The organism is Azospirillum halopraeferens DSM 3675 (assembly GCF_000429625.1).
Classification (GTDB): domain Bacteria; phylum Pseudomonadota; class Alphaproteobacteria; order Azospirillales; family Azospirillaceae; genus Azospirillum; species Azospirillum halopraeferens.
Genome location: NZ_AUCF01000026.1, coordinates 1 through 56,418, shown reverse-complemented (window position 1 = coordinate 56,418; position 56,418 = coordinate 1). Strand labels below are relative to the sequence as shown.

Below are 56,418 nucleotides of genomic sequence, written 5' to 3'. Positions count from 1 at the left end.
CGGCCTTTCCGGGTTCGGCGGGGACGGGGGCGGCGATGTGGGCGGCCAGTTCACGCGCCAGGTCGGCGTAGGCGCGCACCGCCGGCGCGCCGGGATCGGCCTCGATCGCCGGCCGGCCGGCGCCGGATGCCTGGGCGAACAGGGTGGCGCGCGGCACCGGCGGCAGCACCCGCGTGCGCCCCTCGTAATGGGCGCTGATCTCCTTCAGGCTCGCCTGGTCCTGGGTGAGGCGGGCGGAATACATGGTCGGCAGGATGCCGAAGACGTTGAGCGCGGGGTTGGAGCGCCGGCGGATCTTGGCGATGGTTTCCAGCAGCAGCGGCACGCCCAGCCCGGCGAACACCTCGGTCTGCACGGGGATCAGCACCAGGTCGGAGGCCGCCAGGGCGTTGATGGTCAGCAGGCCCAGGTTGGGCGGGCAGTCGATGACCACCACGTCGTAGCGGTCCCGCACCTCGGCAAGCTGTTCCTTGAGGACGAGCGAGCTGTCCGGCTCCGCCACCAGTTCCGTCTCCGCCGCCGCCAGGCCGATGGAGGAGGGGGCGAGCGCGAAGGCGCCGCCGCACACCGGCACCAGGATGCTGTCCAGGGGCTGGCCGCCGCGCACCACGGCGTAGAGCCCTTTGCGCCGCATCTCCACCTCCCCCGGATCGAGGCCGAGATGGACGGTGGCGTTGCCCTGGGGATCGCCGTCCACCAGCAGCACCGACAGGCCCAGGGCGGACAGGGCGTAGGCGAGGTTGACGGCGGTGGTGGTCTTGCCCACCCCGCCCTTCTGGTTGGCCACCGCCAGCACCACCCGCCGCCGCGGCCCCGCGGCCGCCACGGATTGCGCCGTCACCGGCGCCGCAGCCGGTGCGCCGGCCGGGGCGAGCAGCGCCGCCACCTGCTGCGGGATGCGCTCCGCCCCGCTCTCCCAGCGGCTGATGCGCGAGCGGTCGTAGCGCCGGCCGAGCTGGCCGTTGAGCCAGGCCGCGAACCCCTGCTGGTCCTCGCCGCGCCGCTCGCGCAGCGCCCGCAGCTCCTCCCCGGTCATGGTGCCTCCCGTTTCCCTGCCGTGACGGCCCGCGCGCGATGCTAGCCACTTGACGCAACATGTCAACCCCTCCGCCCACGCTTGCGTCAATCAGGCGCGACGAAGCCGCGCCCCGGCGGTTGAGAGCGCAGAGACCCACCCGCGAGAGGGACAGGATGCCATGACCAAAGCCCATTCCCGCAAGCAGCAGATGGCCGCCGGCGCGGCGCTGGCCGCCAAGCGCGGCGAGCAGCCGGAATCGAGCCTGCGCGGCGCCTCGAAGCAGATGGCCGAATCCATGAGCGAAAAGGAACTGAAGGACATGGCCGCCACCAAACGCAAGAACCTGCCGGAGAAGCAGGAGCGCTGAGAGAAGACGGCGCGTTGGACGCGGGGCGGGGTTTGCGGCTATTGAGGCGCTCCGTCCGTTCCAACCCGTCGGAGCAAGGCAGTCCGTGGCCGTTCTTCCCCTGTCGTGCGGCGAGCCGGCCGCGGCGTTCCGCGCGCTGGCCGGCGAGCCCTGGTCGATGCTGCTGGACAGCGCGGCGCGCGGCGACGCCCGCGGCCGCTGGAGCTACATCGTGGCCGACCCGGTGGGCACGGTGGAGGCGGTGGACGGCACCACCCTGGTGGACGGGGTGCCGGTCCCCGGCGATCCCTTCACGGCGCTGGAACGCGCCCTGGCGGCCCTGGCGCCGGCCGGCGGTGCCATCGGCGGCGGGCCGGCGCCGTTCGTCGGCGGGGCGGTCGGCTTCATCGGTTACGAGGCGGGGCGGCGGTTGGATTTGCCGGTGTCGCGCCACGCCAACCCCGGCGGCGAGCCGGAACTGGCCTTCGGCCTCTACGACGCCGTCGCCGCCTTCGACCACGCCAGCGGGCGGGCGTGGGTCGCGGCGGCCCGGCCGGAGGCGGCGGCGCGGGCCCGCCGCCTGGCCGCCCGCCTGGAAGCCGCCCCGCCGTCCCCCGGCCCGTTGCCCCCTGCCGCCGCCTGGCGCAGCGAGCTGACACGCGCCGCCTACCGGGAGGGGGTGGAGCGGGTGCTCGCCTACATCCGCGCCGGCGACATCTACCAGGCCAACTTCACCCAGCGCTTCCTGGCGCAGCCTCCGGCCGGGCTGGACCCGTATGCCCTGTACGAGCGCCTGCGCGTCCTCAACCCCGCGCCCTTCGCCGCCTATCTCCACTGCGGGCCGCGCCTGCGCATCGCCAGCGCCTCGCCGGAGCGCTTCGTGCGCCTGGACGCCGACGGGCGCATCGAGACGCGGCCCATCAAGGGCACGCGCCGGCGCCACGCCGACCCGGTGGCCGACGCGGCGGCGGCGGCGGAGCTGGTGGCCAGCGTCAAGGACCGGGCGGAGAACCTGATGATCACCGACCTGCTGCGCAACGACCTGGGCCGGGTGGCGCGCATCGGCAGCGTGCGGGTGCCGGTGCTGTACGGGCTGGAGAGCTTCGCCACCGTGCACCATCTGGTGTCGGTGGTGACGGCGACCCTGCGCCCCGGACTGGGGCCGGTCGATCTGCTGCGCGCCGCCTGCCCCGGCGGCTCCATCACCGGCGCGCCGAAGATCCGCGCCATGGAGATCATCGACGAGCTGGAGGCGGCGCGGCGCGGTGCCTATTGCGGATCGGTCGCGTGGATCGGGGTGGACGGCGCCATGGACAGCTCCATCGTCATCCGCACCCTGTCGCTCACCCCCGACGCCGTGGTGGCTCGGGCCGGCGGCGGCATCGTCGCCGATTCCGACCCCGACGCCGAGCACGACGAGATGATGGTCAAGGTCCGGCCCCTGCTGCGCTCCCTGGAGGACGATCCATGACGGTATGGCTGAACGGCCGGCTGATGGCCGCCGCCGAGGCGCGGATCGACCCCGCCGACCGTGGCTTCACCCTGGGGGACGGGCTGTTCGAGACGCTGCGGGTGGCCGGCGGCCGGGTTTGCCACGGCGACCGCCATCTGGCGCGGCTGTCCGCCGGAGCCCGCGTGCTCGACCTGCCCGTGCCCTACGGGCCGGACGCACTGGCCGCGGCCATGGCGGCGCTGATCGCCGCCCGCGGGCTGGAGGACGGGGTGCTGCGCCTGACGCTCAGCCGCGGCACCGGGGCGCGGGGCGTGCCGCCGCCGCCCGACCCGCACCCCACCGTGCTCATCACCGCAGCCCCCCTGCCGCCGCCCGGCGGCCCCATGCGCGCCGTCATCGCCACGGTCACCCGGCGCAACGAGCATTCGCCGCTGTCGCGCCTGAAGACGCTCAACTATCTCGACTCCGTGCTGGCCCGGCAGGAGGCGGCGCGGCGCGGCGCCGACGAGGCGCTGCTGCTCAACACCGCCGGCCGTCTGGCGGAGTCCAGCGTCGCCAACCTGTTCGTCGTGCTGGAGGGGCGCACGGTGACACCGCCGGTGGCCGACGGCGCCCTGCCGGGCATCCGCCGCGCCCTGCTGCTGGAGCGCGGCCACGCCGAGGAACGCTCCCTCACCCCCGACGACCTCGCCCGCGCCGGGGAGGCGTTCCTCGCCAACAGCCTGGGCCTGCGTCCCCTGGTCGCCGTCGACGGCCGCCCGGTGGGCAACGGAGCGCCGGGCCCGGTGTGGGCGGCCCTGTCGGCGGCGGAGTGATCCGGCGGACCCCGGACGGATCGTACCGGGGTCGCGGCGCAAGGCTCTGACGCAAAAGGGAGCCTGTCCATCCGCTCAATGGAATCATTCCAAAACTGCTACCAAAGTCTCATGGCCGTTGCGCTCTCAATGCGCTTTACTGCAAATGATCGGGATATCGAACAGTGTGGCCGACCACCCGATCGCCCAAGGCCGGCCATGCCCTTTCAGGAAGGGAGACCGAGTATGAAGACGTGGCGCAAGCCCAGGATCGTCGAGATCAGCGTCGGCAACGAGATCAACGCCTACGCCTGCGCGGATCTCTGATCCGCACGACTCCCGCGCGGATCGTCGTTCCGCGTGCGATCACGCGGACGCCTGATCCGTCTGCTTCCCCCAGGCCGCGGCCCTGCCCGCACGTCCGGACGACCGGGGCGTGCGGGCGGGGCCGATGGGGTCCGCGCCCATGAAGATTCTCGTCCTCGGATCGGCCGCCGGTGGTGGCTTTCCGCAATGGAACTGCGCCTGCGAGGGCTGCCGGCGGGCGCGCTCCGGCGATCCCCTGGCGCGGCCGCGCACCCAGTCGTCGCTGGCCGTCTCGGCGGACGGGGAGCGCTGGCTGCTCCTCAACGCCTCGCCCGATCTGCGCCAGCAGATCCAGGCCAATGCGGCCCTGCACCCGGCTCCGGGGCGCGGTGTGCGCCACAGCCCGTTGGCGGCGGCCGTGCTGACCAACGGCGACATCGACCACGTCGCCGGCCTGCTGTCCCTGCGCGAGAGCCAGCCGCTCGCCGTCTACGCCACGCCGCGGGTGCACGGGGTGCTCGCCGCCAACAGCGTGTTCCGGGTGCTGAACGCCGACCTGGTGCCGCGCCGGACCATGACGCTCGGCACGCCCTTCCGCCCCGCCGACGCCGCCGGCGATCCGCTGGGGTTGGAGGTGGAGGCGTTCGCCGTGCCGGGCAAGGTGGCGCTTTACCTGGAGGACGCGGCGGCCGGCCCCGGCTTCGGCTCGGTGCCGGAGGACACGGTGGCCCTGCGCGTCGCCGACACGGCGACCGGAGCCGCCTTCTTCTATGTGCCCGGCTGCGCCGCCCTGCCCGGCTGGCTGGCCGACCGGCTGTACGGGGCGGAGCTGGTGCTGTTCGACGGCACCACCTGGACCGACGACGAGATGGAGCGCACCGGGACCGGCACCAAGACGGCCGGGCGCATGGGTCACATGTGCATGTCCGGCCCGGAGGGCAGCATCGCCGCCTTCGCGCCCCTGGCCGTGCGCCGCCGGGTGTTCATCCACATCAACAACACCAACCCCGTGCTGCTGGAGGATTCGCCCGAACACCGGGCCGCCGCCGCCGCCGGCTGGACGATCGCCCACGACGGCATGGAGCTGACCCTATGACCCGCGACGAGTTCGAAAGCGCCCTCTACGCCGTGGGTGAGCGCCAGTACCACGATCTGCACCCCTTCCACAAACTGCTGCACGGCGGCGAGCTGGCGCACGGCCAGGTGCAGGCGTGGGCGCTGAACCGCTTCTATTACCAGGTGTCGATCCCCCGCAAGGACCTGACCCTGATGGCCCGCATGGACGACCCGGCCCTGCGCCGCGCCTGGATTCAGCGCGTGCTCGACCATGACGGGCCGGGCGATGACGGGGCGGCGGGCGCGGCGGAGACGAAGGTCGGCGGCATCGAGCGCTGGCTGCGCCTGACCGACGGCCTGGGGCTGGACCGCGACTACGTGCGCTCGCTGAAGGGTATTCTGCCGGCCACCCGCTTCGCGGTGGACGCCTACGTCAACCTGGTGCGTGACCGCACCATCCTGGAGGCCGTCGCCTCCTCCCTGACCGAGCTGTTCGCGCCGGGCATCCACCGCGAGCGCATCGCCGGGTTCGAGCGGAACTACGGCTTCGCCAACGACGCCACCCTGTCCTATTTCCGCAAGCGCCTGGACGAGGCGCCGCGCGACGTCACCTTCGGCCTGTCCTACGTGCTGGAGAACGCTCGCACGCCCGAACAGCAGGAAGCCTGCATCGCCGCCCTGCGCTTCAAGACGGAGGTGCTGTGGGCGCAACTCGACGCGCTCTACCACGCCTATGTGGAGCCCGGCCACATTCCCCCCGGCGCCTTCGTGCCGGAGGGGGTCACGGCCACGGAGTACCGGCGGTGAGCAGCGCCCCGCCCCGCCCCGCTCCGGTCGCCGAGACCGACCGCGTCCGTCTGGCGCCGGGCGTGGTGCTGCGCCACGACCGGACGCGCGACCAGTGGGTCCTGCTGGGGCCGGAGCGCGTGCTGGTGCTGGACGAGACGGCCCTGGAGGCGGTGCGCGCCTGCGCGGCGCCCGGGCCGGGGGCCGACGGCGCCAGCGTGGGCGAGGGCATCGACCGCCTGGCCGCCGCCTTCGACGCCCCGCGCGACGCCATCGCCGGCGACGTGCTGGAGCTGCTGGACGATTTGCGCAACCGGGGGTTCCTGACACGATGACCCGCGAACCCGAGCCGCCCTTCGCCATGCTGGCGGAACTGAGCCACCGCTGCCCGCTGCGCTGCCCCTATTGCTCCAACCCGCTGGCGCTGGAGCCGGCGGCGGGGGAGCTGGACACCGCCACCTGGTGCCGGGTGTTCGACGAGGTGGCGGAGGCCGGGGCGCTGCAGGTCCATCTGTCCGGCGGCGAGCCCTGCGTGCGCCGCGACCTGGAGGAGCTGGTCGCCCATGCCGCCCGGGCGGGCCTTTACGTGAATCTCATCACGTCGGCCGTCACGCTGGACCGGGCGCGGCTGGAGCGGCTGCGCGACGCCGGCCTGTCGCACGTGCAGATCAGCTTCCAGGGCACCGAGCCGGCGGAGGCCGACCGCATCGCCGGCATGCCCGGCGCCCACGCCCGCAAGCTGCGCGCCGCGCGGGAGGTGGTGGAGACGGGCCTGGCGCTGACCGTCAACGCGGTGATCCAGCGCAGCACGATCGAGCGGGTGGACGCGTTCTTCGACCTGGCGCTGGACCTCGGCGCCGGGCGGATCGAGATCGCCAACGTGCAGTATTACGGCTGGGCGCTGGCCAACCGCGCCGCCCTGATGCCGACGCGCGACCAGCTCGTGCGCATGGACCGCCGGGTGAAGGAGCGCCTGCCCTCCCTGAAGGGCCGTCTGGTGGTTGACTATGTGGTGCCCGACTATTACGCCCACCGCCCCAAGGCGTGCATGGGCGGCTGGGGCCGCCGTTTTCTCAATGTGACCCCCACCGGCAAGGTGCTGCCCTGCCACGCCGCCGAGACCATCCCCGGCATGGTCTTCGAAACGGTGTTCGACCGGCCGCTCGGCGCCATCTGGCGCGACGGCGCCGCCTTCGTGCGCTACCGCGGCACCGACTGGATGCCCTCACCCTGCCGCGAGTGCGACCGCAAGGAGGCGGACTGGGGCGGCTGCCGCTGCCAGGCTCTGGCCATCACCGGCGACGCCGGCGCGACCGACCCGGTCTGCGACCTCTCCCCCCTGCACCACCGCATGGCGGAGATCGCCGAACGCGATGCCGCCGCCGACCCGCCCCTGCTCTACCGCGACCCCACGGCGAAGGCGCCGCCCGCCGAAGCGGCACCCGCGAGGGCGGCCCACCGCTGACGGTTCCCGGACGGCCCCGGCCGCAGAGGCCGTCGCCCACGGAACGCGCAACTCTGTGCCCGGAAATTTTGCATTGCGCAAAAAGATTCACCGCTGATAGTGCTTATCACCGCGGATGGTCCACCCTGTCCGCCGATGGTCCCAGCAGCGGAGATGCCCCTTGCCGACCGCGTCCGACGCCTTCCCGACCGCCTGGATCCGGCGCTTCGTGCCGCCGGCGCCGACCGTCAACTGGCTGGAATGGGCGCGCGCCGGGACCGGTGCCCTGCTCGGCATCCTGGCCACCGCCCTGGTGAGCGGCGCCGTCGCCGCCACGCCCGCCGGCTTCGTCATGCTGATCGCGCCCATGGGCGCCTCGTCCGTCCTGCTGTTCGCCGCCCCTGCAAGCCCGCTGGCGCAGCCCTGGTCGATCGTCGGCGGCAATCTCGTGGCGGCTCTGGTCGGGGTGACCTGCGCGCGCTGGATCGGCGATCCGGTGACGGCGTCGGCCGCGGCGGTGGCGCTGGCCATCGCCCTGATGTTCCCGCTGCGCTGCCTGCACCCGCCGGCCGGCGCGGTGGCGCTGACGGCGGTGCTGGGCGGGCCGACGGTGGCGGCGCAGGGCTACGGCTTCGCCCTGGTGCCGGTGGCGCTGAACTCCATCATCCTGCTGGCGGTGGCGCTGGCCTACAACAACGCCACCGGGCGCCGCTACCCGCACGCGGCGGCGCCGGACCGCACGGCGGACCACGGCACCGCCGATGCCGCCCCCGGCCGGCGCGTCGGCTTCACCCCCGCCGACCTGGACGCCGTCCTGCACTCCTACAACGAGGTGATCGACGTCACCCGCGACGACCTGGACGCGCTGTTCCGCCAGGCGGAGATGCGCGCTTACCACCGCCAGTTCGGCGAGGTCACCTGCGCCGACATCATGTCCCGCGACGTGGTGTCGGTGTCCCCCGACACACCGGCGGAACGCATCCGGGTGCTGCTGCGCGAGCACCGCATCAAGGCGGTGCCGGTGGTGGACGCCGACCGTCGGGTGCTGGGCACGGTCACCCGGTTCGACGTGCTGGAGGACGCGCTGTGGAGTCCGCACCGCAGCCGGGTCGGCAACCTGGTCCGCCTGGTGCGCCACAGCGTCGCCGGCCGTCCCGGCGGGGCGCTCACCGCCGCCGAGCTGATGAGCCGGCCGGCGCGCACCGCCACTGCCAACCGCCCCATCGCCGAACTGGTGCCCCCCATGTCCGACGAGGGGCTGCACCACGTCCCCGTCGTGGACGCCGCCGGCCGTCTGGTCGGCATCGTCACCCAGTCGGACCTGATCGCCGGCCTCTACCGCGGCCGGGTGACGGGGCGTTCCGATTACCGGGACTGGGGCGTCAACGGCTGGCGCCGGCGCGACGCCTGAGGGCGACGGCGGAGCGGCAACCGGAGAAAGAGTCTAGCGCAGCCACTCCTTGACCTCGCGCAGGCGCTCGTCGCCGCGCGGGGTGCGGGCGTACTCGCGCCCGTAGAGGGTCTGGTATTCGCGCACGTAGCCCTGCTTGATCAACTCGTCCAGGGCCGGCCGCACGACGATCGGTTTCAGCTTGGTGGCGCGGATGATGTCCATCAGCGACGCGGGAAGGTGGTGCGTCGCCGATCCGGGCGTGGCGCGCAGGGTGGTGAGCGTCGTCCAGTTCACCGATGTCGGCGAGATCATGCGAACCTCCAGTGGCTCGGCGGGGCGGGAGGCGGCGGGATCGGCGTCGCGCCGGCGCGGCGGTCACGGCCTTCAACAGGGCGGACCGCCCCCCGTTGCCGTCGGCGCCGCGGCACGGCACGTCCTTCGCCGGCAGCCTCTCCCCCGGCCGGCCCGAAGAGGGTACCACGCCCGTTGCGGCGCGATAAGGCGGGAACTGCGCCGCTGCCGGACCGGGACGGCTCCCCGACGCAAAACGGCGCCCGGAGGCCGGGCGCCGTTGCACGATGATCGTCTCCGGCGGCGCGGGGCCGCCGGGGGTCGGGATCACACCGCCTTGGCGGCGTGCATCTCGGCGATCTGCTCCGGCGTGTAGCCGAGCTGGGCCAGGATCTCGTCCGTGTGCTCGCCCAGCAGCGGCGATCCGGTGATCTCGACCTTGAGGTCGGAGAACTTGATCGGGCTGCCGACCGTGAGGTACGTGCCGCGCTGCTTGTGCTCGACCTCGACGATCGAGCCGCTCTTGCGCAGCGACGGGCACTCGGCCAGCTCCTTCATGGAGAGCACCGGGGCGCAGGGGATGTCGAACTTGCGCAGGATGTCGACGGCCTCGTACTTCGTCTTGTCCTTCAGCCAGTCCTCGATGAAGGCGAAAATGTCGAAGATCTTGTCCTGGCGCGCCTCGGCGGTGTTGTACGCCGGATCGTTGATCCATTCCTCCTTGCCCAGCGCCTTGCAGATCGGCGCCCAGGCGTGGCCCTGGATGGTGAAGTAGATGTAGGCGTTGGGATCGGTCTCCCAGCCCTTGCACTTCAGCACCCAGCCCGGCTGGCCGCCGCCGCCGGCGTTGCCGCCGCGCGGAACCACATCGGTGAACTCGCCGTGCGGGTACTGCGGGTACTCCTCCAGGTAGCCGACGCGATCGAGGCGCTGCTGGTCGCGCATCTTGACGCGGCAGAGGTTGAGCACGGCGTCCTGCATGGACACGGCGACCTTCTGCCCCTTGCCGGTCTTCTGGCGGCCGATGATGGCCGTCAGGATGCCGATGGCCAGGTGCATGCCGGTGTTGCTGTCGCCCAGCGCTGCGGCCGACACGGTCGGGGGGCCATCCCACCAGCCGGTGGTGGAGGCGGCACCGCCGGCGCACTGCGCCACGTTCTCGTAGACCTTCAGGTCCTCATAGTGGTGGCCGTCGCTGAAGCCCTTCACGGACGCGACGATCATGCCGGGGTTCAGTTCGTTGATGTGCGCCCAGCTGAAGCCCATGCGGTCGAGGGCGCCGGGGCCGAAGTTCTCCACCAGGACGTCCGCTTCCTTGATGAGCTTGGTCAGGACTTCCTTGCCCTGCGCGGTCTTGGTGTCGAGAGTGATGGAGCGCTTGTTGCTGTTCAGCATCGTGAAGTACAGAGCGTCCGCGTCCTTGATGTCGCGGAGCTGGGAGCGCGTCACGTCGCCGGAGCCGGGGCGCTCGACCTTGATCACGTCGGCGCCGAACCAGGCCAGCATCTGCGTGCAGGCGGGGCCGGCCTGCACGTGGGTGAAGTCGATGATCTTGATCCCCTCGAGTGGCTTGCTCATGACTCTCTACACTCCCTTTCGATGCTCAAGTTTTCCCTGAACCGGTAATCGCGGGGGATTCCTTCCAGGACAGGACGGCGCCATCCTTTCGCGGATGGGCGTTGCGATGCGTCAGGCGCGGTCAGCCGGCGAGGATCGGTGCAGGGAAGGCCGTTCGGGATGGCGACCGCCGTGCGGCGGCGCGAATGCGAATGCGGTCGTGCATCTTCCCCACAGGTCGTCTCCTCGACGCGTGCGTGCTCGTTCGAGCGCTGCGTGGCGTTTGCAAACCCACCACGTCCTGACATTGGCTATACGGTATACCAGATACCGCGCCATGGCAAGCGCAATTGGAAGCGCCGCGAACTGTTGTTTTCGCGAACAGAAACGGGGCTGTGCGGGGCGGGGGGAGCCGCCGGACAGCACGCCCGGTCCGTGACATCCGAGCCGAGATCCGTGCAATCCGTGTCGAGATTGCCGGCGGCGGAGTGCAGGTCGGAAAAGCCCGGCGCCCTCAGGCCCGCCGGCTCGTCAGGGCGTCGAGGGCGAGGGTGGCGATGGCGGTCAGGTCGGCCTCGTCGGCGCCGTCGCGCGCCTGCACCGACATGCCCTGGATGACCGCGCCGACGTAGCGGGCAAGCGCCGCGGCGTCACAGTCGGGGCGAAGCTGGCCGTCGGCGATGCCGCGGGCGATGCGCTCCTCCAGCACCCGGCAGGCGTCGCGGCGCAGGGCGGCGGCGTGGTCGGCGACCGGGCGGTTCTCCGCGGCGCAGGCCAGCACCGCCGTGGACACCATGCAGCCGCGCCGGTCGGCGTGCCGGCTGAAGGTCCGGGCGGAGTCCCGCAACAGGCGGTCGATCGCCTCCACCACGTCGGCTTCCTCCGCCAGCGCGCGCGACGCGTCGGCCCCGACGTTGGCCCGGTACCACTCCAGCGCCTCCCGGTGCAGATCGGCCTTGGAGCGGAAGGCGGCGTACAGGCTCTGCGGCGTGATGCCCATGGCGGCCGTCAGGTCGGCGATCGAGGCGCCCTCATAGCCCAGGCGCCAGAAGGTCGCGGTCGCGGCGGCCAGGGCCTCGTCCCGGTCGAAGCCGCGGGGACGGCCGCGCGGCCGCCGCGCGGGGGCATCCTTGTCCGGCATATTTTTCATAATGATCACTCTTGAATTCGAACCACACCCCGGATATATCGGGAGCGATTGTTCCTGAAAAAGGACCCTCCCGCAATGCGCACTCTGATCGCCGCGGCCGTCCTGGCCGGCATCACCACGGCGGCCGTCGCCGATATCACCGCGGCCGCCGCCGACTCCGGCCTCGACGCCCGTCTGGACGCGGTGATCGACCGCGCCATCGCCGAGAACCGCATCGTCGGCACCGTCGTGCTGGTCGCCCGCGACGGCCGCGTCGTCTACCGGCGCGCCGCCGGCCTGGCCGACCGGGAGGCGGGCCGGCCGATGGCGGAGGACGCCGTGTTCCCGCTGGCCTCGGTCAGCAAGCCCATCGTCTCCGCCGCGGCCCTGCGCCTGGCGGAGGCCGGCACCCTGTCGGTGGACGACCCTGTCTCCCGCTGGCTGCCGGACTTCCGGCCGCGGACGCCGGACGGGGCGCAGCCGGAGATCACCATCCACCACTTGCTGACCCACACGGCCGGGCTCACCTACGGCTTCCTGGAGCCGGCCGACAGTCCCTTCCACGCCCTGGGGGTCTCCGACGGGCTGGACCGCCCGGGGATCGACCTGGCGGAGAACCTGCGCCGGCTGGCGCTGGCGCCGCTGGCCTTCGTGCCGGGCACCGCGTGGCGCTATTCGCTGGCCACCGACGTGCTGGGCGCCGTGCTGGAGCAGGCGGCGGGTGCGGACCTGCCGCAGGTGGTGCGCGACACGGTGACCGGGCCGCTGGGCATGACGGACAGCGGCTTCACCGCCGCCGATCCGGCGCGCCTGGTGACCCCCTACGCCGACGGCGACCCGGCCCCCGTGCGCATGCAGGACGGCACCGTCGTGCCGTTCGGCGCCGGCGGCGCGCGCTTCGCCCCGTCGCGCGCCCTCGACCCCGCGGCCTATCCCTCGGGGGGTGCCGGTATGGTGGGGACGGCCGGTGACGTCCTGACCTTCCTGGAGGCGATCCGCACCGGCGGCGGGCCGATCCTCACGCCGGCCACGGTGGAGCGGATGCGCGCCGACCGGCTGGGCGGCACCCTGGCCGGCCCGGCGCCGGGCTGGGGCTTCGGCTACGGCTGGGCGGTTCTGGTCGATCCCGCCCCCACGGGCACGCCGCAGGCGGCGGGGACGATCGCCTGGGGCGGCGCCTACGGCCATAGCTGGTTCGTCGACCCGGCCAACCGGCTGTCGGTCGTCGCCCTGACCAACACCGCCTTCGCCGGAATGGCCGGCGCCTTCCCCGACGGGGTGCGCGACGCGGTGTACGGTGCCGCCGCTCCGTAATACGCGGTCAGGAGCATCCTGACCGCTGCGTTCAAACGCCACGCAGGCTTCGGCCCTGTCGGGCCGCGGCCGCCGTCGCGGCCGATACCGGGTTCGGACGTCAGGACGTACCGAACCCGGTACAACTACGCCGCGCGGATGTCCGCGAGGAAGCGTTCGACGGTGCGGCGCAGGTTCCCGGCCTCGGTGGAGAGCTGCGTCCCCGCGCCCAGCACCTGATCGGCGGCGGCCCCGGTCGACACGGCGGCCCGGTCCAGGTCGCCGACGCTGGCCGACACCCGGCCGGTGCCGGCGGCGACGCTGCCGACGCTGCGGGCGATCTCGGCGGTGGCGGCGGACTGCTCCTCGACACCCGCGGCGATCGCCGCGGTAGTTTCGTCGACCGTGCGGATGATGCCCGATACCGACCGGATGGCCGCCGCCGCGTCGCCGGCCGCCTCCTGCATGGCGGCGATCTGGCGCGTGATCTCCTCGGTCGCCCGCGCGGTCTGGTTGGCCAGCGCCTTGACCTCCCCGGCCACCACGGCGAAGCCCTTGCCGGCTTCGCCGGCGCGCGCCGCCTCGATGGTGGCGTTCAGGGCCAGCAGGTTGGTCTGGCCGGCGATGTCGTTGATCAGGCGCACCACTTCGTCGATCCGGCGGGCGGATTCGGTCAGCCCTTCCATGGTCCGGCCGGCGTCGGTGGCGGCGTCGACCGCCCGGCGCGCCGTGGCGGTGGAGTGCGCCACCCGCTGGCCGATCTCGGTGATGGCGGCCGCCAGCTCGTCGGCGGCGGTGGCGACCGTCCGCACGCTCTCGGCGGCTTCGGCGGTGCCATCGGACACGGTGCGCACCCGGTCCCGCGTCTCCCCGGCGGTGACGGACAGAGTCTCCGCCGTCGCCCGGAGCTGCTCCGACGCGGTACCAACCGATCCCAGCATCCCCCCGACCACCCCGTCGAAGCGCCCGATCAGCGCCGCCACGGCGTCGGCCCGCCGGGCCTGCCGCTCCGCCTCCTCGCGCTGCCCGCGCTCCAGCCGGGCGCGCTCGGCGGCGTTCTCCCGGAAGACCGCCAGGGTCGCGGCCATGGCGCCGATTTCGTCCCGGCGTCCGGCGTCCGGGATGGCCACCGCCAGATCATCCCGCGCCAGCCGCTCCATGGCCGCGGTCATGCGGCGCAGCGGCGCCAGCACCCGGCGGTGCAGCAGCATCAGCGCCACCGCCACGATCGCCAGGCAGGCGAGCATCAGCGCGGCATCCAGCGCCAGCGCCGCCACGGCGCCGTCGGCCGCTTCGGCCACGTGATCGTCGGCCGCCGCCGCCGCCGCGGCCTGCACCGCCAGCAGCGCGTCGATGGCGCGCGTCGCCTCGGCGAACCAGGCGGCGGCGTCCATCGGATAGGGGGTGCCCGCCGCCGCCGCCGCGTACACCGGTCGGCGCACCTCTTCGAACGTCCCGAAGAAGGCGGTTTCGGCCGCGTCGAGCGCCGCCGCCAGTTCCTCCGGCACGGCACGGCCGGCAACCAGGGAGCGCAGCGTCGTGCGGGCCAGTTCGACCCGGCCGCGGTTGCCGGCCAGCGTCTCCAGCGTCGGCGCGGCCAGCGGACCGCCGCCGGCAATGGCGCTGCCGATGACCGCGCGCTCGCGGCCCGCGTACTCGCTCATGATCCAGGCGAAGTGCCGGATATCGGCAAGGTCGCGCCAGTCCATGACCCCGCCCTGCGCCATCCGCTCCACGGCCGTGCGCAGGGACTGGCCGGCCATGACGAGGCCGGTCATGGCGGGAATCCAGTCCCGGGCTACCCGGGGATCGCGCTCGTCCCGGCCAACCGCCACCGCCCCGTCGAGGGCGCGCCGCGCCGTCTGCACCGCCGCTTGCGCCCGCTCCACCGCGGCCACTTCGGCCGCCGCGGAGGCCGCCGCGGGCAACGCCGCGACACGGGCAAGGGCCTCGGCCAGCGCCGCGTCCCCGGCGGCGCGGCGGCTGTCGATGCGGGCGCGCAGGTCCGCCGCGGCCGGCCCGGCCGCCCCCAGCGCCATATGGCCGGTGCCTCGTTCCACCGCGTGATCGCCCGCGGCTTGCAGAAGCAGCCGGCTGATCGGGTTCACCCCGGCCACCGCCCGGGCATCGGCGTGGTCGCGCCACGACCGGTCGGCCAGCCCGGCGCCGGCCGCCATCGCCAGCGCCGCGAGAAGGAAGAGGCAGGACAGGACAGTGGTGCGGATCGACATGAGGGTCCCCGGAGGCCAATGGGCGAGCCGGAACCGGTTAAACCAAAACAGGCCCTTGATGGATTGATGTTGATCAACGGTTGCGCCGATGGCGGAGGCCGGGCCGTACGGACCGTCGGCCTGTCCGAGCGTCCGTACGGCGAAACGCTGGACAGGACCGGCATGGCCGATGATGCTGTGGCATGTTGCGCATTCTGCCGCCGGCCCGGCCCCTGACCCCATACGTCGACGGGTATTGGTTCGTCCGCGATCTCCCCGGCCGGTACGCCGGGCAACCGATCCGCACCGGGCCGCAGCCCGTGGCTGCGGTGTCGGTGCAGTTCGGCCAACCCAACACCGGCGATGACGGACGCCCCGTGCCCGCGGTGTCGCTGCTCGGGCTGCAAACGCGCACACGTCTCTGGCGGTCGGGCCCGGACACCGACTTCGTGATGGTCAGGCTGCGTCTTCCCGGTCTGGCCCTGCTGTTCCCGCACACCGGCTCGGCCGGCGTCGACGCCCTGCTCGATCTTGGAACGATCGTCGGTGACGGCGCCGCCCGCCGCCTGGCCGCCGGCCTTCCGGCCGCAGGGGCGCCCGAACGCGTGGCCGCGGCCCTCGACCGCTGGCTGCTGACCCGTCTGGAGACCGCGCCACAACGGGAGTCCGCAGCGCGGTTCGCGGCAGCGTGCGCCCGTCTGCGGCGGGACGGCCGGGTGGACGCCGCCGCGGCCACGGCCTGCGTGTCGCCGCGCCAGCTTCAGCGCTGGTTGCGAGATCAGGCCGGTCTCAGCCCCCGGCAGCTCTTCGACCTGCATCGCCTCCAGGCGAGCCTGCGGGCGGTGCAGGCCGGTGACGGTGATCCATTGGACGGGTACAGCGACCAGGCCCACCAGATCCGCTCCTGGCGACGCCGGCTGGGTGTCACACCGGGCCGGTACGCCCGCGCAAGGCCATCGGCGCTTGCCGAGCTTGCCGGGCGGGCCGGCGGGTTCGCGGCGGAGGACGGCGTCTTCTATCTCTGAATGGGCCGCCCCGGCCCGATGTCGGGTTCGTTCAATACGCCGGCCGGACGGCGTGGCACGCTCCTGCTCCCCGCCACGCAGAAGGGAGACGGCGAGCCATGGCCGATCCGCACACGGTAACATCCGCCCCGTTCGAGTATGCCGACGGCTCGACGCTGTTCGAAGGCTACGCCGCATACGATCCCTCCACCGCCGGTCCGCTGCCCTGCGTGCTCGTCTGCCACGACTGGAGCGGCCTCAATGCCCCGACGCGGGAGATCGCCGGCCGTTTCGCGGCGTCGGGCCGCCTTGCCGTCGCACTCGATGCCTACGGAAAGGGGGTGCGCGGCGACGTGCGGGGCGACAACGCGGCGCTGATGAATCCCCTTTTGGCCGACCGCGGGCTGCTGCGTCGCCGGCTGCTCGCCGGGCTGCGGGCGGCGGTGCGGCACCCGCGCGCCGACGCGGGGCGGGTGGCCGTCGTCGGCCACTGCTTCGGCGGACTCTGCGCCCTCGACCTCGCCCGCGCCGCGCCGCCGGGCCTGCGCGGCGCGGTCAGCATCCACGGCGTCCTGACCCCGCCCGACCTCGGCGCGCAGCCGACCATCACGGCCGCCGTCCTCATCCTGCACGGGTGGGAGGACCCGGTGGCGCCGCCCGCCGATGTTCTGACCGTCGCCCGCGAACTGACCGACGCCGGCGCCGATTGGCAGTTGCACGCCTACGGGCACGCGCGTCACGCCTTCACCTTCCGGGGGCTGCACCGGCCCGATCTCGGCCTGGCCTACGACGCGCGGGCAGACCATCGATCACGCCGGGCGCTGGACGCGTTCCTCGACGAGACGCTGGGCGGCGATGGCCGCACCGGACACGGCCCGTAAGCCGGCCGGGGCGGCCACCGCATCAGCCGCCCTTGCCGTCGGACGCCACCACGGCCTCCTCGGCGGCGGGCTTCGCCGGGCTGCCCGGCATCCACCAGCGCCGGGCCTCCGCCGCGGCCTCGCCGGGGGCCGCCTCGGCCCGCGTCTTCAGCAGCGAGATGAGGATCGAGCCGCCGATCAGCGTCGTCGTGATGCCCAGGGCCAGCGCCGTCGGCACCTTGTAGATGTCCACCAGCAGCATCTTCGTGCCGACCACCACCAGCACCAGCGACAGGCCGTACTTCAGGTAATGGAAGCGGTGGATGATCGACGCCAGGGCGAAGTAGAGGGCGCGCAGGCCGAGGATCGCGAAGACGTTGGACGTCCAGACGATGAACGGGTCGGTGGTCACCGCGAACACCGCGGGGATGGAGTCCACGGCGAAGACCAGATCGGTGAACTCGATCAGGATCAGCACGAGGAACAGGGGCGTGATCATCCGCACGCCGTCGCGGGTGACGATGAACCGTTCGCCCTCGTACCCCTCGGTCATGCGGAAGCGGGAGCGGACGAAGCGGACGACCCGGTTGTTGTCCATGTCCGGCTCGGCGTCGACCGAGCGCAGCATCTTGATCCCGCTGAAGATCAGGAAGGCGCCGAACACATAGATGATCCAATGGAACTGCACGATCAGCGCCGAACCGGCCAGGATCAGCACCCCGCGCATCACCAGCGCCCCCAGGATGCCCCAGAATAGCACCCGGTGCTGGTACTGCGGCGGCACCGCGAAATGGGTGAAAATAAGGACGATGACGAAAATGTTGTCGATGCTGAGACTGTATTCGATGAGATAGCCGGTCAGAAACTCCAGCCCCTTCTGGCTACCCTGGAAATGGAAAACGCCGGCGGCGAAGATCATCGCCAGGGTGAAGTAGGCGGCGCAGCGCATCAACGCCTCGCGGCCGGAGATCACCTTGGGACCCTTGGACAGGACGCCCAGGTCGAAGGCGAGCAGCAGGCCGACGAAGGCGGCGAAGCCGCCCCACAGCAGCACGGTTTCGTTCACGGGTAAGAATCCCCTGCATCATGCTCTCCGCCCCGCCGGCGGAGACATCGGTCGTCACATGAGCAGTCCGACATCACCGGCGCGCCATGGCGGGAGGAGCGCCGGTCAGAGGGGCCCGGACCGGATCGGATGCACACGCTCAGCGGGGGCAGCCGTCGGGTTGAACGCTTCAGGCGGTAATGAGGTCCATGAATCCGTCTCCCGCAGGCCCGTCCACCGCCGCACCGGGGCGGGCGTTCGCGCGGAACCGGACCGTGTTCGGAAGGATCGGGCCGGAGTCCACGTGAGCGCGCCCAAGGAGCGGCACAAGGAAAGTCCGACATCGCAGCGCCGGGCGACGCTGCCAGAGGGGCCCGGACCCGCGCAAAGATATACACTGCCCCCGCCCCGCCCGCAAGGGCGACGGACGGCGGCAGCGCGATGGGACGGGACGGACCGCGCTGCCGTCTGCTACCCTGCGCCCCGTCACCACGAACGCGGGAGGCGCGGAGTTGCCATGGCCGACAACGGCACCGTCACCGGCAGCGGCGGCACCGCCGCCGACATCCATGTGGAAACCACGCGCACGGGCTGGCTCGGCCGGGCCGGCGACTCCGTGGTCGGGGCGCTGATCGGGCTGGCGCTGTTCGCCGGCAGCCTGGTGTTGCTGGCCTGGAACGAGGGGCGGGCGGTGGACGCCATGATGGCGCTGGAGGCCGGGGCCGGCCTGGTGACCACGGTGGCCGCCGACCGCGTTGACCCGGCCAACGAAGGACGCCTCGTTCACGTCGCCGGACCGGTGACGGTTTCCGGTTCCCCGGCCGATCCGGTGTTCGGCGTGCGCCCCGGAACGGCCCTGCGCCTGGAGCGGCGGGTCGAGATGTACCAGTGGCGGGAAACGGCGGAGACGCGCACCGAGACCTCGGTCGGCGGGACCGAGACGCGGACCACCACCTACCGCTACACCCGCGAATGGTCGGACCGGTCCATCGACTCCGGCGCCTTCCGGCAGCCCGAGGGGCACGGGAACCCGCCCATGCTCCACCGCAGCACGACGCTGGACGCCCAAAACGCCCGCGTCGGCGCCTTCGCCCTGACGCCCGGCCAGATCCGCGCCGTCGACGCCACGGAGCCGCTGCTGCCGGACGCCGACGCCGCGCTGCCGCCGGGTTTCCGCCGGGAGGGGGAGTATCTCTACCGCGGCGAGTCGCAGGAGGCCCCGCGGGTCGGCGACCTGCGCGTGCACTTCCTGGTGGCGCCCGCCGACACCCTCAGCGTCGTGGCCGCGCAGTCCGGGGCGGGGCTAGCCCCCTACGCCGGGGCGCGCGGCCACACCATCGAACTGGTGCGGCCCGGCGTGCTCAGCGCCGAAGCGATGTTCGCCCGGGCCATGGAGGAGGAAGCGCTGCTGACCTGGCTGCTGCGGGCCGGCGGTTTCGTGCTGATGCTGGTCGCCGTGCTGCTGGTGACCGGCCCCGTCGCCTGGCTGGCCAGCGTGCTGCCGTGGTTCCGGCCCCTGGTGGACGGCGCCCGCTTCGCCCTGGCGCTGGTGGTCGCCCTGCCCCTGACGCTGGCCACCATCGCCCTGGCCTGGCTGGCCCACCGGCCGCTGCTCGCCGCCGGCCTGCTCGCTGCGGCGGTGATCGCCGCCGTCGCCGCCCGGCGCCTGGCCCCGTCCCGACGCCAACCCGGAGTCCGCCCCGCATGACCGTGCGCATCGTTCGTCTCGGCACACCGCGCCTGCCCGGCGAGGGAACGCGCATCGGCACCGTGCGCCGGCCACCGCGCGGCGTGCGCAAGGACCGCTACGCCGCCGAGGACTGGTACGACGTCTGGTATCCCGAACTGTCGCCGAGCCCGGCCCTGGTCGCCGCGGCGCGTGCGGCCGCGACCGACGCGGAGTGGGAGGCGTTCCGCCGCGCCTTCCGGGCGGAGATGGACGAGCCCGCGGCGCGGCGCACGCTGGACCTGCTGGCCGCCCTGTCGCACGGCGCCGACTTCTCCGTCGGCTGCTATTGCGAGGACGAGGCCCGCTGCCACCGCTCCGTGCTGCGCGCCTTGTTCGCCGAACGGGGCGCCGTCATCGCCTGATACGTCCGGACCATGTTCACGTCCATCATCATTCGGACGTCAGCCCGCCACCACCACGATGTCCGCGTGGCTGAGCGTGCGGACGTTCAGGGTGGCGATGGTCACCGCCGCCCCCGCGCCGGAGCCGTCGGCATCGAAGGCCAGGGTGCCGGTCGCGGTGTCGAAGACGAACCAGTCGTCGCCGTCGCCGGGACGGTCCAGGGCGAAATGACCGGCCGCCAGGGTGCCGAGGGGGATCGAACCGAAGTTGGGACCCACCACCTCGATACGGTCCTCGCCGACGGTGAAGTCGGTGATGGTGTCGACGGAAACGCCGGGGCTGACGATGCGGAACGCATCGCGGCCGAGGCCGCCGGTCAGCCGGTTGGTGCCGAGCCCGCCCACCAGCAGGTCGTCCCCCTGGCCGCCGAACAGGGTGTCGTTGCCCTGCCCGCCGAACAACGTGTCGTTGCCGGCATTGCCATAGAGGACGTCCGCCCCGCCGTTGCCGTAGAGCACGTCGTTGCCCGCCCCCGCCGTCACCCGGTCGGCCCCGGCATCGCCCCACAGGGTGTCGTTGCCGGCCCCCGAAACGATGGTGTCGTTGCCGCCCGCCCCGTGGATCAGGTTGTCCCACGCGGCGTTTCCGGTCAGCACATCCGCCGTGCCGCCGCCCCAGATCGGCATGCCCTCGACCTGCGCCTGGAGCGCCCGGCTGCCCCAGCCGGTCTGGTGATAGGTGTTATCGGCGCTGTCGCGGATGACCAGGTAGTGATAGCTGCCGTCCGCCCCCTCGGCGGGATCGAGGATGAGATCCGCCGACAGTTGGCGCACCGACTTGCTCCAGCCCTCGGGCAGCACGGCGGCGTCGAAGGCGGCGCGCACCAAGCTCTGGTCGGTCTGGCCGGAGGCGTGCATGATGTACTCGTTGCCCCACGTGTCGGTGACGAAGTAGCGGTCGAGCGCCCGCCCCGTCGCCGGATCCACGGCGTAGAACTTCATCTGCTGGGCTTTGTAGTTCGCCGTCACCTTCACCACCCCGTCGGCCGGCGTGGTCACCAGATTGCCGGCGGCGTAGGGGTCGGTGATGGGGGGGGTGGAGCCGGCGTAGTCGGCCACCCGGAACGGCCACATCGCGTTGATCGCCTCGGACATGGCGCCCCAGGTGTAGCCGTCGGCGGTGGTGATGTAGGTGGTGGTGCCGAGCGGCGCACCCGGCGAGCCGAGGAACCGGGATTCGTTGAACTGCAGGTTCCGCGTGGTGTTCACCAGATAGGGTGAGGGCGCCTGATAGCCGGCCCGCCAGACCGATTCCGGGATCGGGTTGCTGCCGCCGCTCTTGTAGGTGGCCAGGGCCAGGGACGGATCGATGCGCAGGTTGCCGGTGTCGATGATCTCGAATGCCTCTTCCAGCGGCACCCAGCCGCCGGCGGCCGGAGCCGCCTCCGGCGTGCGCCGCGCGAAGGCGGCGGAGTACCAGGCCACCCCCTGGTAGCGGTAGCCCGCGGCCTCCCCCTCCGCCCGGTCGGTGGTGTAGAAATGGTCGTTGGTGGTGTCGGAATAGAAGCGGTGCACCGGCGCCGCTCCTTCCGTAGCGGTGCCGTAGGCCCGGAAGGCCACGCCCTCGTCGCGGTACCCGCCGGCGGCGATCAGCGCGTCACGCTCCGCGGCGTTGATGGTGTAGACGTGGTCGTCGGTGCCCGCGTGGTAGAGACGGAAGACGTCGGCCAGCCCGGTGTAGCCGTCCTCCGCCGAGAAGGGCACCCCCTCCTCGCGGTAGCCCTTCGCCACCGCCGCCGCCGCCTCGTTGGAGCTGGCGGTGTAGAGATGGTTGCCGGTCGCCGGGTTGTAGAGGCGGAAGACCACGGGCAGCCCGTCCGCAGCGTCGTAGTCGGCGATCGCCTGGTCGGCGTGGCTGACGGTGCCGAGGTCGTTCAGGCTGACGGTGATCGCGAAGGTCTGGGCGGGCGCCGGGCTGGTGTAGGTCACCCCCGGCGTCGGGGTGCGGCCGGGGCCGCCGGGGTTGTAGATGTCGCTGTAGCCGGGCACGGCGGAGGTGGGGATCTCCACCTGCGTCAGCCGCGCCACCGCGGCGGCGTCGCCGGCCAGGACCACGTCGAAGTAGTTGTCGTGGTCTTCCTGGTAATTGGGGCCGTAGACGACGGACGTGCCGTCCTGTTTCGGCCCCAGCTCGGCCAGGCCGACCACCCGCACGGTGCCGAGGCCGGGCCCCAGGTCGTAGTCGACCCCCGCCCGGTCGATGACCACCGTGGCGCCGTTGGCGTCGGTGGCGGTCAGCCGGAAATAGCGCTCGAACTCGGTGGGCAGGAAGCCGCTGACGCCGTCCGGCGAGAAGCCGCCGGAGGTGAACAGGCGCAGCCGGTACTGCGCCGCGTCACCGTACAGGGAGACGCCGTCGTTGGGTGAGGCGATGGACAGGGCCGGCGGCGCGAAGTCGCCCACCGTGGACATGCGCGTCAGCCGCGCCCCCACCAGCCGCGGCCCGGCCACGTAGGGGGATGAGCTGGGCGACGACAGACCGACGATGCTGACCGGCCCGTCGGGGCCCACCGCCATCAGGGGCGTGTCGTCCGCCACCACCGTCACCAGCACGGGATAGACCGCCCCCGGCGTGCCGGGGGCGAGGCGGTTGCCGAACTCCCCGAACACCACGATGACGTGGCGTTCGTTGTAGTCGAAGTTCGGGTTCAGCGCCGCCGCCACGGGGGTCACCACCTCACCGGTGTTGAGGGTGATGGCGATGTCGGTGGCGTTCACGGTGGAGGGCAGCAGCGGCCAGCTGAACTCGATCGGCATGGCGTCGGCGTAGACGGGAAGGCCGTCGAACCCCGCCGTGACGTAACCGATCGGGGCGGCGGCGGAGGTCAGGTTGCGGAGCGGCGGGGCCGGGTCCAGCACCGCATAGTCCAGGTTGACACCGGCCCCCGCCGCCACCGCCAGGTCGAGGTTGGCGACGCTCAGCAGGCCGGGGATGCCGGTGATCCCCTCGAACCCGAAACCGGCTGCCAATATCTGCGGCGTCGCCGTCCACAGGTCGGCGTTGATCACCACGTTGCGGCGGAGCTGGATGTAGGCCGGCGCCGCGGTCGCGGTGCCCGTCCCGGTGGCGCCTGTTGCGGTGGTGGTCCCGGTGGCCATGGCTCAGCGCACCCCCACCCGGTTGACCGGCCCGCCGGCGTTGGGCGAGCCGACCCGCGGCGCCACCCCCGCACCGGGGGCGCCGACGCCGACGCCGGGGGCGACGCCCACGCCCGGCGCGCCCACTCCCACACCCGGCGCGCCGACACCGGGGGCCACCACCACCGGCGCGACCGGGGCGACGATGACGCCACCGGGCCGCACCACCGCGCCCGGCGCCACCACGCACCCTTTGGGGATGCCGACGGCGCGGCAGTAGACCTCGGCGTGCGACGGCAGGGCGCTTGCCAGCACCAACAGGGCCGCCGGCAGCGCCGGCACCAGGCTCGCGTACCTCATGATGGTGTCCTCCAGTTGTGCCGGCGTGCGGCCGGCGGTTATCGGGTGAGCATCACCAGGCACTTGCCCGCGGCTTCCGCGGCCGGGCGCGCCTCGGAGCGGCTGAGCTTGCCGCCCATCACCAGCGGCCGGGCGGCCGCCTTCAGCTCATCCTCGACGTTGGCGCCGGGCTTCACGTTGGGCCGGGCGGCGTCGTAGATCATCCGGGCATCGGCGGGCAGGGTTGCGGCGCACCCGTCGGCGGCCGGCGCATCGGCCAGCACCGGCAGGGGAGCAAGGGCGAGAAGAACGGCAAGGACGCGTGATGTCATGGACGGGGTCTCCTGCAGCGACGGCATGGTCACGCAGGAACGGTACGCTTCACGGCATACCGGGAAAATCCCATGGATATGGGAGAGCGGCCGTCAGCCGATCCGTCCCAGGGCGGGAACCAGCTCCAGCAGGCCCACCGCCAGATCGGTCATGCCGCCGGTGATGAACAGCAGGCCCGTCGCCACAAGCAGCAGCCCCAGCGCGCGTTCCACCAGCCGCACGTGGCGGCGCAGGCGCCCCATGGCCTCCATGAACGGCCGCGCCGCCAGCGCCGCCAGCAGGAACGGCACCCCCATGCCGGCGGCGTAGGTGCCCAGCAGGGCGGCGCCATGGCCGGCCGCCCCGGCGCTGCCGGCGACCATCAGGATGGCCGCCAGCACCGGACCGACGCAGGGCGTCCAGCCGAACGCGAAGGCCAGCCCGACGACGTACGCACCGGCCGGCCCCGCCGGGCGGGCCGCGGGGTGGAAGCGCAGTTCCCGGTACAGCCGGGCGATCGGCAGCACCCCCAGGAAATGCAGGCCCAGCATGACGATCACCGCCCCGGCCACCTGCGCCAGCAGATCCATGTGGAGCACCAGCCACCGCCCGACGGCCGACGCACCGGTGCCCAGGGCGACGAACACGGTGGCGAAACCCAGGACGAAGGCAAGGGCGGCGACGAACACCCGCCCGCCGGCGCGCCCCTCGCGATATTCGTCCAGCGTCACCCCGCCGATGAAGCAGAGATACGCCGGCACCAGCGGCAGCACGCACGGCGACAGGAAGCTCAGCACCCCCGCCCCGAAGGCACCGGCATACGAGACCTCCAACCCGCCCATCCCCGCCGCCCCCGCTCGATCCGCAGGACGCACAATCCGCCCACACCGCCACCATAAGGGCCGGCGCGACGGCGACGCAACGGGGATATGCGAATGATCTAATATCCGGAGCGCCGGAAGGGGGGTATTCGTGGGGTGGGGGGTGCTTGCGCGGTATCGACAGCAACGGAGCCAGCCGGATGCCTTAGATCTCCACCGCGCGCGGACGCCCCTCGGATCGCTCGAAGGAGCCGTCATCGCGCGGCATGGCGAGCAGCATCTCCGCGAAGGAGGGCGCCCCGGCACGCCCCGGACGATGCAGACGTTCGAATGTCTCCGCCGCCACCACCACCACCGCCGGCCTGCCGTGGCGGGTGACATGTTGCGGCTCGCCGGCCAACGCGGCCTCGACCACCGCGCTGAACCGGTTCCTGGCGTCCCGCAGCGACCAGCGTGAGGTTGGCATCGCAACACCTCGTCCAACAGTGCCTCCGGACTCTGCGCCGTCGGCTGTCGTCCGTCCAGATGGTTCTCCCCGGCAAAGAGCATGGCGGAGCATCGCGTTGCATATCCGCGCCCCGAACAGTAGGCTTGCCTCATATACCGGGGTCGGGAGGATGGGCATGATCACGCGGCGGGGGTTTGCGCTGGGCGGGCTGGCGCTGGCGGCGGTCGCGGCACCCGCACGGGGCGAGACGGTGATGACACCCGACGGGCTGCACAGCCAGTCCTGGTTCCTCGACGGGTCCCTGGACCTCAACCGGGATCTCGCGGCGGCGACCGCCGCGGGCAAGCGGTTCGTCATCGTGTGGGAACAGCGCGGCTGTTCCTACTGCCGCGACCTGCACCGGGTGACCCTGGCCGACCCGGTCATCGCGTCCTATGTGCGCGATCACTTCGCGGTGCTGGGGCTGAACATGCACGGCACGCGCACGCTCACCGACTTCGACGGGGAGCGGCTGGCGGAACGCCGGCTGGTCCGCAAGCACGGCATCGCCTTCACCCCGTCCTTCCAGTTCTTCCCGGAAGACCCCGCCGCCATGGCCGGCAAGCCGGTGGCCGACGCGGAGGTGCACCGGACCGTCGGCCTGCTGAACCCGCAGGACTTCCTGGCCACCTTCCGCTACGTGCACGAGCGCGCCTACGAACGGCAGAGCTTCGACACCTACCTGGTCTGGCCGGAGACGGACGAGGGGTGACCGGCGGGGGGCTCAGGCGGGTCCCGGCAGCGTATGGCGCGCCGCCACCCACGCCTGCCCCAGGCTGAGGCCCCCGTCGTTGGCCGGGGCGCGGCGCGGCAGCAGCGCCTCCACGCCGGCGTCGGCCAGCCGCCGCACCAGTTCCCCGGCCAGCACCGCGTTCATCAGGCAGCCGCCCGACAGCACCAGCCGGCTCATCCCCCGGGCGCGCAGGACCGGCACCACCCAGTCCACCAGCGCCGCCGCCAGGGTGCCATGGAACAGCTCCGCCCCCTCGCGCGCGTCGCGGACGTCCAGCAGGCGGTCCAGCAGCGGCGTCAGGTCCAGCTCGCCCCCCCGGACCCGCCACGCCCCGGCGGCGACGCGGGGCGTCTCCACCAGGGATTCCAGCACCATCGGCGCCTCCCCCTCGTACCCCGCCGACGGGCGCACGCCGAGCAGGCCGCAGGCGGCGTCGAACCAGCGCCCGCACGACGAGGTGAGCGGCGCGCGCACCCCCGCCTCGATCATCCGCCGCACCCCGTCCGCCGGGCCGTGCGCGCCCAGCCGCGCCGCCACCTCGTCGGCACGCCCCATGCGCACCAGCGCCGCCGCCGCCATCCGCCAGGGTTGACGGGCGGCCGCGTCGCCGCCGGGCTGGGCGAGGCGCGCCAGATGGCCCAGCCGCTCCACCCGCACCCCGTCCACCAGCAGCAGCTCGCCGCCCCAGGACTCGCCCCCCTCCCCCAGCCCGTAGCCGTCCAGCGCCAGCCCCGCCGCCGGCCCCTCCGCCCGGTGCTCGGCCAGCACGGCGGCGACGTGGGCGTGGTGGTGCAGCACGGGAACGGCGGGGATGCCGCGCTCATCGGCCAGACGCTGCGCGAAGCGGGTGGAGTGGAAGTCGGGATGGCGGTCATGGGCGACCGCCACCGGCTCCACCCCCAGCACGTGCAGCAGGTGGTCGACCGTCTCCTCCAGGAAGCCCAGGGTGGCGACGGTATCCAGGTCGCCGATGTGCTGCGACAGGAACGCCTCGTCGCCGCGGGTGACGCAGACCGTGGCCTTCAGGTGCCCGCCCGTGGCCAACACCGGCGGCACCGGCCGGGCCAGCCGGATGGGGGCGGGCACATAGCCGCGCGCGCGGCGCAGGAAGGCCGGCGCGCCGGCCACCATGCGCACCACGGAATCGTCGGCGCGGATCACGATGTCGCGGTCATGGTCCACCACCACGTCGGCGATGCCGGCCAGGCGCCGGTGCGCCTCGGCGTTGGCGATGGCCAGGGGTTCGCCGCCGGGGTTGGCCGAGGTCATCACCAGCGCCGGCCCCTCGGCCCGCTCCAACCACGCCGTGCCCTCCGGCCGCCCGGCCGCCTCGTGGAACAGCAGGTAGTGCAAGGGGGTGTAGGGCAGCATCACCCCCAGCCACGCCAGGTCCGGCGCGACGGCCGGGGCGAGCGGCGGTGCGTCGGCGCGCCGGCGCAGCAGCACGACCGGGCGCGGCGTGCTCTCCAGCAGCGCGCGCTCCGCCGCGTCCAGATGGACGTAGCGGGCGGCCGCGGCGGCGCCGGCGACCATCAGGGCGAAGGGCTTGCCGTTGCGCTGCTTGACCCGGCGCAGGCGCTCCACCGTCTCGCCGTTCGCGGCGTCGCAGACGAGATGGAAGCCGCCCAACCCCTTCAGCGCGACGATGCGGCCGGCGGCGATGTGGGCGAGGATGGCCTCGGGCGGGTGCGACAGGCGGGGGCCGCAGGCGGGGCAGGCTGTGGGCTGGGCGTGGAACCGGCGGTCGCCGGGGTCGGCGTACTCCGCCGCGCAGGCCGCGCACAGGGGGAAGCCGGCCATGGACGTCTGCGGCCGGTCGTAGGGCAGCCGCCGGGTGATGGTGTAGCGCGGCCCGCAATGGGTGCAGTTGAGGAACGGATAGCGGTAGCGCCGGTCGGCCGGGTCGAACAGTTCGGCCAGGCAGGCGGGGCAGACGGCGGCGTCCGGCGCCACCCCGGTCGCCACCGCGCCGCCGTCGGCGCTGTCGCGGATGGCGAAGCCGCCCTCCCCCGGCACCGGCTCCAGCGCCAGCGCCTCCACCGCGTCGATGCGGGCCAGCGGCGGTGCCTCGTCGGTCAGCGCCGCCAGGAAGGCGGGGACGGCGGCGCCCTGCACCTCCAGCAGCACGCCCGCGGCGTCGTTCAGCACCCAGCCGGTCAGGGCGAAGCGGCGGGCCAGCGCGTGGACGTGCGGCCGGAACCCGACGCCCTGCACCTGCCCGCGCACCCGCACGCGCCGCCGCTCCACCGCCGTCTCCGCCATGATCCGTGGCACCCCCGCCGTCCGCGTCCGGTGGCAAGCGTACCACAGCCCCCGGCGTCCGGCGGAACGAGGATCCTCGCGTCCGCCCGCCTCACGCCCCCGGCGTGGCCAGCGGCAGCGCGGTGCGGCGGCCGCCGGCGGGGGCGGCGGGGAGTGACGGTGCCGCGGCCGGCAGGGCGGCGATCTCCTCGGGCGGCATCGGCCGGCCGAACAGGTAGCCCTGCGCCTTGGCGCAGCCCAGCGCCTCCAGGCAGGCGGCCTGGTCCTCGGTTTCCACGCCCTCGGCCACCACGTCGATCTCCATGCTGCGGGCCATGGCGATCATGGCGGCGACCAGCACCCGGTCGTCCTCGTCGTCGGGCAGAGCCTCCACGAACTCCCGGTCGATCTTGATCTCCTGCACCGGCAGCCGCTTGAGGCGGGAGAGCGAGGAATAGCCCTTGCCGAAATCGTCCAGCGCCACGGCGATGCCGCGGGCGTTCAGGCGCTCCAGCAGCGGCACGGCGCGGTCCTCCGAGGCCAGCAGGCTGTTCTCCGTCAGCTCGACCGTCAGCCGGTCGGGGTCGATGCCGTGCTCGCGGCAGGCGGCGACCAGCGTTTCCTCCAGCGCCGCGCCGTCCGCCAACTGCTTGACCGAGACGTTGACCGACACCCGCAGGTGCCCCATCCCCCGGGCGTCCAGGCGCGCCACGTCGGCGCAGACGCGGTGGATGACGTAGGTGCCCAGCCGGATCGCCAGCCCCAGTTCCTCCGCCAGACCGACGAAGACGTCGGGCCCGACCAGCCCGTGGTCGGGCGAGCGCCAGCGCACCAGCGCCTCGACGCCGAACACGGTGCGGGTCGCCAGATCCACCTGGGGCTGGTAGACCATGAACAGCTCCCCCTCCTGCAACGCGCGGGCGAAGCGGGTCTCGAAGTCGCGGCGCTGGCGGGTGTGCCGGTCCAGCTCCTCGGTGAAGAGCTGGTGGGTGTTCCTCCCCCGCGTCTTGGCCTGGTAGAGCGCGGCGTCGGCCTTGCGCAGCAGGTCGTCGGCGTCGTCGGCGTGCTCCGGGAACAGGGCGGCGCCGACGGAGGTGGAGACCTGCACCTCCCCGCCCTCCAGCACCACCGGGCGCGCCACCGCGGCGACGATCTTGCGCGCCACATGGTCCAGGGCGGCCGCGTCGGTCAGGTTGGTCAGCAGCACCGTGAACTCGTCGCCGCCCAGCCGGGCCACCGTGTCGGAGCTGCGCACGCAGCCCCGCACCGCGTCGGCCACCCGCACCAGCAGCTCGTCGCCGGCCTTGTGCCCGAGGGTGTCGTTGACGTCCTTGAACCGGTCCAGGTCGAGGAACATCAGCCCGACCTGCCGGCCGTCGCGCCCCGCCTGCTCGATCGCCCGGGACAGCCGGTCGAGGAACAGGCGGCGGTTGGGCAGGCCGGTGACCGCATCGAAGTTGGCGTGGCGCCAGATCGCCTCCTCCTGCTGCTTGCGCTCGCTGAGGTCGGTGAACAGGGCGACGCGGTGGGTCACCGCGCCGGCGGGGTCGCGCACGGCGGAGATGGACACCCACATGGGCAGCAGGGTCTGGTCCTTGCTGCGGATCAGCAGCTCCCCCTGCCAGGAGCCGCCGGCGTCCAGGGCGGCGCCGATGGCGTCGTACTCCGCCCGGCCGTAGCGGCCGCTGCACAGGTGCGCCAGCGACTGGCCGCGGGCTTCGCGGGCGCTGTAGCCCATCACCGTGCGGAAGGCGGCGTTGACCGTCTCGATGCCGCCGGTGGAATCGAAGATGGCGATGGCCTCGCGGGTGTTGGCGAACACCGAGGCCGCCAGGTTCAGCGCCCGGGCGTCGCGGCGGGCGGCCGTGATGTCCTCGGCCACCGCCAGAGCCACCGGGGCGGCGTGGCCGGCCAGCCGGGCGTGGGTCAGCGACAGGCGGGTCCAGATGATGTGGCGGTCGGCGCAGACCAGCCGCGCCTCCACCGTGCCCTTCAGCGCCCGCCCGGCCGCCACCTCGGCCACCGCGCACCGCACGTTGGGCAGGTCGTCGGCGTGCACGATGCCGGCCAGGCCACCCTCCGGCACCGGCGGGTGGCTCGGGGCGGAGTGCGCGCCCTCGTGGGCGATCATGCGCAGGAAGGTGGCGTTGGCGTCCAGCACCGCTCCGGTCTCGCCCAGCATCAGCATGCCGAACGCCGCCTCGTTGAAGACGGTGCGGAAGCGGGTCTCGCTCTCGCGCAGCTCGGCCTCCGCCCGCTTGCGCTCGGTGATGTCGCGGAAGGTCAGGATGTGCAGGCGGCCGAAGCGCGACGCGGCGGTGGCCGAGGTCACCTCCACGGGGAATCGGCGGCCGGCGGCGTGGCGCCCGGTGGTCTCGAACAGGGTGTGGTCGGCGCCCGCCGTCTCCAGCCCGTCCGCCAGGTCGGCGGCGCACAGGTGCGGGAAGGCGGCGGCGTCGCGCCCGAACATCCATTCCGCCAGCGTGTTGTGGAACAGCACCCGCCCCTCGGCGGAGAAGATGACGATGGCGTCGTTGGCGGTGCGCACGATCGCCTCGGTCCTGGCGACCGCCTCCTCCAGCCGGTCCATCACATGGTTGTAGCGCGCCGCCACCCGGGCGGTGTCGGTGAAGGGGTCCACCGGCACGCGCAGCGACAGGTCGCCGGTGCGCGCCTGCTCGTGCAGCACCTCGTAGAGGTCGTGCATCTCGGTCTTCGCCCCGTGTTCGGAGACGTTCAGCCCGACCTCCTCGTGCTGCGGCAGGACGCGCAGGCGCATGGTCCGTGCCAGCAGCCACAGCAGCGCGTACGGCACCACGAACGCGACCACGAAGCACACCGCCAGCCCCTTCACCTGGATGGCGAGCTGGGGCCAAAAGGTGAGCCCGGTGTCCAGCAGCTCCGGCCGGCCGAACAGGGCGACGCCGAGAATCCCCCACACCCCCGCGCCCAGATGCACGGGCACGGCCCCCACGGCGTCGTCGATGCCGAAGCGCAGCAGCACGCGCTCCAGCGCGATCCCCACCAGGCCGGCGACGGCGCCGATGATCAGCGCCGACGGAAAGGACACGGCGTGGCAGCTCGCGGTGATCGCCACCAGGCCGGACAGCACGCCGTTGAGCAGCGCCGTCACCTCGGCCTTGCGGGCGTGGATCCAGGCGGCCGCCAGGGCGGCCACCCCGCCGCTGGCCGCCGCCAGGCAGGTGTTGGCGACGATGCGGCCGATCCGGTCGTCCAGGCGCAGGGTGGTCCCGCCGTTGAAGCCGATCCAGCCGAAGCACAGCAGCAGCACCCCCAGCGCCGCCAGCGGCAGGTTGGACCCCGGCACCGGCCGCGCCTGCCCGGTCTGCGGATCGAAGCGGCCCATGCGCGGTCCCACCACCAGCAGCAGGGCCAGCGCCACCCAGCCGCCCAACTGGTGCACCGCGCTGGACCCGGCCCAGTCCACATAGCCGTCGGCGCCCAGCCAACCGTGCATGACGCCGCGCTCCAGCCCGTTCCACGCGAGATGGCCGAAGAAGGGGTAGATCAGCGCCGCCACCAGCAGCGACACCGCGATGTAGCCGGCGAACGTCATGCGCTCCGCCACCGCGCCCGAGACGATGGTCACCGCGGTGGCGCAGAACATCGCCTGGAACAGGAAGAAGATGGACAGCCCGCTGTCGCCGGTGTCGAGGAAATAGCCCGAGGTGCCGAGCCACCCGCCGTAGCTGCGCCCGAACATCATCCCGTATCCGACCGCCCAGAACGCCAGGACGGAGACGACGAAGTCGACGACGTTCTTCATCGCCACGTTGATGCTGTTCTTGGAGCGGGTCAGTCCGGTCTCCAGGCACAGGAAACCCGCCTGCATGATGAGCACCAGCCCCGTCGCCGTGGCGACCCACAGCAGATCGGGCAGTGTTAACGCCATCGCCGTACCCCGCCTGCCATCGCTTCGTGCCGATACGAAGCAACTTGCGGGCCAACGGCGTGCGTACCGCGGCACGGTCCGCGGCGGGTCTTATCCGCTCCGATCTGCCTCTTCTCAGGGCACGGCGCCTGTTTTGCGGTCGCCGGGAGGGGACACCGCCTCGACGCTCAGGCGCCGCCAGGCACCGGTGCGGGTCATCCAGTCGATGCTCTGTCCGGCCCGCAGGCCGATCAGCGCCGCCCCGACGGGCGTCATCACCGACAGGCGGTGGCGGGCCGCGTCCTCGTCGCCGGGCCACACCAGGGTGAAGCCGTGGCGCTGCCCGGTGTCGCGGTCCACGAAGGTGACCAGGGAGCCGATGGTGACCGTCGCCGCCGGCAGGGCACCCTCCTCCACCACGCCGGCCCGCTCCAGTTCCCGCTCCAGGTACTCCGCCACATCGGGAAGGCGATCGGCGACGGCGAAGGCGAGTTCGGACAGGCGCGCATGGACGGCGCGGGTCAGGGTGATCGCGGGCAGCCGGCTGCGGCGCGGCGTGGTGGTCATGGCTCGTTCCTGCCTGATGGGATGGGTCTGCGGCCCCGGCCGGCGCAGGGCGTGCGGGCGGCAACCCAGTGTCGCCCGGAACCCGCCCTCCGTGCCATCCGTATCACCACGGAGCCCGATCCGCCTTTTGTCCCCTTGAAAATATCATTCCGTAACAATGGTTTACAGAAATTCCGTAGTGTTACGGATGTTACGGTCCGCGGTTTTCGCGCGTAGAAGGAACCGGCGCCGGCCGCCGGCGCCGCCGCACACCAGGGGAATGACCGGGATGAACGATCTGTTTTCGGGCGCTTTGAGCCGGCTGGACGAGGCCGCGCGGCACGTGGACGTGGACGCCGAGGTTCTCGAGAAGCTGAAATACGCCAAGGAGACCCTGAGCGTACGCCTGTCCGTACGCATGGACAACGGGTCGCGCCGCTCTTTCCCCGCGTGGCGCTGCCGCTACGACGACACCCGCGGCCCGACCAAGGGTGGCATCCGCTTCCATCCCGATTCCAATGTGGACGAGGTGACCACGCTGGCGTTCTGGATGACCTTCAAGTGCGCGGTGATGAACCTGCCCTACGGCGGCGGCAAGGGTGCGGTGAAGGTCGACCCGCACACCCTGTCGAAGTCGGAGCTGGAGCGCCTGTCGCGGGCGTACGTGCAGGCGTTCGCCGGCATGATCGGCCCCGACCGCGACATCCCTGCCCCGGACGTCTACACCAACTCCATGATCATGGGCTGGATGGCGGACGAGTACGGCTCCATCGTCCGCCGGCCCAGCCCGGCGGTCATCACCGGCAAGCCGCTGCCGCTGGGCGGTTCGCTGGGGCGCGACGACGCCACCGCGCGCGGCGGCTATTGCCTGCTTCGGCACCTGGAAGGCGATCTCGGCCTGACCGGCCCGGCCCGCCGGGTTGTGGTCCAGGGTTACGGCAACGCCGGCTTCCACATCGCCCGGCTGCTGCACGCCGACGGCTACCGCATCGTCGGCCTGTCGGATTCCCGCGGCGCCATCCTCTGCGAGGCGGGCCTGGACCCGCTGGCGGTGCAGGCCGCGAAGGAGCGCCACGGCTCGGTCACCGCCTACACCGGCGACGGCGTGCGCACGGGCACCGACGACGACCTTCTCGCCACGGCGTGCGAGGTGCTGGTGCCCGCCGCCCTGGAGGACCGCATCCACGCCGGCAACGCCGGCCGCATCCGGGCGCGCATCATCCTGGAACTGGCCAACGGCCCCGTCACGCCGGAGGCCGACCGCATCCTCGACGAGGCCGGCGTCATCGTCCTGCCGGACATCCTGGCCAACGCCGGCGGCGTGACCGTGTCCTACTTCGAATGGGTGCAGAACCGCCAGGGCTATTACTGGAGCCTGAAGGAGATCCACGAGCGCCTGCGCGTCATCATGGAGACCGAGGGCCGCCGGGTGTGGGACATGCATCAGTCCAAACGCATCTCCATGCGCACGGCCGCCTACGCCCACGCGCTGGAAAGGCTGTCGAGCGCCATCGCCGCCCATGGTACACAACCGTTCTTCATCGGTTGACCGGTCCCGCGGCGGCCGCGGGCCAATCCGGGGGATGCCGCGCCATGCCCGTTCCGCCCGCCGGCCCCGTGGCCGCCCCGCCCGGCGGCGCCGCCCCGGCGGTCCGTCTGACGGCGGGCTTCGCCCTCGCCTTCCTGGGGGTGTACCTGGCGGTGGACTGGCTGACCTTCATCCATCCGCGCCCCAACCTCAACATCACCCCCTGGAACCCGCCGGCCGGGCTGTACCTGGCGCTGCTGCTGCGCACCGGCCTGCGCGGCGTGCCGCTGACCTTCGCGGCGCTGGTGGCGGGCGACCTGGCGGTGCGCGGGCATCCCGCCTCGGCGGCGTCGCTGGTGGCCTCGAACCTGGTGATCGTGGCCGGCTACGCCGCGGCCGCCCATGTCCTGCGCCACCGGGTGGCGATCGACCCGGAGCTGAGCCGGGTGCGCGACGTCGGCTGGCTGGTCGGCGTCACCTTCCTCAGCGCCGCCGCGGTGGCGCCCGCCTTCGTCGGCGTGTTCGTGCTGGACGGGGCGGTGGCCGCGGACGATCTGCCGCTGTTCGCCTTCCAATACTGGCTGGGCGACGCCATCGCCATCGCCGTGGTCACCCCGGTCGTGCTCCTGCTGCACCGGCCGGGACCGCCGCCCCTGCGCCTGCCGGCGGAACGGCCGTCCGCGGCGCAGACGGCGGCCATGATCGCGGCGCTGGCCGTCGTCTTCCTGCCCATCGGCGGCGACCGGTTCAACCTGTTCTACGTGCTGTTCCTTCCCCTGGTGTGGGTGGCCGTCACCCGCGGGCTGGCGGGGGCGGTGCTGGCCGCCCTGGTCATCCAGGGCGGGCTGATCGCCGGCTTGCAGATCATCGGCTTCCCCCTGAACGCGGTGGTCTACCATCAGACCCTGATGCTGGCCCTGGCGATCACCGCCCTGTTCCTCGGCGCCGTGGTCAGCGAACGCCGGGCGGTGGAGACGCGGCTGCGCGAGCACGAGGCCGAGCTGGCCCACATCGCCCGGCTGGCGGTGACCGGCGAAATGGCGTCGGCGCTGGCGCACGAGCTGAACCAGCCCCTGCTGGCGGCCATCAGCTACACCCGGGCCGCCCAGCGGCTGCTCGACGGCGCCGACACCCCGCCGCGCGCCCAGGAGTTCATCGACAAGGCGGTGGCCCAGGCGGAACGGGCCGGCGAGGTGGTGCGCGGGCTGCGCGCCTTCCTGCGCAAGGGTTCGCCCCACCTGGCGCCGGAGGCGGCGGCGGACATCGTGCGCGAGACGCTGGCGCTGGTGCGGGCCGACGCCACGTACAACCGCGTGCACCTGCGGGTCGACGTGGCGGAGCCGCTGCCGCCCGTGCTGTGCGACCGCATCCAGGTCGAACAGGTCCTGCTCAACCTGCTGCACAACAGCATCGAGGCCATCGCCGCCGCCGACCCGCCGCGGCGCGAGGTGGTCCTGAGCGTGCGCGCCGCCGACCCCGCCGGAGTGATCTTCGCGGTGGAGGACACCGGGCCCGGCGTCGTCGCCGACATGGTGGACCGGCTCTACTCCCCCTTCGCCACCACCAAGCCCGCGGGGATGGGGCTCGGCCTGCCGATCTGCCGCTCCATCGTCGAGAGCCACGGCGGCCGGCTGTGGCTCGCCGGCACCTCGGCGCAGGGCGCCGTCTTCCACGTCTTCCTTCCCGCAGCCCCGCCCTGACACCGGTCCCCGCCATGAACGAATCCGCCGAGCCCGCCGCCGAACCGGTCGTCGTCATCATCGACGACGACGACGCCGTGCGCGACGCCCTCTCCGCCCTGGTGGAGGTGGCCGGCCTGGCCGTGCGCACCTTCGGCAGCGCGCCGGAGTTCCTGCGCCATCACAGCCCCGACCGGCCCGGCTGCGTCGTCGCCGACCTGCGCATGCCCGTGATGGACGGCCTGGAGCTGCAGGAGGAGCTGGCGCGCCGCGGCAGCGAGCTGCCGGTGATCATCATCACCGCCCACGGCGAGGTGAGTGCGGCGGTCACCGCCCTGCGCGCCGGGGCCGTCGACTTCCTGGAGAAGCCGTTCGACGACGGCGTCTTCCTGCGCCGGGTGCACGAGGCCCTGCAACGGGACGCCCGCCGGCGCCGCGACCGCTCCGCCGCCGCGTCGGCCCTGGCGAAGCTGGCCCTCCTCAGCCCCCGCGAACGGGACGTCGCGGCGCTGATGGTGGAGGGCTGCGCCAACAAGACCATCGCCAACCGCCTGGGCATCGGCGTGCGCACCGTCGAGACCCACCGCGCCAACGTCATGGCCAAGCTCGGCATCCGCACCGTCGCGGAGCTGATGCGCCTGTGGCTGCACCTGGAGGAAGATCGGGAGGACGGGCGATAGGTCGTATCAGGCGCCTGCGCGCCCGATCGTGCGGAAGGCGGCGGCGATGTCGGACTGTGAATAGGGCTTGCCCAGCACGACCGTCGTGCCGCCGCCCTCCTGCGCCGCGATCCCCGCGTCCATCCCGACGTCGCCATAGCCGGAGGCGATGATCACCGCCAGGTGGGGATGGTCGCGCCGCGCCGCGCGGGCCAGGTCGAGACCGGATCGGCCGGGCAGGCGGACGTCGGTGAACAGCACGTCGAACGGCCCCGCCGCCAGCGCCCGGCCGGCCGCCTCGGCGTCGCCCGCCGCGGTGACGGCGTGACCCAGCGCCAACAGCATCTCCTGCGTCGCCAGGCGGACGAGCGCGTCGTCCTCCACCAGCAGGACGCGCAGGCCGGCAGGAGGACGGCGCGCCTCCGACAGGACATGGCGGACCTTGCGCGCCAGATCCTCGCGCCGGTAAGGCTTGCTCAACAGATGGACTCCGGGATCGAGGCGGCCGCCGTGGACGATGGCGTTCTCCGTGTAGCCCGAGGTGAACAGCACCGCCAGATCGGGCAGGATGCCGCGGGCCAGGCGCGCCAGCTCCGGACTGCGCAGGGGGCCGGGCATCACCACGTCGGTGAACAGCAGATCGACCGCGGCACCGCCGCGGATCAGTGCCAGCGCGCTCCGGGCGTCGGGCGCCTGCAGCACGTGGTAGCCCAGCTCGACCAGCAGCGCCGCGGCGGTCGCCCGCACCTGCGGATCGTCCTCGACGACCAGGACCGTCTCGCTGCCGCCGACCACGGGGGCCTCGGCGGGCGACGCATCGGAGGCCGAAGCCGTCCGGTGGGTGCGCGGCAGATAGATGCGCACGGTGGTGCCGTGCCCCACCTCGCTGTAGATCTTCACGTGTCCGCCCGTCTGCTTGACGAAGCCGTGCACCATGGACAGGCCGAGGCCGGTGCCCTTGCCCTCCGGCTTGGTGGTGAAGAAGGGCTCGAAGACGCGTTCCAGCACCTCCGGCGCCATGCCGCTGCCGGTGTCGGTGACGGCCAGCATGACGTACTGGCCGGGCGTCACGTCCTCGTGCGCCAGGGCATACAGGTCGTCCAGCATGGCGTTGCCCGCCTCGATGGTCAGGCGACCGGCGCCGCCCATGGCGTCGCGGGCGTTGACCGCCAGGTTCAGGACCACGTTCTCGAGCTGGTTGGGGTCGGCCAGCGTGGTCCACAGGCCGCCGGCGATCACCAGCTCGATCTCCACCGCCTCGCCCAGGGCACGGCGCAGCAGGTCGTCCATGCCGCGCAACAGGCGCCCGACGTCGATCACGGAAGGCTCCAGCGGCTGGCGGCGGGCGAAGGCGAGAAGCTGGGAGGCCAGCTTGGCGCCGCGGTCGACGGCGGCCAGCGCGGCCTGCGCCTTACGCTCCGCCCGTTCGTCGCCGGCGATGGCGCCCTGCAGAAGCTGCAGGTTGCCGCCGATCACCTGCAACAGGTTGTTGAAGTCATGGGCAACGCCCCCGGTCAGCTTGCCGATGGCCTCCAGCCGGCGGGCGCGGTTCAACCCGGCCTCGGCCCGGCGCCGCTCCTCGATCTCGGCCAGCAGCCGGCGGTTCGTCTCCTCCAGCTCCGCCGTCCGCTGCGCCACCAGCACCTCCAGCCGGTCGTTGGCATCGGCCAGGGCGGCGCGCGTGCGGACCAGTTCGTCGATGTCCGTGCAGGTGCCGACCCAGCGCGTCACCGCACCGCCCGGCCCGCGCACCGGGACGGCGCGGGCAAGGAACCAGCGGTGAACGCCGTCCCGCCGGCGCAGGCGGAACTCCGCGTCGTAGGGAATGCCGGTGCGCACCGCTTCGGCCCAGGCGCGGCCGGCCCGCTCCAGGTCGTCGGGATGCACGAAGCCGGTCCAGGCGTCGCCCAGCGTCGTGCCCGGCGGCGCGCCGGAGTAGTCGCTCCACTGCCGGCTCTGGTAGTCGAGGCCGCCGTCCGGCCCGGCCGTCCACACGAACCCCGGAACCGTCTCCGCCAGATCGCGGAACACCTGCTCGCTGTGCCGCAGCGCCTCCTCGACACGGCGCTGCTCGGTGACGTCGCGGGCCACGCACGACACCGCAGCACCGGGCTCGCCCACGCCGGTCAGGGGCGCCAGGCTGACGTCCAGGTGGATGGTGTCGCCCTGCCGGTCGGTCACGCGCAGGGCGCACTCCTCCGCCCCGCTGCCGGCCGCGACGCGGGCCAGCAGCGCGCGCAGGCCGTCGCGCTCCGCCGGGGCCAGCAGGGCCGGCAGGGAGGCCGCGTCCTCCGCCCCCGACCGGGCGCCGAACAGCCGGTCGGCCGCGTCGTTGTGGGCCAGCACCGTGCCGTCCGCGCGCAAGGCAAAGACCGGCGTGCGCGACTGCGCCGCGATCAGCCCGAGGTAGCGCTCCGACAGGGCAATGCGCCGCCGGCGTTCGCCGTGCTCGGCGTCCGCCGTCCCGCCGTCCAGCAACGCGTTCAGCCGCTCGGCCAGGCGGGCGTTGCCGGCGCGCCGGCGGGCGGCGTCCATGGCACCGGCCAACAGGGTGCCGAGCGCCGGTGCACCCTCGGCGGCGGACGCGGTCCAGGCGTCGCTGATCTCCGGCACGAAGGGCAGGGTCGCGCGCAGCCTCTCCAGACCGGCGCCCTCGCCCAGCAGGACGATCTGCGCGTCGGGGCAGTGCCGGCGCAGCCGGCGCGCCGCCGCCACCGGTGCCGGCACGTCGGGGCCGATGACGAAGACCACCGGCTCTCCGGCGTCGGCACCGGCGCGCTCCGCCGCCACGGCGTCGGGCACCGGCATCGAGCGTTCCGCCGTGCCGGCCACCGCGCCGGCCGCACCGTCGCCCACAGGGATGATAAGTCCCGCCATGCCCCGGCTCAGAACGGCGACCGGCCGAGCAGGCTGCGCCCCAGCCAGGTCTTCAGCACATGGGTGGTGGGGGCCATCACGTCGGCGGCCCGGGCGTCGCGCAGCAGCCGCGCCAGATGCGCGTTGGCCTGATAGGCGCGGCCGCCGCCCAGCGTCATCGCCGTGTTGGTCACCCGCACCGCGGTTTCGGCCACCTCCACCTTGCCGGCGAAGATGGCGTGGCGGGCGTGCTCCGACCCCTCGTCGCCCAGGCGGGCGGCATGGCGGAGCAACTGGCGAGACCGGTTGACGGCGATCCAGGCATCGGCAACCTCGTGGGCCAGCACCGGCAGGTCGGCCAGCGCCTGCCCGGAATGAGCGTGCTCCCGCTCGCGCAGGTGGCGCACGGCCAGATCGAGGGCGGCGCGCGCCACGCCCAGGTAGGTTCCGCCCATCGCCACCAGGAAATACGGGGCGATGACGTCGAACACGTACCACAGTTCGTCGCCCTGCCGGCCCAGCAGGTTGTCCGCCGGAACGCGGACGCCGGCGATTCTTACCGCGCGCGAGCCGTTGCCCCGCATGCCCAGCCCGTCCCAGGCCCCCTGCCACTCCAGCCCGGGAGTGGCTCCGTCGACCACGAAGCAGGAGAAGGTGCCGGGGTCCATCTCTGCGCCGTCCGGCATGGCCGACAGGACGTAGGAATCGGCATGCCCGCCGCTGGTGACGAAACTCTTCACCCCGTCCAGGCGAAAGCCGCCGGGGACCGGCGCATACACCGTCTGCGGCAGGTAGAAATGCACGCCCGTCCCCGGTTCGCTCAGCGCCAGGGTGGTGACGTGGCGCCCCGCCGCGATAGGCCGCAGGTAGCGCTCCTCCTGGTCCGGCGTGGCCTTAACGGCAAGAACCTTGGTGGCGACGCAGTGCATGCCGTAGCACATCGCCGAGGAGGAGCAGGCGGCCCCCAACTCCTCGGTCACCACCGCCAGGGCGAGCAGCCCTTCGCCCAGCCCGCCCAGGCGGGACGGCACGTGCAGGCCGGGAAGCGGCGTCGTCGCCAGCGCTTCGAACGCGTGGCGCGGCCACCGCGCCTCGCGGTCCACCTCCTGCGCGCGGGGGGCCAGGGCCGTGTGCGCGACCCCGGCGGCCACGTCGCTCAACCGCCCGTGCGCCTCCGACAAGCCGGCGCGCGCCGGGGAGTGGGTGTCATCCATGAAATCCGCCGCTCATCCCGTGACCGTACCCTGCGACCATCCGACCGGCCGGATCAGGACACCTGCGGCCGTGGCGGGCAAGTCGGGAGATGGAGATACCCGCAAGGGCATACGCCCCCGGCAACGGGCCGTATCAGCGCGGCCGCCCGGCCGCCCGGGCCAGGGCGGCCGCGAGCTGGCTGCGCGAATAGGGCTTGGCAAGGACCTCCCAGGGATCGGCGGTGCGGATGCGCTCCAGCGTCACGGGATCACTGTGGGCGGTCAGGAACACCGCGCGCACCCCCAGGCGGCGGCGGATCTCGTTCGCGGCGTCGACGCCGTCGGTTCCGTCGGCCAGGCGCACATCCATGATCACCAGGTCGGGCCCGGTCGCATCGGCCAGGCGCACCGCTTCCGGGGCGGAGGACGCGATTCCGCAGGGCTCGTAGCCCAGATCCTCCAGCACCAGCTCAAGATCCATCGCCGCGACCGCTTCGTCCTCCACCACGAGGACGCGCAGGGCACGCGTCACCGCCGAACCGCCTTCGGCACCGCAGCGCGCGGGCTGGAACACAATGACGGGAATACCTTTCATTGCAGCTAGCATCGACTATGCCCGGCGACCTCATCCGAACGTGGGTATCGCCAGAACCGCCGCCATGCGGTATGCCAGCCCCGGCTTGTCAGCAAGCTATCATCGGCGCCGAAAGCCGGCAATCCGGCCCTGCGTCGTACGCCCGTTGCCATCCGGAGCGGATCGCCATGGCCCCGCAGTCCCGACCCTCCCCTGTCCCGGAGCTTCCCATGGAGCTGGATCGTGATCTGTTCCTGCGCTCGCTGGTGCGCGAACTCGCGGGAACGCTGGAGGACGTGGTCGGTCTGCGTGAGGCGTCGGGCTATGTCAGCGTCGTCGGCGGCCGCATCGGCCGGTGGATCGACGGGGAATACCGCGCCGCCCTGGCCGTGGACCGGCTGTCCCGCAGCCAGGTCGCCGATGTGCTGGTCGACCTGAAGCGCCGCATCCGGGGCGATTTCTACGTGATCGAGGAAAGCGACGACCGCATCGTGCTGGGCAACCGCGCCTGCCCCTTCGGCGACAAGGTGCGCGACCGGCCGAGCATGTGCATGATGACGTCCAACGTTTTCGGGCAGATCACCGCCCGCAACCTGGGCTATGGCAAGGTGGAGCTGCGGGAGACCATCGCCCGCGGCCATCCCGGCTGCCTCGTCGTGGTCCACCTGCGGGCGACGCCGGAGTCCGAGGCGGCCGAGGGGCGGGAGTATCATGCGCCGGGGGGTGCGGATGGCTGAGAGCGCCTTCGTCATTCCCGTCGACCGGCTGGCGGAACCGGTTCTGCTGGTCACCATGGACGGCGTGGTGACGGACGCCAACCGGGCGGCGCTGGAGGACTCCGGCCTGGCCGGGGCGCCGGCGGCACGGCTGGAGGATCTGTGCGCCGGGGACGGCGATCGGCTCGCCGCGTTCCTGGACCTGTGCGCCACCTCGCGCGAGCCGTTGCCCGGCGCGCTGACGCTGCGCGACGGCCGCGCCTTCCGCGCCGACGGCTGCGTGCTGCAACCCGCCGCCCCCGGCCGGCCGGCGCTCATCTGCCTGCGACTGTACCCGCGGGCGGAAGCCGTCGGCCGGTTCGCAGCGCTGAACGAGAAGATCGAGGAGCTGTCGCAGGAGGTGCGCGTGCGGCTCGCCGCCGAGGCGCAACTGACGAAGGCGCTGGCCGAGAAGTCCGTCCTGATCCAGGAGCTTCACCACCGCATCCGCAACACGCTCCAGGTGCTGGCCAGCCTGGCGTCGCTGGATTCGCGCCGCGCCGAGGGGGCCGCGCGCGATCTGCTGGCGCTGCACGCCGGCCGGGCCAACGCGATCGGCCTGATCTACCGGCATCTCTACGCCCCGAACCTGCTGCACGTGCCCATCGCCGGGTTCCTCGGCGAGCTGTGCGCCGATCTGGACGGACGGGGGGACGGCCCGGTCATCACGGTGGACGAGGACCCGGATCTCAACGGCGCCGTCCTGCCGCTGGACATCGCGGTGTCCTTCGCCCTGCTGCTGCACGACCTTATCATCGGCCGCCTCGGCTCCTGTCCCGGCGGCACCCCGCCCCTGCGCGTGCAGCTTACCCGGTCGTCCCCCGGCCGGCTGGCGTTCCGCGCCGTCGGTGGTTCCGCCGCCGGCGCCGGACCGCCGGACCGGCGGCTGATCGACCGCCTGGCCCGGCAGTTGGGCGCAGACCTGCACCACGAGCCCGACGGCGTGCGCCTGGACCTGCCCTGCCCGGACGGAGCGTAACCGCCGGTTCAGCCCGTCATCCTTGCCCGGCGCTCCAGCAGCCGCTCCACGGACAGCGCGGCGAGCTGGCGCAGCGTGTAGCGGTCCGTCGTGGAAAAGCACCGCGGCTTGCGGTCCACCAGGCAGAAGGTGCCGATGGCGTAGCCTTCGGGCATGATGATCGGCGCCCCGGCGTAGAAGCGCACGTGCGGTTCGCCCAGAACCAGGGGGTTGTTGCAGAAGCGCGGATCGGCGAACGCGTCCTCCACCACCGTCGGTCGGCTGGAGAGAATGGTGTAGTTGCAGAACGCCACGTCCCGCGGCGTTTCCGGGACATCCAGGTTGCAGGCGGATTTGAACCACTGCCGTTCCGCATCGACCAGCGACACCAGCGCGATGGGCACGCCGAAATGCTCGACCGCCCAGCGGGTCAGCCCGTCGAACTCCTCCTCCCGCACGGTGTCGAGCACGCGCAGCCCGTGCAGCGCGGCCAGACGCGCGGGCTCGTCCGGGATCGGAGCGGGTCCGCAATCGTCGTCGAGGTCCGGCAAGCGCGCGATGTCCGGGTGGATGACCGCCGGAGGTGGTTCGGAATACTCGATCGCCATGCTGGACCTGTTCTCCCATCGGATGTGCAGACGCCGGGGCGGGCGATATATGCCTTTCGGCTAGCAGCATGCAACAGCAATGGTGCAGACTCCAGACAAAATTCTGCCGTCGCTGCAATTTTTACGATGATACCGTGGCAGTGGATGCCGTCCTTGACTGCCAAGCCGCAAAAAATCTTCGGCAACACCGATGGTGTGGCGAATCATGTCGCCATTGCGCAACAAAGTGAATACAGAAAAACATAGAAAATTTCTTGGCCCGGACGGAGCGCCACACGGCAATTCCGCCGAAGCGGCCCTGCCCTGCGCAACCGGCGCTGGGAATCGCCGCGGTGATCGTGTCCTCTCGGGCCATTGTGCGGGAGGCGCATCGGTGAGCTGGCAGACCCTGTCCGTGTTTCTGGCAACCTGTTTCGTGCTGTCCATGACACCGGGGCCGAACATGCTGCTGGCCCTGGGTCTGGGTCTGCGGTTCGGCGCGCGCCGCGCCGCCTGGGGCGGTGCCGGGATGTGCCTGGCGCTGGCCGCCATGGCGGCCCTGTCGGCGCTCGGCCTGGGGGCGCTGCTCGCCGCCTCGGAACCGGCGTTCCAGACGGTGAAGTGGGCCGGCGTGGCCTATCTCGCCTGGCTCGGCATCCAGAGCTGGCGCGCCCCGGTGGCGGAGCCCGGCGTCCCCGGCGATGCCCCGGCGGGGGAGCGGGCGTCGCCGGGACGGCTGATGCTGCAGGGCGCGCTGGTGGCCGCCGCCAACCCCAAGGCGCTGGTCTTCATGGCGGCGCTGTTCCCGCAGTTCATCGACCCCGCGGCGGCGCTGGCGCCCCAGCTCGCCACCCTGGTGGGCGCCATGGTGGTGATCGAGTTCGGCTGGATCATGGCCTATGCGACCGGCGGCACCACGCTGGCCGCCCGCCTGACCACCCCGCACGCGGCGCGCACCCTGAATCGCCTGACCGGCGGGCTGATGATCGGCGCCGGTGCCCTGCTGGCCCTTGCCCGCCGGGTGTAGCCGGGACGAAACGCCCCTGCCAACGGCGGCGCTTCCGGTTTATGAAGGGGGCTCCAGGCCCACGGAACCGGGAGCGACCCATCCGATGTTCGACAGCACCTGCGACCTCTACGACCGCGTCGGCGAGAAGGCCCGCGTCGCCGAGCCGATCTTCCGCGACTTCGGCGCCCGCAGCCGCTTCACCGGCGAGGCGGTCACCGTGAAATGCTTCGAGGACAATTCGCGCGTGAAGGAGATCCTGGCCACCCCCGGCCACGGCAAGGTGCTGGTGGTCGACGGCGGCGGCAGCCTGCGCTACGCCCTGATGGGCGACCTGATCGCGCAGGACGCCGTGGCCAAGGGCTGGGAGGGGGTGATCATCGACGGCTGCGTGCGCGACAGCGCCGTGCTGGCCAGGCTCGACCTCGGCATCAAGGCGCTGGCCGCCGTTCCCCGCAAGACCGACCGGCGCGGCGAGGGCCAGACCGGCCTGCCCGTCCACGTCGCCGGCATCCGCATCGCGCCCGGCGACCGGGTGTTCGCCGACGCCGACGGCATCCTGGTGCTGGACCCCCACACCGCGCAGGAGATCGCCGGATAAGGCCGGAAGGCGGGAAGGCGGGTCCGCCCCGTAGACGGACCCGCCGGTCAACTCACGTCCGCACGTCGGGCTCGGTCCGGCCGGTGTGGCGGACGATGCCCGCCAGCTCCACCGCGGTGGCGGCGAGGTCGCCCAGCGCCTCCTCCACGCTCAGCCCGTGGCGGGCGGGGTCGGGCTCGTACCGCTCCAGATAGACGCGCAGCGTCGCCCCCGACGTGCCGGTGCCCGACAGGCGGTAGACGATGCGCGCCCCGTCCTCGAAGGCGATGCGCAGGCCCTGTCGCTCCGACCGGCTGCCGTCCACCGGGTCGGTGTAGGCGAACTCGTCGGCGGCGGCGATGCGCCGGCCGCCGGCGGCCTGTCCGGCCAGGGCCGGCAGGCGGCCGCGCAGATCGTCGATGAGGGCGTCGGCCGCCGCCTGCTCGATCCCCTCGTAGTCGTGGCGGCCGTAATAGGTGCGCCCGTAGGTCCGCCAGTGCTCGGCCATGATGTCCGCCACCGACAGGCGGCGGGCCGCCAGCACGTTCAGCCACATCAGCACCGCCCACAGCCCGTCCTTCTCGCGCACGTGGTCGGCGCCGGTGCCGAAGCTCTCCTCCCCGCACAGGCGGATGCGGCCGGCATCCAGCAGGTTGCCGAAGAACTTCCAGCCCGTCGGTGTCTCGTAGCAGGCCAGCCCCAGCGCCTGCGCCACCCGGTCCACCGCCCGGCTGGTGGGCATGGAGCGCGCAACCCCCGTCAGCCCGCCGGCGAAAGCCGGGACGTGGGCGGCGTTGGCCGCCAGCACCGCCAGGCTGTCGCTGGGCGACACGAAGACGCCGCGCCCCATGACCATGTTGCGGTCACCGTCGCCATCGGACGCAGCGCCGAAGTCGGGGGCGTCCGGCCCCTCCATGCGGGCGACCAGATCGTGGGCGTGGGCCAGGTTGGGGTCGGGGTGATGGCCGCCGAAATCCTCCAGCGGCACGCCGTTGATGACGGTACCGGCCGGCGCACCCAGCCGGTGCTCCAGGATCTCCACCGCGTAGGGGCCGGTGACCGCGTGCATGGCGTCGAACACCATGCGGAAGCCCGACGCGAACAGGGCGCGGATGGCCGCCGTGTCGAACAGGCCCTCCACCATCTCGGCATAATCGGCGACGGGGTCCACCACCTCCACCGCCATGCCGGCCAGGTCGGTGGTGCCGACGCGGCCGAGGTCGACGTCGGGCGCCTCGACGATGCGGTAGGCGTCGATGGCGCGCGAGCGTCGGAAGAACGCCTCGGTCAGCGCCTCGGGCGCCGGGCCGCCGTTGCCGGCGTTGTACTTGATGCCGAAATCGCCGTCGGGGCCGCCGGGGTTGTGGCTGGCCGACAGGATCAGGCCGCCCAGCGTGCGGCGCTTGCGGATGAGGCACGAGGCGGCGGGGGTGGACAGGATGCCGTCCCGCCCCACCACCACGCGGGCCACACCGTTGGCCGCCGCCATCTTCAGGATGGTCCGGATGGCGGTGCGGTTGTGGTAACGGCCGTCACCGCCGACCACCAGGGTCGCCCCCGCCACCCCGTCCAGGCAGTCGAAGATCGACTGCACGAAATTCTCCAGATAGTGCGGCGTCTCGAACACCCGGACCGCCTTGCGCAGTCCCGACGTGCCGGGGCGCTGGTCGGTGAACGGGGTCGTGGGCTGGGTAACGGCAGTCACGGAACCTCCTCCCTCATCTGGCGCGGGCCCGGCCGGTGGAACCGCCGGTGCCCGTCCTGTATGAGCCGCCCCGGGCCGCGGATCAACAGGCGCATCGGGGCTGCGGCACCGGGGGAGGACGGCGGCAAGCCGCACGGCGCGGAATGCGCCGGGTTCAGGTGCTGCCGCGGCGGACCAGCGTCAGATCCACGATATCGGTGGGAGCCTCCGGCGTCTCGCCGCGCAGCCGTTGCAGGATCAGCGCCCCGGCCCGGCGGCCGATGTCGCGGCTGTCCACCCCGACGGTGGTGAGGCCGGGCGACAGTTCTTCCGCCACGTCGCTGTGGCCGAAGCCGAGGATGGCGAGGTCGCCGGGCAGGCGCCGCCCCAGCCGCCGCGCCTCCAGGAGCGCGCCGGCCGCCAGAATGTCGTTGGCGCAGAAGACCGCCTCCACGGGGCCCGCCCCGTCCAGCAGGGCGGCGAGCGCGGCGCGGCCGTCGGCCATGCTGCCGACGCTGTCCACCGTGCGCTCCGCCACGATCTCCAGACCGGCGGCCCGCGCGCCCTCGCGGAAGCCGCTCAGGCGCAGGGCGCCGCGGCCGCTGCGGCGACCGATGTAGGCGACCCGGCGATAGCCGCACTCCGCGAAGTGCTCCGCCGCCAGGCGCCCGCCGTCGATATTGGAGAATCCGACGAGCATGTCGATGGGATCGCGGGGATAGGCCCAGCTTTCCAGAATCGGGATGCCCAGCGCGCGCAGCGCGCGCCGGTTCTCCTCGATCTCGATGACGCCGGTGAACATGACGGCGGCCGGGCGCATCTCGCGCAGCGACCGGATCATCGTCGTCTCCTTGGCGTAGGAGTAGGAGGTCTGCCCGATCATGAGCTGGTAGCCGTGCGGTTCCAGAATCTCACCGCATCCCTGGACCGCCAGGCAGAACTGCTGGCTCTGGATGTTGGAGACGAAGGCCGCGACGATGTTCGACCGGCCGGAGCGCAGGGCGCGGGCGTGCGGGTTGGTGGCGTAGCCGGTGCGCTCCACGATCTCCAGGATGCGGCGGCGCTTGTCCTCCGCCACCTTCTCCGGGTGGCGCAGGGCGCGCGACACGGTGATGGGCGACACGCCGGCCAGCCAGGCGATCTCCACGATGCGCATGGGCTGCTGCGTGCCGTCCGCGCCCGCCCCGCCGGGATCGGCCGCCCGCACACGGACGACGTCGTCGATGGTCGGCGGCCGCCTCGCCGCGCCGGTGCCGTCCTTGCGCGCTGCCATGTCCTGCGTCTCCTTCTTCACGCCGCCCGCGCCAGGATATCCGCCTCCTCGACCGGCCGCGCCACCTGGATCAGGCAGTCGCCGGCCTCGCTGTCGGTGTGCAGCCGCCGCGAGATGACGATCCCGGATTCCCGGAAGCGCAGCGCCTCCTCCGGAACGTCCAGCCGCGTCAGATCGTGCAGCCAGCCGGCGAGATCGCCGGCGGCGACCCGCGCCCCGACGTCCACCACCGGCTCGAACCAACCCCGCCGCAGCGCGTAAATCCCCTGACGGTGGCTGTCAAGCTGCAGGAGCTGCATCGGCGCGGGTGCGGCGGCCGGTGCTTCGAGGATGGGTTCCTGCGTGACGCCCACGGCCATCAGCAGGTTGTCGATCGCCCGGGCGGTCAGCCGCATGGTGTCCGGGGTGACGGTGCCGCCGCCGCCGAACTCGCCGCTGAGGCCGATGGCCCCGGCCCGCGCCGCCGCCGCCATGGAGGTCGGGGCCAGGGCGCCGTTCTCCGCGACGAAGCCATAGGGCATGCCGAGCGCACGCATCAGCTCCAGCGCGCGGGCCAGCCGGTCGGGCGGCCCCTGCCGCTCGATCAGGGCGCAGGGCAGATGGGCCATGGAGGTGCCGCCGGAATGGATGTCGAACACCACGTCATGGCGCGCGAACAGCTCGTGCTCCAGGAAATGCGCCAGCCGGGCCGTGGGGGTGCCGCCCGCATCGCCGGGAAAGGCCCGGTTCAGGTTGCCGTCGTCCAGCGGCGAGCGCCGCCGCGCCGCCATCACCGCCGGGGCGTTGGCGACGGGCAGGATGGTCAGCTCGCCGCGGATGCGGGCCGGGTCCAGGCGGCGGAACAGCCGGCCCAGCAGAAGCTCGCCCTCGTACTCGTCACCGTGGTTGCCGGCCATCAGCAGCACCCGCGGGCCGTCGCCGTTGCGAATGCGGCAGACGGGGACCTTCACCTGGTAATAGGGCGAGCGGTCGATCGAAAAGGGAATGGCGAGGAAGTCCAGCGACTTGCCGTCCTTCGTGAAATCGAGCGCGTGATAGAGGCCAGTGTGCATTCCGTTTCGCCTTGTAGCGGAGGCGGTGCCGGTTGCACCGCCTCCGGTCCGCCGGACGGGTCCGGTTCAGAGAGCCGCCAGCGCCGTCATCTCGACGCGCAGGTCCGGATCGGCGAGCCTGGCTTCGACGCAGGCGCGGGCCGGCGGGTTGGCCGGGTCGATCCAGGCGTCGTAGACCTCGTTCATCGCGTCGAAGTCGGTGATGTGCGGCAGGAAGACGTTGACGGCGACCAGCCTGGACCGGTCGGTCCCGGCCTCCTCCAGCAGGGCCGCGATCTTCGCCAGCACGTCCCGCGTCTGCTCCCGGATGGAACCGGTGCGGTTGTCGGCGACCTGCCCGGCGATGTGGACCATGCCGTGGCAGACGACGGCCTGGCTCATGCGCGAACCGACCTGGAAACGGGTAATCATGGAGAGTCCTTGTTCAATGCCGTACGATCACACGGATCACATCCGGGGAAGGGTCTGCTTTTCCTTGAACCACGTCATCTGAAGGGTGCCGAGCTTGCCGTTCAGACCGTTGTAGAACAGGAAGGTGTTGATCCAGTTGAGCAGGTTCTGCTCGTTGTGGCGGACGACGACGTGGGCCGGCGACTGGCGGATGAGGAACTTCAGGTCCACCGCCTTGCCGGGATTGTCCTCCGCCACCTTCAGGGCGATGGCGCTGTTCTCGGCGAAGGTCTCGACCTGGCCGGCGAGGTAGGCGGCGATGGCGCCGGGCGTGTCCTCGAAGCGGACCAGCCTGGCCTCGGGGGCGTTGTCGGTCAGCCAGATGTCGAGGGTGGAGCCCTTGGCGACGCCGATGGTGCGGCCCTTCAGCCCGGCGGTGTCGGCGGCCGCGGCCATCGCCTGCCCGCCGTACACGCCGAGATTCACCGCGGCGTAGGGCTGCGAGAAGGCGACCTGCTGGGCGCGTTCCGGCGTGGCGCCGGCGGCGGCGATCAGCACGTCCACCTTGTTGGCGAGCAGGCTGGGGATGCGGTTGGCGCCGGTGACCTGCACCAGCTCCAGCTTCACGCCCATGTCGGCGGCCATCAGCTTCGCCAGATCGATGTCGAGGCCGGCGGCCTCACCCCCGGCGTCCCGGAAGCCCCAGGGGGCGGCGTCCATCAGCACGCCGATGCGCAGCTTGCCGGCGGCCAGCGCGCTCTGCAGCGCGTCGGCGCGGGCGGTGGACGAGAGCGCGGCCGGCAGGACGACGGCGGCGCAAACCGCGACGGCCGCGGCGAAGGTCCGGAAGAGTCTCACGACGTGCTCCTCTGTTCTGGTCGTTCGTTGGCATGGACGCCCGGCCCTTCGGTGCGGCCGGTGCGGGGTGACGGACGGGCTTCACGACCCGGTCAGCGGACCGAGGCGATGAAGCTCCGCAGCTCGGGCGTGCGCGGGTTGGCGAAGAGCTCGGCCGGCGGCCCCTCTTCCCGGACGCGGCCCCGGTGCATGAAGACGATCTTGGAGGCGACCGTGCGGGCAAAGCCCATCTCGTGGGTGACGAGGACCATGGTCATGCCCTGGCGCGCCATGTCCTCCATGACCTTCAGCACCTCCCCGACCAGTTCGGGATCGAGGGCGGAGGTCACCTCGTCGAACAGCATCAGGTGCGGCCCCATGGCAAGGCAGCGGGCGATGGCCACGCGCTGCTGCTGGCCCCCGGAAAGCTGGGCGGGGTAGGCGTCGATCTTGTCGGCCAGCCCGACCCGTTCCAGCACGTCGAGCGCCAGCGCCCTGCCCTGCCCCCTGGTGATCCGCTTGTTCAGCACCGGCGCCAGGGTGATGTTGCGCTCCACCGTCAGGTGCGGGAACAGGTTGAATGCCTGGAAGACGATGCCGACGCGCTGGCGGAATTCCCGCAGCTTCGGCATGTCCGTGCGCACCGACCGGCCTTCCACCAGGATCTCGCCGCCGTCGATGCGCTCCAGCGCGTTGATGCAGCGCAGCAGGGTCGATTTGCCGGACCCCGACTTGCCGATGATGGTGACGATCTCGCCCTCGTTGACCTCGAGCGAGACCCCGTCGAGGACCCGTGCCGAGCCATAACTCTTGGAAACGTTGCGGATATCAACGAGCGGCATTGAGACGGGCCTCCAGGGAACGCGCCCACAGGGTCAGGGGCAGGCAAAGGGCGAAGTAGATGGCGGCGACGATCGAGTAGACCAGCAGCGGCTGGAAGGTGGCGGCGCTGGCGATCTGTCCCGCGCGGGCCAGCTCCACGAAGCCGACGACGGAGGCGAGCGAGGTGCCCTTGATGAGCTGCACCAGGAAGCCAACCGTCGGCGGCAGCGCCATGCGGAACGCCTGCGGCGCCACCACGTAGAGGAACTGGTGCCAGGTGGACAGGCCGAGGCAGGCGGCGGCCTCCCACTGTTCGTGCTTCACCGCCTCGATGCCGCCGCGCCAGATGTCGCCGAGGAAGGAGGCGGTGTAGACGGTCATGGCGATGCCGACGGCGACCAGCGGCGCCATCTCCACCCCCAGGAACACGGGCATGCCGAAGTAGAAGAACATCAGCAGGCCGAGCAGCGGGACGCCCTGCACCACCTGCAGGATGGCGGCGGCGGTCCAGCGCAGGGCGCGGCGGCCGCTGGTGCGCATCAGCGCCAGCACGAGGGCGAGCGGGCCGCCGAAGCCGAGCGCGATGATGACGAGCGCCACGGTCCATTGCAGGGCGATGAACAGGGACAGAAGGTCGGCGAGGACGAAGGTGCGCATGGCCGGTGTCTCCTCTCAGCGCCCGACCGGCCAGCGGAAGGCCAGGCGCCCCACCGCGGCGAACAGCAGCTTGAAGGCCATTACGAGGGCGAAATAGATGCCGCAGATCACCGCATAGACCTCGAAGCTGCGGTAGGTGCGGGATTCGATGAAGCCGCCGGCGTGGAACAGCTCCTCGGCCGAGATCTGCGACGCCAGCGACGTGCCGAGCAGCAGCAGGACGAACTGGCCGGTGAAGGCGGGGTAGACGTTGCGCAGGGCGGGCGGCAGCACGACGTGCCGGAACACCTGCCAGCGGGTCAGGCCCAGGCATTGCCCCGCTTCCATCTGGCTGCCGGGGATGGAGTCCAGGCCGGCGCGGATGATCTCGATGCTGTAGGCGCCGAAATAGAGGCCGAGCGCGATGGCCGCCGCCTCGAAGGAGTTCAGCCGCAGCCCGAAGTTCGGCAGGACGAAGAAGACGATGAAGAGTTGGATCAGCGAGGGCGTGTTGCGGATCAGCTCGATGTAGCCGCGGATGGTCCAGCGCACGGGCCGCGGCCCGCTGCGCACGGCGGCGGCTCCGGCCAACCCGATGGCGGTGCCGATCAATGCAGCGGCCAGCGTCAGCAGCAGCGTGTGCAGCGTGCCGTCGATGAGGTGGTCCTGATAGCGCCAGATCTGCTGGAAGTTCAGGGATTGCATGGTCGTCGCGCCCTGCCGGTCAGCCGAAGACGGTGCGGTAGGCGCTGCGCACGCGCCCGTCGGCGTCCAGCCCGAACAGCACCCGCCAGCGGTCGAGGCAGGTGCAGGGGTGCGAGATGCCGAACTCCACCACGTCGCCGACGGCCAGGGGATGGCCGGGCGGCACGTCCAGGAAGGCGTGCTGGTCGTTGAGCCGGGCGACGCGCATGCCGCCGGCGTCCGGTGCCGCCGGCAGCGGCGCGCCGTCGCGATGGACGCGCAACGGCACCGGCAGCCCCTGGTCGAAGGAGGCGTCGCGCATGCCGAAGCCGCAGATGGCGAGGCCGGGTTCCGGCCGCGACAGCACGTCGGCCCACAGCCGCAGCGCCGGGCGGAAATCCGCCGCGCGGGCGTCGCCGCAGGTGAAGCCGCGCCGGCCGTCCAGCGCCGACAGCGCCCGTTCATAGACCCCGTGGTCGTGGAAGAGGATGGCGCCGCTGCGCAGCACCGTCACGGCGTTGCCGTCGGCCGCCGCAAGCGGCGCCAGCCGTTCGACCACCAGGTCGAAGAAGGAGGACCCGCCGGCGGTCAGCAGCAGCGGCCGCCGCGGCGCCAGGGACCGCAGCCGGGCGAAGGTCTCCGCCGTCAGGTCCAGCAGGGCGGCGATGCGCGCGGCGGTCGCGTCCGGGTCGGCGACCGCCGCCGCCCCCTCGTAGGTGGCGACGCCGCCCGGGACCAGCAGGTCCCCATGGCCGAGCACGGCGGCGATGACCGCCTCCGCCGCGGCGCCGTCGCGCGCCCCGGCGCGGCCGGTCCCGACCTCGACCAGGACGGACAGCGGGCCGGTGCCGGCGCGCCGGGCGGCCACCGCCAGGGCGTCCACCGCCGCCGGGGAATCCGCGAAGGCATGGAGTTCGGCGTCGGGGTGGGCGGCCAGCAGGGCGCCGAGGTGCTCACCGCCGGCGCGTCCGCCGATCTCGTTGGCGAGGATCAGGCGCGTGACCCCGGCGCGCAGCAGGACGGCGGCCTGCTGGATGTTGGCGACGGTGGCCCCCCAGGCGCCCGCGGCGACCAGCCCGGCGGCGATCTGCGGCGCCATCGGCGTCTTGGCGTGCGGCGCCAGCGCCACGCCGTGGCGGCGCGCGTAGGCGAGCATCAGGTCGCGGTTGGCGGCAAAGGCGCCCTCGTCGAGCGTCAGCACCGGCAGCGCCATGCTGCCGTTATCCGGACGCCAGCCCATGGCCGCGACGTCCCCCACACGCACCGGGCCGCTGCCCGGCGGCACCCCCCGGATGCAATCGTCCAAGGTGCTGTCGAGCAGGGCATCGAGAAAGGCGCTCATGGGAATCCTGGTCAGCCGGGGTGCGGGGGAACGGGCGTGATCGCCGCATGACAACGTTACCATAACGCCCCGTCGGCGGCATGACAACGTTGTCATCGGATGACACGCACGATTCCATCTGCGGACGATCCGCCCGCATGCTTTTTCAGCGCGGTGGCGAACTCAGGGAGGGGAGATGGAGCGGTTCGGGCGCTGCGGGGCCGTTGCGCCGGCGGCGCCGCACCGGTCCCGGCACCTCCGGGGGATCATCCCCGCAAGCAACCGAACGGTCGGCGGCGCCGCGCAAGCCTCATACGCGGTCAGGAAAATCCTGACCGCTGCGTTCAGATGCCACGCAGGCTTCGGCCCTATCGGGCCGCGGCCGCCGTCGCGGCCGATATCGGGTTCGGACGTCAGGACGTACCGAACCCGATATTACTTCAGCGTCAGCACGAGCTGGAACGACTTAATCACCATGCGCTTGCGGTGATAGAAGCGGTGGGCGTCGGTGCGCTGGGTGCCGGAGATCACCTCCATCTGGCCGCAGCCGCGCTCTTTGGCCTCGTTCACCAGCCAGTCGAACAGGGCGTCGCCCAGCCCGTGGGAGCGCAGGGCGGAGTTGGTGACCAGATCCTCCACATACATGTACGTGCCGCGCGACAGCGTCTCGTGCACCCGGAAGCCGGCGCAGCCGGCGACCTCGCCGTCGAAGCGCAGCAGCGCCAGGGTGTAGCCGTCGTCCATCTGGCGGCGGATCTGCTCGCGGAACGCCACGGCGTCGGTCATGTGGCTGCGAAGCTGCTGGATGACGGGGAACGCGGCGTCGATCTCCGCGTCGGTGCGCGCCGGCTCGATCACGATGGTGCCCTGGCCCATGCCGGGTCTCCTTCCCTTGATAATGTGTTTGGTGTGGGCGCCCCGGCCGCCCGTTCGTCCGCAGACAGGCCGCTGGCGCTGCGGATGATGGTATGCCACATACAATATACCCATCAAGCGGATTCTCGAACTTTCCTTTCGTTCGAAACCTCCGGATTGATACCAAAGTGCGCTGCACATGCATATTGACATCAGGTATCTGGTATACCAGAATGCGTTCGGATTGTGGCGCTAACAATCGGTCACGCAACGCAACTGCCGAGGCCGGGGGCGCCTTTGTGGGAGAGGGCCAGGCAACCATGAAAATCTGCATCTACGGTTCGGGAGCGATCGGAGGATACCTCGGCGTCCGCCTGCATCAGGCCGGGGCCGACGTCAGCCTCATCGCCCGCGGGTCCCATCTGGAGGCCATGCGCGCCAACGGCGTGAAACTGATCGTCGGCGACGAGGAGCAGGTCGTCCACCCCCGCTGCACCGACGACCCGGCGGAACTCGGTCCGCAGGATTACGTCATCGTCGGCCTCAAGGCCCACTCCGTCCCCGGTGTCGTCGACGCCATGCAGCCGCTGCTTGGGCCGGACACGGCGGTGGTGACGGCCGTCAACGGCATTCCCTATTGGTACTTCCACAAGCACGGCGGCCCCTTCGAAGGGCGCACGCTGGAGACGGTCGATCCCGGCGCCAGGCAGTGGAACGGCCTGGGGCCGGAGCGCGCCATCGGCTGCATCGTCTATCCCGCCACCGAGGTGGTGGCGCCCGGCGTCATCCAGCACGTCTACGGCGACAAGTTCCCGCTGGGCGAGCCGGACGGCTCCACCTCCGATCGCGTCAGGGCGTTGAGCGAGGTGATGGAGGCCGGCGGTCTCAAGGCGCCGATCCGCGACCGCGTGCGCGACGAGATCTGGCTGAAGCTGTGGGGCAACCTGTGCTTCAATCCCATCAGCGCCCTGACCCACGCCACGCTCGACGTCATCTGCGGTGATCCGGAGACGCGCGCGGTGGCCAAGGCGATGATGCTGGAAGCCAAGGAGATCGGTGACCGCCTGGGCGTGCATTTCCGCGTCGACGTGGAGCGGCGCATCAACGGCGCCGCCGCGGTCGGTGCCCACAAGACCTCCATGCTCCAGGACCTGGAGCGTGGCCGTCCCATGGAGATCGACGCCCTGCTGTCGGTCGTCCAGGAGATGGGCCGCATGGTCGGTGCGCCGACGCCCACCATCGACGTGGTCCTGGCGCTGGTCCGCCAGCGCGGCGAGATGGCCGGCCTCTATCACCGCCCCGCCCCCGCCACCCCGGCGGAGGAGCCCGCTCCGGCGGTCGCCGCCGCCCAGTAAACTCTCTGCAAGCGACGCCCCGGCATCGCCGTGACGGTGCATCCGCCCTCTCCCGTGCTGCGGGGGAGGGTCGGGGCGACGTGTGCCCCCGTGGCGGCGCGCGCCGGCGGTTACCGGAAGAACAAGGTTCAAACCACCCATGAAGATCGCCATACCGAAGGAGCGGCGGCCGCACGAGAAGCGCGTCGCGGCGTCGCCCGAGACGGTGAAGAAACTGAAGGCCCTGGGGTTCGACCTGGTCGTTGAGACCGGTGCGGGCGTGAGCGCTGCCGTCACCGACGCCGCCTACGAGGCGGCGGGCGCGGTGATCGCGCCGGACGCCGCGGCGGCCCTGAAGGACGCCGACGTGGTGCTGAAGGTGCAGCGCCCGCTGCTCGCCTCCGAGGGGGGGGCGGACGAACTGGGGCTGATCCGGCGCGGCGCCACGCTGATCGCCATCCTCAACCCCTACGCCGACCGCGACGCGGTGCGCGCCTACGCCGAGGCGGGCGTGACGGCGATGGCCATGGAGTTCATGCCGCGCATCACCCGCGCCCAGGTCATGGACGTGCTGTCGTCCCAGGCCAACCT

General features: G+C 72.4%; 52 protein-coding genes (1 of these 52 only partly in view). 24 read left to right on the top strand and 28 right to left on the bottom strand.

What is annotated here, in order from left to right; genetic code table 11:
• Positions 1-1,036, bottom strand: the 5' portion of a protein-coding gene (locus tag G472_RS34300; RefSeq protein WP_051341027.1) for an AAA family ATPase. Its footprint begins 14 nt before the window's first position; the window shows 1,036 of its 1,050 coding nt (coding positions 1-1,036); it begins with the start codon at positions 1,034-1,036; its stop codon lies beyond the left edge, outside the window.
• A 160-nt stretch (positions 1,037-1,196) separates the two neighbouring features.
• Between G472_RS34300 and G472_RS0119100 the strand changes: the two genes are divergently transcribed.
• The 9 genes from G472_RS0119100 (at position 1,197) to G472_RS0119060 (ending at position 8,614) form a co-directional block, all read left to right on the top strand.
• A complete protein-coding gene (locus tag G472_RS0119100; RefSeq protein WP_029009654.1) occupies positions 1,197-1,385 on the top strand; it encodes a DUF3008 family protein in 189 nt (62 codons plus the stop codon).
• 85 nt (positions 1,386-1,470) lie between these two features.
• Positions 1,471-2,835 (top strand): aminodeoxychorismate synthase component I, encoded by a 1,365-nt coding sequence (gene pabB, locus G472_RS0119095; protein ID WP_029009653.1) that lies wholly within the window; start codon positions 1,471-1,473, stop codon positions 2,833-2,835.
• The gene (locus G472_RS0119090) at positions 2,832-3,632 is read left to right on the top strand and encodes an aminotransferase class IV (protein WP_029009652.1); all 801 of its coding nucleotides are present in this window, start codon (positions 2,832-2,834) and stop codon (positions 3,630-3,632) included. Before pabB ends, G472_RS0119090 begins: the two co-directional genes overlap by 4 nt.
• Positions 3,633-3,830: 198 nt before the next feature.
• Positions 3,831-3,938: a pyrroloquinoline quinone precursor peptide PqqA gene (gene pqqA, locus G472_RS38950; RefSeq protein ID WP_245593527.1), complete on the top strand. Its 108-nt coding sequence runs from the start codon at positions 3,831-3,833 to the stop codon at positions 3,936-3,938.
• 139 nt (positions 3,939-4,077) lie between these two features.
• Entirely contained in the window at positions 4,078-5,013 is a 936-nt protein-coding gene (pqqB, locus tag G472_RS0119080; RefSeq protein WP_029009651.1) for a pyrroloquinoline quinone biosynthesis protein PqqB, read from the top strand.
• The gene (gene pqqC / locus G472_RS0119075; RefSeq protein ID WP_029009650.1) at positions 5,010-5,780 is read left to right on the top strand and encodes a pyrroloquinoline-quinone synthase PqqC; all 771 of its coding nucleotides are present in this window, start codon (positions 5,010-5,012) and stop codon (positions 5,778-5,780) included. Before pqqB ends, pqqC begins: the two co-directional genes overlap by 4 nt.
• Complete coding sequence (gene pqqD / locus G472_RS0119070; RefSeq protein WP_029009649.1) at positions 5,777-6,094, top strand: pyrroloquinoline quinone biosynthesis peptide chaperone PqqD; 318 nt, start codon at positions 5,777-5,779, stop codon at positions 6,092-6,094. The genes pqqC and pqqD overlap by 4 nt, the downstream gene beginning before the upstream one ends.
• On the top strand, positions 6,091-7,224 hold the full coding sequence (pqqE, locus tag G472_RS34290) for a pyrroloquinoline quinone biosynthesis protein PqqE (protein WP_051341025.1): 1,134 nt from the start codon (positions 6,091-6,093) through the stop codon (positions 7,222-7,224). The genes pqqD and pqqE overlap by 4 nt, the downstream gene beginning before the upstream one ends.
• A 160-nt stretch (positions 7,225-7,384) precedes the next feature.
• Positions 7,385-8,614, top strand: a complete 1,230-nt coding sequence (locus G472_RS0119060; protein ID WP_029009648.1) for an HPP family protein — start codon at positions 7,385-7,387, stop codon at positions 8,612-8,614.
• 33 nt (positions 8,615-8,647) lie between these two features.
• Here G472_RS0119060 and G472_RS0119055 read toward each other — a convergent pair whose 3' ends face one another.
• From G472_RS0119055 to G472_RS0119045, 3 genes are all read right to left on the bottom strand, one after another.
• Positions 8,648-8,908 carry a hypothetical protein gene (locus G472_RS0119055; protein WP_029009647.1) on the bottom strand — a complete coding sequence of 87 codons (261 nt, stop codon included), beginning with the start codon at positions 8,906-8,908 and terminating at the stop codon, positions 8,648-8,650.
• A gap of 306 nt (positions 8,909-9,214) precedes the next feature.
• Positions 9,215-10,465, bottom strand: coding sequence for a formyl-CoA transferase (gene frc, locus G472_RS0119050; protein ID WP_029009646.1), 1,251 nt, complete (start codon positions 10,463-10,465; stop codon positions 9,215-9,217).
• Between the two features lie 493 nt (positions 10,466-10,958).
• Positions 10,959-11,585 carry a TetR/AcrR family transcriptional regulator gene (locus tag G472_RS0119045; protein ID WP_051341024.1) on the bottom strand — a complete coding sequence of 209 codons (627 nt, stop codon included), beginning with the start codon at positions 11,583-11,585 and terminating at the stop codon, positions 10,959-10,961.
• An 84-nt stretch (positions 11,586-11,669) separates the two neighbouring features.
• Here G472_RS0119045 and G472_RS0119040 point away from each other — a divergent pair, with 84 nt between their 5' ends.
• Positions 11,670-12,887, top strand: a complete 1,218-nt coding sequence (locus tag G472_RS0119040) for a serine hydrolase domain-containing protein (RefSeq protein WP_029009644.1) — start codon at positions 11,670-11,672, stop codon at positions 12,885-12,887.
• A 125-nt stretch (positions 12,888-13,012) separates the two neighbouring features.
• Here G472_RS0119040 and G472_RS0119035 read toward each other — a convergent pair whose 3' ends face one another.
• The gene (locus tag G472_RS0119035) at positions 13,013-15,097 is read right to left on the bottom strand and encodes a methyl-accepting chemotaxis protein (protein ID WP_029009643.1); all 2,085 of its coding nucleotides are present in this window, start codon (positions 15,095-15,097) and stop codon (positions 13,013-13,015) included.
• Between the two features lie 182 nt (positions 15,098-15,279).
• Between G472_RS0119035 and G472_RS0119030 the strand changes: the two genes are divergently transcribed.
• Complete coding sequence (locus tag G472_RS0119030) at positions 15,280-16,101, top strand: helix-turn-helix domain-containing protein (RefSeq protein ID WP_029009642.1); 822 nt, start codon at positions 15,280-15,282, stop codon at positions 16,099-16,101.
• A 98-nt stretch (positions 16,102-16,199) separates the two neighbouring features.
• A complete protein-coding gene (locus tag G472_RS34285; RefSeq protein ID WP_051341023.1) occupies positions 16,200-16,961 on the top strand; it encodes a dienelactone hydrolase family protein in 762 nt (253 codons plus the stop codon).
• Between the two features lie 22 nt (positions 16,962-16,983).
• Here the strand turns inward: G472_RS34285 and G472_RS0119020 are convergent, their stop codons facing one another.
• Complete coding sequence (locus G472_RS0119020; protein ID WP_029009641.1) at positions 16,984-18,006, bottom strand: TerC family protein; 1,023 nt, start codon at positions 18,004-18,006, stop codon at positions 16,984-16,986.
• 496 nt (positions 18,007-18,502) lie between these two features.
• Between G472_RS0119020 and G472_RS34280 the strand changes: the two genes are divergently transcribed.
• Together G472_RS34280 and G472_RS0119010 are read left to right on the top strand one after the other, a co-directional pair.
• Positions 18,503-19,693, top strand: coding sequence for a TMEM43 family protein (locus G472_RS34280; RefSeq protein ID WP_051341022.1), 1,191 nt, complete (start codon positions 18,503-18,505; stop codon positions 19,691-19,693).
• Complete coding sequence (locus tag G472_RS0119010) at positions 19,690-20,076, top strand: DUF488 domain-containing protein (RefSeq protein WP_029009640.1); 387 nt, start codon at positions 19,690-19,692, stop codon at positions 20,074-20,076. The genes G472_RS34280 and G472_RS0119010 overlap by 4 nt, the downstream gene beginning before the upstream one ends.
• A 39-nt stretch (positions 20,077-20,115) precedes the next feature.
• On the opposite strand, the gene G472_RS39805 is transcribed toward G472_RS0119010, so the two are convergent.
• The 5 genes from G472_RS39805 to G472_RS0118980 form a co-directional block, all read right to left on the bottom strand.
• Complete coding sequence (locus tag G472_RS39805) at positions 20,116-23,214, bottom strand: calcium-binding protein (protein WP_051341021.1); 3,099 nt, start codon at positions 23,212-23,214, stop codon at positions 20,116-20,118.
• Between the two features lie 3 nt (positions 23,215-23,217).
• On the bottom strand, positions 23,218-23,553 hold the full coding sequence (locus tag G472_RS39500) for a hypothetical protein (protein WP_035693055.1): 336 nt from the start codon (positions 23,551-23,553) through the stop codon (positions 23,218-23,220).
• A 38-nt stretch (positions 23,554-23,591) separates the two neighbouring features.
• The gene (locus G472_RS34265) at positions 23,592-23,864 is read right to left on the bottom strand and encodes a hypothetical protein (RefSeq protein WP_029009638.1); all 273 of its coding nucleotides are present in this window, start codon (positions 23,862-23,864) and stop codon (positions 23,592-23,594) included.
• A 93-nt stretch (positions 23,865-23,957) separates the two neighbouring features.
• Positions 23,958-24,686, bottom strand: a complete 729-nt coding sequence (locus tag G472_RS0118985; protein WP_029009637.1) for a cytochrome c biogenesis CcdA family protein — start codon at positions 24,684-24,686, stop codon at positions 23,958-23,960.
• A gap of 184 nt (positions 24,687-24,870) precedes the next feature.
• Positions 24,871-25,131, bottom strand: coding sequence for a type II toxin-antitoxin system Phd/YefM family antitoxin (locus G472_RS0118980; RefSeq protein ID WP_029009636.1), 261 nt, complete (start codon positions 25,129-25,131; stop codon positions 24,871-24,873).
• A 157-nt stretch (positions 25,132-25,288) separates the two neighbouring features.
• Between G472_RS0118980 and G472_RS0118975 the strand changes: the two genes are divergently transcribed.
• Positions 25,289-25,864: a thioredoxin family protein gene (locus tag G472_RS0118975; protein ID WP_029009635.1), complete on the top strand. Its 576-nt coding sequence runs from the start codon at positions 25,289-25,291 to the stop codon at positions 25,862-25,864.
• A 12-nt stretch (positions 25,865-25,876) separates the two neighbouring features.
• Here the strand turns inward: G472_RS0118975 and hypF are convergent, their stop codons facing one another.
• The 3 genes from hypF to rnk form a co-directional block, all read right to left on the bottom strand.
• Positions 25,877-28,159 carry a carbamoyltransferase HypF gene (gene hypF, locus G472_RS0118970; RefSeq protein ID WP_029009634.1) on the bottom strand — a complete coding sequence of 761 codons (2,283 nt, stop codon included), beginning with the start codon at positions 28,157-28,159 and terminating at the stop codon, positions 25,877-25,879.
• A gap of 79 nt (positions 28,160-28,238) precedes the next feature.
• Positions 28,239-32,039: an ammonium transporter gene (gene amt, locus G472_RS34260; RefSeq protein ID WP_051341020.1), complete on the bottom strand. Its 3,801-nt coding sequence runs from the start codon at positions 32,037-32,039 to the stop codon at positions 28,239-28,241.
• Between the two features lie 114 nt (positions 32,040-32,153).
• Positions 32,154-32,585: a nucleoside diphosphate kinase regulator gene (gene rnk / locus G472_RS0118960; protein WP_029009633.1), complete on the bottom strand. Its 432-nt coding sequence runs from the start codon at positions 32,583-32,585 to the stop codon at positions 32,154-32,156.
• A gap of 268 nt (positions 32,586-32,853) precedes the next feature.
• On the opposite strand from rnk, the gene G472_RS0118955 reads away from it, so the two are divergent.
• From G472_RS0118955 to G472_RS0118945, 3 genes are read left to right on the top strand one after another with little or no spacing between them, the layout of a single operon-like run.
• Complete coding sequence (locus G472_RS0118955) at positions 32,854-34,113, top strand: Glu/Leu/Phe/Val family dehydrogenase (RefSeq protein ID WP_156927177.1); 1,260 nt, start codon at positions 32,854-32,856, stop codon at positions 34,111-34,113.
• A gap of 44 nt (positions 34,114-34,157) precedes the next feature.
• Positions 34,158-35,792, top strand: a complete 1,635-nt coding sequence (locus tag G472_RS34255; RefSeq protein ID WP_051341019.1) for an ATP-binding protein — start codon at positions 34,158-34,160, stop codon at positions 35,790-35,792.
• Positions 35,793-35,806: 14 nt separating this feature from the next.
• A complete protein-coding gene (locus G472_RS0118945; protein WP_029009631.1) occupies positions 35,807-36,451 on the top strand; it encodes a response regulator transcription factor in 645 nt (214 codons plus the stop codon).
• Between the two features lie 6 nt (positions 36,452-36,457).
• Here G472_RS0118945 and G472_RS34250 read toward each other — a convergent pair whose 3' ends face one another.
• From G472_RS34250 to G472_RS0118930, 3 genes are all read right to left on the bottom strand, one after another.
• Positions 36,458-39,307: a response regulator gene (locus tag G472_RS34250; RefSeq protein ID WP_084536769.1), complete on the bottom strand. Its 2,850-nt coding sequence runs from the start codon at positions 39,305-39,307 to the stop codon at positions 36,458-36,460.
• Between the two features lie 8 nt (positions 39,308-39,315).
• Complete coding sequence (locus G472_RS0118935; RefSeq protein ID WP_084536768.1) at positions 39,316-40,500, bottom strand: acyl-CoA dehydrogenase family protein; 1,185 nt, start codon at positions 40,498-40,500, stop codon at positions 39,316-39,318.
• A 133-nt stretch (positions 40,501-40,633) separates the two neighbouring features.
• Positions 40,634-41,011 (bottom strand): response regulator, encoded by a 378-nt coding sequence (locus G472_RS0118930; RefSeq protein ID WP_035693080.1) that lies wholly within the window; start codon positions 41,009-41,011, stop codon positions 40,634-40,636.
• Between the two features lie 272 nt (positions 41,012-41,283).
• Here G472_RS0118930 and G472_RS0118925 point away from each other — a divergent pair, with 272 nt between their 5' ends.
• Positions 41,284-41,790: a methanogen output domain 1-containing protein gene (locus tag G472_RS0118925; RefSeq protein ID WP_245593526.1), complete on the top strand. Its 507-nt coding sequence runs from the start codon at positions 41,284-41,286 to the stop codon at positions 41,788-41,790.
• A complete protein-coding gene (locus G472_RS0118920) occupies positions 41,783-42,787 on the top strand; it encodes a histidine kinase dimerization/phosphoacceptor domain -containing protein (RefSeq protein WP_169732835.1) in 1,005 nt (334 codons plus the stop codon). Before G472_RS0118925 ends, G472_RS0118920 begins: the two co-directional genes overlap by 8 nt.
• A gap of 8 nt (positions 42,788-42,795) precedes the next feature.
• Here the strand turns inward: G472_RS0118920 and G472_RS34245 are convergent, their stop codons facing one another.
• Positions 42,796-43,374: a GAF domain-containing protein gene (locus G472_RS34245; protein WP_084536766.1), complete on the bottom strand. Its 579-nt coding sequence runs from the start codon at positions 43,372-43,374 to the stop codon at positions 42,796-42,798.
• A 373-nt stretch (positions 43,375-43,747) separates the two neighbouring features.
• Here G472_RS34245 and G472_RS0118910 point away from each other — a divergent pair, with 373 nt between their 5' ends.
• Both G472_RS0118910 and rraA read left to right on the top strand, forming a co-directional pair.
• Entirely contained in the window at positions 43,748-44,380 is a 633-nt protein-coding gene (locus G472_RS0118910) for a LysE family translocator (RefSeq protein ID WP_029009625.1), read from the top strand.
• 85 nt (positions 44,381-44,465) lie between these two features.
• The gene (gene rraA / locus G472_RS0118905) at positions 44,466-44,960 is read left to right on the top strand and encodes a ribonuclease E activity regulator RraA (protein WP_029009624.1); all 495 of its coding nucleotides are present in this window, start codon (positions 44,466-44,468) and stop codon (positions 44,958-44,960) included.
• Positions 44,961-45,012: 52 nt separating this feature from the next.
• On the opposite strand, the gene G472_RS0118900 is transcribed toward rraA, so the two are convergent.
• From G472_RS0118900 to G472_RS0118850, 10 genes are all read right to left on the bottom strand, one after another.
• A complete protein-coding gene (locus tag G472_RS0118900; protein ID WP_029009623.1) occupies positions 45,013-46,644 on the bottom strand; it encodes an alpha-D-glucose phosphate-specific phosphoglucomutase in 1,632 nt (543 codons plus the stop codon).
• Positions 46,645-46,798: 154 nt separating this feature from the next.
• A complete protein-coding gene (locus G472_RS0118890; RefSeq protein ID WP_029009622.1) occupies positions 46,799-47,896 on the bottom strand; it encodes a LacI family DNA-binding transcriptional regulator in 1,098 nt (365 codons plus the stop codon).
• A 17-nt stretch (positions 47,897-47,913) separates the two neighbouring features.
• The gene (locus G472_RS0118885; protein WP_029009621.1) at positions 47,914-48,948 is read right to left on the bottom strand and encodes a M14 family metallopeptidase; all 1,035 of its coding nucleotides are present in this window, start codon (positions 48,946-48,948) and stop codon (positions 47,914-47,916) included.
• A 66-nt stretch (positions 48,949-49,014) separates the two neighbouring features.
• Positions 49,015-49,359 carry a RidA family protein gene (locus G472_RS0118880; RefSeq protein ID WP_029009620.1) on the bottom strand — a complete coding sequence of 115 codons (345 nt, stop codon included), beginning with the start codon at positions 49,357-49,359 and terminating at the stop codon, positions 49,015-49,017.
• Positions 49,360-49,395: 36 nt separating this feature from the next.
• On the bottom strand, positions 49,396-50,196 hold the full coding sequence (locus tag G472_RS0118875; protein ID WP_029009619.1) for a transporter substrate-binding domain-containing protein: 801 nt from the start codon (positions 50,194-50,196) through the stop codon (positions 49,396-49,398).
• Between the two features lie 92 nt (positions 50,197-50,288).
• Positions 50,289-51,017 (bottom strand): amino acid ABC transporter ATP-binding protein, encoded by a 729-nt coding sequence (locus G472_RS0118870; protein WP_029009618.1) that lies wholly within the window; start codon positions 51,015-51,017, stop codon positions 50,289-50,291.
• Entirely contained in the window at positions 51,004-51,654 is a 651-nt protein-coding gene (locus G472_RS0118865) for an amino acid ABC transporter permease (protein WP_029009617.1), read from the bottom strand. Before G472_RS0118865 ends, G472_RS0118870 begins: the two co-directional genes overlap by 14 nt.
• Before the next feature lie 15 nt (positions 51,655-51,669).
• A complete protein-coding gene (locus G472_RS0118860; RefSeq protein WP_156927176.1) occupies positions 51,670-52,338 on the bottom strand; it encodes an amino acid ABC transporter permease in 669 nt (222 codons plus the stop codon).
• Positions 52,339-52,357: 19 nt separating this feature from the next.
• Positions 52,358-53,659, bottom strand: a complete 1,302-nt coding sequence (locus tag G472_RS0118855; RefSeq protein ID WP_029009615.1) for an alanine racemase — start codon at positions 53,657-53,659, stop codon at positions 52,358-52,360.
• Positions 53,660-54,073: 414 nt separating this feature from the next.
• On the bottom strand, positions 54,074-54,514 hold the full coding sequence (locus G472_RS0118850) for a GNAT family N-acetyltransferase (RefSeq protein ID WP_029009614.1): 441 nt from the start codon (positions 54,512-54,514) through the stop codon (positions 54,074-54,076).
• Between the two features lie 299 nt (positions 54,515-54,813).
• On the opposite strand from G472_RS0118850, the gene G472_RS0118845 reads away from it, so the two are divergent.
• Both G472_RS0118845 and G472_RS0118840 read left to right on the top strand, forming a co-directional pair.
• Entirely contained in the window at positions 54,814-55,848 is a 1,035-nt protein-coding gene (locus G472_RS0118845; RefSeq protein WP_029009613.1) for a 2-dehydropantoate 2-reductase, read from the top strand.
• Between the two features lie 139 nt (positions 55,849-55,987).
• Positions 55,988-56,418 (top strand): hypothetical protein (locus G472_RS0118840; RefSeq protein WP_029009612.1); only part of this gene is annotated, 431 nt, incomplete at its 3' end.

Bases quoted from the DNA above. Each gene is read 5' to 3' on its own strand.
- G472_RS0118975 (WP_029009635.1), top strand. From the start codon at position 25,289: ATGATCACGCGGCGGGGGTTTGCGCTGGGCGGGCTGGCGCTGGCGGCG.
- pqqC (WP_029009650.1), top strand. From the start codon at position 5,010: ATGACCCGCGACGAGTTCGAAAGCGCCCTCTACGCCGTGGGTGAGCGC.
- G472_RS34250 (WP_084536769.1), bottom strand. From the start codon at position 39,307: ATGGCGGGACTTATCATCCCTGTGGGCGACGGTGCGGCCGGCGCGGTG.
- pqqA (WP_245593527.1), top strand. From the start codon at position 3,831: ATGCCCTTTCAGGAAGGGAGACCGAGTATGAAGACGTGGCGCAAGCCC.
- G472_RS0118955 (WP_156927177.1), top strand. From the start codon at position 32,854: ATGAACGATCTGTTTTCGGGCGCTTTGAGCCGGCTGGACGAGGCCGCG.
- G472_RS34280 (WP_051341022.1), top strand. From the start codon at position 18,503: ATGGCCGACAACGGCACCGTCACCGGCAGCGGCGGCACCGCCGCCGAC.
- G472_RS0119055 (WP_029009647.1), bottom strand. From the start codon at position 8,908: ATGATCTCGCCGACATCGGTGAACTGGACGACGCTCACCACCCTGCGC.
- G472_RS0119010 (WP_029009640.1), top strand. From the start codon at position 19,690: ATGACCGTGCGCATCGTTCGTCTCGGCACACCGCGCCTGCCCGGCGAG.
- G472_RS0118985 (WP_029009637.1), bottom strand. From the start codon at position 24,686: ATGGGCGGGTTGGAGGTCTCGTATGCCGGTGCCTTCGGGGCGGGGGTG.
- G472_RS39500 (WP_035693055.1), bottom strand. From the start codon at position 23,553: ATGAGGTACGCGAGCCTGGTGCCGGCGCTGCCGGCGGCCCTGTTGGTG.
- G472_RS0119040 (WP_029009644.1), top strand. From the start codon at position 11,670: ATGCGCACTCTGATCGCCGCGGCCGTCCTGGCCGGCATCACCACGGCG.
- G472_RS0118935 (WP_084536768.1), bottom strand. From the start codon at position 40,500: ATGGATGACACCCACTCCCCGGCGCGCGCCGGCTTGTCGGAGGCGCAC.
- G472_RS0119030 (WP_029009642.1), top strand. From the start codon at position 15,280: ATGTTGCGCATTCTGCCGCCGGCCCGGCCCCTGACCCCATACGTCGAC.
- G472_RS34265 (WP_029009638.1), bottom strand. From the start codon at position 23,864: ATGACATCACGCGTCCTTGCCGTTCTTCTCGCCCTTGCTCCCCTGCCG.
- G472_RS39805 (WP_051341021.1), bottom strand. From the start codon at position 23,214: ATGGCCACCGGGACCACCACCGCAACAGGCGCCACCGGGACGGGCACC.
- G472_RS0118880 (WP_029009620.1), bottom strand. From the start codon at position 49,359: ATGATTACCCGTTTCCAGGTCGGTTCGCGCATGAGCCAGGCCGTCGTC.
- G472_RS0118890 (WP_029009622.1), bottom strand. From the start codon at position 47,896: ATGGCAGCGCGCAAGGACGGCACCGGCGCGGCGAGGCGGCCGCCGACC.
- G472_RS34245 (WP_084536766.1), bottom strand. From the start codon at position 43,374: ATGGCGATCGAGTATTCCGAACCACCTCCGGCGGTCATCCACCCGGAC.
- G472_RS0118980 (WP_029009636.1), bottom strand. From the start codon at position 25,131: ATGCCAACCTCACGCTGGTCGCTGCGGGACGCCAGGAACCGGTTCAGC.
- G472_RS34255 (WP_051341019.1), top strand. From the start codon at position 34,158: ATGCCCGTTCCGCCCGCCGGCCCCGTGGCCGCCCCGCCCGGCGGCGCC.
- G472_RS34285 (WP_051341023.1), top strand. From the start codon at position 16,200: ATGGCCGATCCGCACACGGTAACATCCGCCCCGTTCGAGTATGCCGAC.
- G472_RS0118860 (WP_156927176.1), bottom strand. From the start codon at position 52,338: ATGCAATCCCTGAACTTCCAGCAGATCTGGCGCTATCAGGACCACCTC.
- amt (WP_051341020.1), bottom strand. From the start codon at position 32,039: ATGGCGTTAACACTGCCCGATCTGCTGTGGGTCGCCACGGCGACGGGG.
- rnk (WP_029009633.1), bottom strand. From the start codon at position 32,585: ATGACCACCACGCCGCGCCGCAGCCGGCTGCCCGCGATCACCCTGACC.
- G472_RS0119090 (WP_029009652.1), top strand. From the start codon at position 2,832: ATGACGGTATGGCTGAACGGCCGGCTGATGGCCGCCGCCGAGGCGCGG.
- rraA (WP_029009624.1), top strand. From the start codon at position 44,466: ATGTTCGACAGCACCTGCGACCTCTACGACCGCGTCGGCGAGAAGGCC.
- frc (WP_029009646.1), bottom strand. From the start codon at position 10,465: ATGAGCAAGCCACTCGAGGGGATCAAGATCATCGACTTCACCCACGTG.
- G472_RS0118845 (WP_029009613.1), top strand. From the start codon at position 54,814: ATGAAAATCTGCATCTACGGTTCGGGAGCGATCGGAGGATACCTCGGC.
- G472_RS0119035 (WP_029009643.1), bottom strand. From the start codon at position 15,097: ATGTCGATCCGCACCACTGTCCTGTCCTGCCTCTTCCTTCTCGCGGCG.
- G472_RS0118855 (WP_029009615.1), bottom strand. From the start codon at position 53,659: ATGAGCGCCTTTCTCGATGCCCTGCTCGACAGCACCTTGGACGATTGC.
- pqqB (WP_029009651.1), top strand. From the start codon at position 4,078: ATGAAGATTCTCGTCCTCGGATCGGCCGCCGGTGGTGGCTTTCCGCAA.
- G472_RS0118925 (WP_245593526.1), top strand. From the start codon at position 41,284: ATGGAGCTGGATCGTGATCTGTTCCTGCGCTCGCTGGTGCGCGAACTC.
- G472_RS0118870 (WP_029009618.1), bottom strand. From the start codon at position 51,017: ATGCCGCTCGTTGATATCCGCAACGTTTCCAAGAGTTATGGCTCGGCA.
- G472_RS0118945 (WP_029009631.1), top strand. From the start codon at position 35,807: ATGAACGAATCCGCCGAGCCCGCCGCCGAACCGGTCGTCGTCATCATC.
- G472_RS0119045 (WP_051341024.1), bottom strand. From the start codon at position 11,585: ATGCCGGACAAGGATGCCCCCGCGCGGCGGCCGCGCGGCCGTCCCCGC.
- G472_RS0118865 (WP_029009617.1), bottom strand. From the start codon at position 51,654: ATGCGCACCTTCGTCCTCGCCGACCTTCTGTCCCTGTTCATCGCCCTG.
- G472_RS0118920 (WP_169732835.1), top strand. From the start codon at position 41,783: ATGGCTGAGAGCGCCTTCGTCATTCCCGTCGACCGGCTGGCGGAACCG.
- G472_RS0119100 (WP_029009654.1), top strand. From the start codon at position 1,197: ATGACCAAAGCCCATTCCCGCAAGCAGCAGATGGCCGCCGGCGCGGCG.
- G472_RS0118850 (WP_029009614.1), bottom strand. From the start codon at position 54,514: ATGGGCCAGGGCACCATCGTGATCGAGCCGGCGCGCACCGACGCGGAG.
- G472_RS0118885 (WP_029009621.1), bottom strand. From the start codon at position 48,948: ATGCACACTGGCCTCTATCACGCGCTCGATTTCACGAAGGACGGCAAG.
- pqqE (WP_051341025.1), top strand. From the start codon at position 6,091: ATGACCCGCGAACCCGAGCCGCCCTTCGCCATGCTGGCGGAACTGAGC.